The following is a 57,671-nucleotide window of genomic DNA, read 5'->3' as shown; positions in this document are numbered from 1 at the left end:
GCACCGAGGAGATGATTGAGTTGCCGTACAAGGTCACCAACATGAAACCCCGCCCCGATCTGGAGGCCGAGATGCTGCAACTGGTGAACGAGGAACGCGCCAAACAAAACCTGAGGCCCCTGGCCCCGGATACTTCTTTGCGCCGGGTGGCCCGCCTGCACTCAGAAGACATGTTCCGCCGCGGCTATTTCTCCCACTACACCCCCGAGGGCTGGAGTCCGTTTGACCGCATCCGGAAGGCTAGGGTCCTATTTCGGTTAGCAGGCGAGAACCTGGCCCTGGCGCCCACCTTAGACATTGCCCACAACGGACTCATGAACTCCCCGGGGCACCGCGCCAACATTCTGCGGCCTAATTTCGGGCGGGTAGGCATTGGCGTGCTGCAGGGCAATGACCGCCGGCTCATGATCACTCAGAACTTCCGGAATTAGATAGTTTTGAGAAAACGCCCATAAAAAAGCCGCTCCTGTTCAGAAGCGGCTTTTGTTTTAGAAAGGTTCCAGGTCTACTTTTCAATCACCTTAATCAAAGTATTGGCTGCTACGCGGTCGGTTAACTGCATGCCGTTCAAGATGGCCATTTCCTCAAAGCGTTTGCTTGGTACGTTGTAGGACTGAAGCACCTGAGACAAGGGAGCCGCAGTTCTCACGGTTTTGATTCTGACCACCTCAGGTTTCCGGTTGAGTTTATCCGGGTCAGAGAGTTGCCGGAAGTTCTGCATGGTACCATTGAAATACGGGAAATAGGTGTTGAAGTCAGTAGCGGTGGTCACCCCGGTAAGGTTGTAGATGTTGCCGCCGTACTGGATAAAATAGCTCAAAGCCTGAATGGGCGCCGCCTGCTGTTGCTGGGCTTGTTGCTGCTGTTGCTGTTGCTGTTGCTGCGGTGCCTGCTGTGAGATCACGGCCAGGGCGGGCATGCCGTTTACGGTCACCTGTTTAGACTCTATGGCCTGCAGTTGGTTATCGGTGAGCATTTTTTGGGCCGCGGCTTCCAGGGAGTTGCCTTGGGCCAGGCGCAGGAACATCAGGGCTTTGCCGTCTTTGGGCGCCATCTGCACTTGTTGCGGTGAGTTCTGGTGCTGCCATCCGGCCGGGATGGGGAACTGGAACTTCAGCTCTGGGTGGTAGAAGGTGCTGTTCTCCACGAAGCCCTGTTTGGGATCCTCCCCGTAGATGAGCCCGTCAATCATGCGCAGGTAGCTATCACGCCCTTCTTTCAGGTTGGCGGCAGGGGTTTTCTGTTTCCATTGTTCGGCGAGCTGGTGCACAGTGGTGTAGCGGTTGGCAGGATCGGGGTGGGTAGACTGCCACTCCGGGATTCGGCCCTGGCCACCCTGCTCCGTTTGCCGCTGCAGTGTCTGGAAGAAATCGGCCATGTGGCTGGCATCGTAACCAATTTTGGTGGAGTATTCCACGCCTAACTCATCTGACTGGCGCTCATCGTCGCGCCCGAATTTCAGGAACAGCAGGCCGGCCCCTTGCATGAGCTCATTTCCGTATTGTGCCAAGGTAGGGGAGGCGATCATGCCGCCTATGAGCAACACTTGGGTGAGCGTGGCCTTGCTTTGCTGCTGCGCCGAGTGCCGGGCCGTGATGTGCCCGATCTCGTGGCCCAAAACCCCGGCGAACTGCGCCTCAGAGTTGAAGTGCGCCATTATGCCACGGGTGAAATACACGTAGCCGCCCGGCACCGCAAAGGCGTTCAGCACGGGAGAGTCCACGATCTTGAATTCGTATTTGAGGTTAGGCCGGTGCGAGATTGTGGCCATCTGCTGGCCTTTCTCCTGGATGAACTTTTGCAGGGTGGGGTTCTGCACCAATCCGAACTGGGCTACTATGCCCGGATCGGCTTGCATGCCCATGGCTACCTCCTGTTCCTCAGACACAAAGTTGATGTCTCTTTTTCCGGTAACTGGGTTCGTGGCGCAGGAGTTAAACAATAGAATGGCCGCGGTGGCCAAACTATAAGTGAATAGATTTTTCATAGCGGTAGGGTTAAGGCTCAAGTAGTATTACAGTCAGTACAAACCCGCAGCGCGGGCAGTGCTGTTCTTAGCAACGTGTTAATAAATTATAGGTTGCAGCGCCCTATTTCTAGGATTTATCTTAGAGAGGTAACCTTTGGAGACTTCCTTTATTTTTAGGCCGTTTTTAAGAATCTGTCCCTGAAATAACGAGCTTTAATGTCCCCTTTAGAAGGATGGGCTTCTAAGGATAATCACAGGATAGAATCATCTGCCGGGGTGAGCAGGTTCAAAGTGGATTGTTCTTTCCAGCGTATGCGGTAGGCGTTCATGGCCGTGATGCCCAGTTTCTGGAGGAGCCGGTAATTGACTACCGCGCCCACGGGTGCCCCGATGACCGGAATGAGTTGTGCCATTTTGGCCAGGTCAATGTAGTCACGGTACTCCTGCTGGAAGGTGCGCCAGTCAAACTGGTGGATGTCCTCGGGAAGGTGCAGCTTCTGGGTTTCCCAGTCTACCATCTGCAGGTACACCTCGCGGCGCTGCTGCTGTCCGCTGAACGCCAGTTGGAAGATGTGCAAAAGGTACACCCGCTCGCGGTAATCATCCACGGAGTGGCCATAGAGCGCGGCAATATCAAACAGCATCTTCAGCTTGATGCTCAGCAGCAGCGGGAAATCGGCGAGACCCAGCAAGAAGCCGCCCGCGCCCGTGATGCCCCCTTCGGCGGCGGCTGTTTTCTTGTAGAATTCAATGCGGTCACGCACCACATTCTCCTGCAGTTCCAGCGTGGCATGCGCGAAGGCGCTGCCCGTGGTGTGCCGCGCGCCAAACAGCACCACCCTGATCATTTGCTTGATGGCCGCCGTAATGGCCTTGTGCACCTTCTCAGGGATGTAGCTGTTGAGCTTCTGCTGCATACCCCGGGCCAGATGGTTAAGCAAAGATGGTTCCCTCAGCATCTGCTGCTGCCACTCACGTAGCTCCTGGAGCGCTTTTTCTTCGTAGGCGGTGTGGGTCATGGCGGGCAAATCGGGGTTAATTGCTAGGCGAAAGAAAGCGCTTTTTCCAGTAAAGGCCAAAATTGCTAGCCGGGTGGGTTGTTTGGTGCCTGTAAACGAGAGAAGCGTTTAGGCCCCGTTTTTCTTGAAACAGGTACTAAACGCTTCTGGCTTATAAATGAAATAGCTTAATCTGGCTTTTACCGTCTGCCTCTGCCACGGGTACCGGCCGTTCTTTTGGGCGTCTGGTCACCGGCTGGTTTGGGCTTGCGGGTTGCTTTGGCTTTGGGATTTCTGGGGGCCAGCGAACCTTTGGGCGACCGAGGGGTCTTTTTGGAAGCGTGCTCAGATTTGGTTTTCAGGTTCTTACCCCCAGAGGCTTTGGGCTTGCGCTCAGAGGAGGCTCTGGCTGGTCTTTCAGAAGCGAAGTCATCGTCATAGAAGTCGTCGCGGTCTGCTTTGGGTTTTCTGGTGGGGGCAGCCTTAGACGCGGGCGCAGGGCGGCGGTTGGCGGTATCGTCTTCCTTGGGTCTGCGGACTGCTTTTGACTTGGGGTTCACGTACTCCTGGGTTGTGCGCTGGGGCCGGGCCACACGATGCACTTTCACTCCGAACTCCTCGGTTACCTCGTCTTCATCTGCCTGGTCGGCCGCATCGGCTTTTCTGGCAGCGCGGGCCGCTTCTTTCCCCCACGAGGAGGCATCCTCAGTCTTGGAAGACTCCGCCACCAGTTGGTTGATGGATTTGATTTCCTCCAGGGTGAGGTAGCGCCAGTGGCCGGTAGGCAGATCGTCTAGTTTCACGGTCATGATGCGCGTGCGCTTGAGGCGCTCCACTTTGTAGCCTAGTGCTTCGCACATGCGCCGGATCTGGCGGTTCAGTCCCTGCGTCAGGATGATCCTGAAGCCCTTGTGGCCCTGCTGCTGCACAAAGCACTTCTTGGTCACGCCCTCAAAGAGGCGCACGCCGTTGCTCATCTTCTGGATGAAGTCATCGGTCACGGGCTTGTCCACCATCACCACGTACTCTTTCTCGTGGTTGTTGTCGGCGCGCAGGATCTTGTTAACAATGTCACCGTCATTGGTCAGGAAGATGAGTCCTTCAGAGGCATTGTCCAGGCGCCCGATAGGGAAGATGCGCTTGGGGTAGCCAATGAAGTCAATGATGTTCTTCTTGTCCTTGGTATCGGTGGTGGTGGTGACGCCGGTGGGCTTGTTGAAAGCGATGTAAATGGGCCGGTCGCTGGGTTTGCGGGTTTTGATGGCCTCGCCGTCCACGGCCACTTTGTCGCCGGGCTTCACGGTGGCGCCTTTTTTGGCGGTACGGTCATTGATGGTGACGCGGCCTTCGTCTATGTAATTGTCGGCCTCGCGGCGCGAGCAGAAGCCCGAGTCGCTGATGAATTTGTTGAGCCGAATGGTGTTATCTGTTGGCATGTCTTGTGCTGATTCTGAATACTATACGTGTGCGGAAAAATGTACGCCACCTTTTTGGCGGCAAGCCCCTGAAAAGAAAACCTCTGGGCATGTGTAAACTTTGTCTTTGGTGCTGCAAATGTCCATAGCAAGAACCTGAGTTTGCCCTTTTCGCTTACCAATCCAAAATTTATACAAGCTATCAGGCGAAGGTGCGCAGGTAAAGGTCTTCTACTTTCTTGCGCGCCCAAGGCGTTTTTCGCAGAAAGGCTAGGCTGGACTTGATGCTGGGGTTGTGCGTGAAGCTGTTGATCCTGATGCGGTCGCCCAGTTCTTCCCACCCGTAATGGTCTACCAGCAGCACCAGAATCATCTCTAGTGTTTTCCCGTGCAAGGGGTTGTTTTTCTGTTCTTCCATATTTCCAGGACAAAGGTAGTCTTTTCTCCCTGAGTTTACGCGGATGCCCCTCTCCGGGTAATAGAATGGCTTCGTGGTTTTGTGCTGCTTACCGTATCCTGTTTTAAGCCTATTTTACGTAAAGGAACCTAAAAACAAAATTCCACCAGATTTGTGTTACGCATTTGTAATCAAATTAAGAATTTTTAGTAAATTAATGGATTGTTATTGCCCAAGCCTTCCTTTTTAGCACTAAACCACTCTGTCCCCATGGAAACTATCTCTCTGTCCCGCCCCGCCTCCTCACCCAAGCTTTCTGTAGAAGAGTTCATCCAGACTTACGCAAACCACCCCGTGTACATTCCGCCGGTGGGGTCCACGCTCCACGCGAAGAACTGGCAGGCAGAAGCCGCCCTCCGGATGTTTTTGAATAACCTGTCTGAAGAGGTGGCCGAGGACCCGGAACGGCTGGTGGTATACGGTGGCATTGGGCAGGCAGCGCGCACGCCACAGGATGCCCGCAAGATTGTAGAGCTGCTCCTGACGCTGGAGGAAGACGAGAGTTTGCTTATCCAGAGCGGGAAACCGGTGGGCAAGGTCAGAAGCCACGCCGAGGCGCCGCGCGTGCTCATCGCCAACAGTAACCTTGTGCCCAAGTGGGCAACGTGGGAGCATTTTAACCAGCTGCGGGAGCGCGGCCTCATGATGTACGGGCAGATGACGGCCGGTTCCTGGATCTACATCGGGACACAGGGCATTCTGCAGGGCACTTATGAGACTTTCGCGGCTTGCGCCCGGCAGCACTACTGCGGCGATCTGCGCCACAAACTGGTGGTGAGCGGCGGCCTGGGTGGCATGGGCGGAGCCCAACCCCTGGCAGCGACCATGGCAGGCGCCACCTTCTTGGGCGTGGACATTGACCCCGAGCGCATCAAAAAACGCCTGGAGACCCGCTACATAGACAAAATGACCTTTGATTACCGCGAGGCCGTGCGCCTGGCCCTGGCCGCCAAAGACAAGGGCGAAGCCGTTTCCATTGGCCTGGTGGGCGACATTGGCGATGTGCTGGAGCAGCTCATCCAGGACGGCATCACCCCAGATATCCTCACCGACCAGACGTCGGCCCACGATCCTATGAACGGCTACGTGCCCCACGGCATGTGTTTGCCCCAGGCCCTGGCCCTGCGGGAAAGAGACCCTGAGCAGTACCGGGTGCAGTCCCTCAAGAGCATGGCCCGCCACGTGGGTTTCATGCTGGAACTCAAACGCCGTGGCAGCGTAACTTTTGACTATGGCAACAACCTGCGCGAATTCGCCCAGCAGGGCGGCGAACCCCGGGCCTTTGAGATCCCCGGCTTTGTGCCGGAGTTCATCAGGCCGCTGTTTTGCGAGGGCAAAGGCCCGTTCCGATGGGCGGCGCTCTCAGGTGATCCCGAGGACATCAAAGTAACCGATGAGGCCCTGAAAGCGCTTTTCCCCAAAAACACACACATGATCAATTGGCTCCTGCAAGCCGAGTTGAAAGTGGCGTTCCAGGGACTTCCCAGCCGTATCTGCTGGCTGGGCATGGGCGAGCGTGAAAAAGCAGGTCTGCTATTCAACCAACTGGTACGCGAAGGCAAAATAAAAGCCCCTATCGTCATCGGCAGGGACCACCTGGACTGCGGCTCTGTGGCCTCTCCGTACCGTGAGACCGAGGGCATGAAAGACGGTTCCGATGCCGTCTCTGACTGGCCCCTCCTCAATCTCATGGCCAACGCCAGTGGCGGCGCCACCTGGATTTCCTTCCACCACGGCGGCGGTGTAGGCATGGGCTATTCCCAGCACGCCGGCATGGTTATCCTAGCCGATGGCACCGACCGCGCAGACCGCTGCCTCCATCGCGTGCTGCACAATGACCCCGCCCTTGGCATCTTCCGCCACGCCGATGCCGGCTATGAAACCGCCCAGGAAAACGCTGAGAAGTTCGGGCTGGAGTTATAGATGTTAGGAGAGACCCTCTGGCTAGTGGTCAAATCCCAGGTTTTTGCAATCTATGTAGAGACCAGGCACCGTCTTGTCTCCACGATATCTGATTTGTGGAACCTGATCTTAGTGAATTAATTTTCGCTGGCGCGAGCCTCCGGCTCGTGTCCGCACATATTCCCGATCTTCTTTTGCTCATTACCAAGGTTGTAATTATCAGCAATGCGGTTGGGCACGAGCCGGAGGCTCGCGCCAGCGGGGTATTGAATAAAGTAGGGGCAATTCTCCACCTCGGCCTGTCCCTTGTGACAGGACAACGCACATTTTTTACTTTATCATTTCCTGGGTCTGTCAGGGGACAGACCCAGGAAAGGGCAATCTAAAGCCTGAGATCAGAAATGCGTGCGGACAAGAGCTGCAAGCTCGTGCCAACGATGAATCTGATTCTGTAGGGGCAATCCCTTGTGGTTGCCCTAATGCAGCGACAATCGTAATTGGGCAACCACAAGGGATTGCCCCTACATCGACATTGTTTACTGGTTATAACCTGCTTTCTTCTATTTGGCATTTTCCGCCTGTTTTTCATAAAAGAGCCTAAAAACCATTTTTGCAAAGCAACAGTCATTAACTTGCTACCTGCACTACTTCCCGCCAGAACCTTGAACCCAATGCTAGAAGACCTAGACCGCTTTACCCTCATCGGGCCTTTCAGTCAGATTATTACCATGGCAGGTTTGCCGTTGAACGGGGCGCTAGATGACGGACAATTGGAGGTGCTGGAAAACGCGGGTGTCCTCATTAAAGGGGAGAAGATTGAGCAGGTGGGTTCCTATGCAGAGTTGGCGCAGGAAGCGGAAGTCCGGCATTACAGGTTGCAAAAGATAGAAGAGCCCATGGTGCTATTGCCCGGGTTCATAGATGCCCACACGCACCTGTGTTTTGCGGGATCCAGAGCCCGCGATTATGCCTTGCGGGTAGCCGGGAAAAGTTACCTGGAGATTGCCCGCAGCGGTGGCGGCATCCTGGATACCGTCTCCAAAACCAGGGCCGCTTCTCAGGAAGAATTGGTGCAAGGAATCATTAATCGGGGAAAGCGGCACCTGGCCGAGGGCGTGACCACCAGCGAGGTGAAAAGCGGCTACGGCCTCGCGGTAGCCGAGGAACTCAAAATGCTGCAAGCCATTAAAGAAACAGACCAGCAATTGGCCTTAGATCTGGTGCCTACCTGCCTGGCTGCCCATATGCGCCCTCCTGAGTTCTCAGATGCAGGCGCTTATTTACAGCACATTTTACAGGAACTGCTCCCGAAAGTAAAAGAGCAAAACCTTGCCCAGCGGGTAGATATCTTCATTGAAGACACCGCCTTCACTGAGGCCGAAGCCTTGGCTTACCTGCAAGGCGCCCAAGCTCTAGGGTTCGAGGTGACCGTGCATGCAGATCAGTTCAGTACCGGAGGTAGCCAAGTGGCGGGGCAGGTAAAAGCCGCCAGCGCAGATCACCTGGAGGCCAGCGGACCCGATGAAATTGCGCAATTGAAAGCCGCTGAGGTGGTGGCCACTGTGCTGCCGGGAGCCTCCCTAGGCCTGGGGATGACCTTTGCGCCTGTCCGCCAGTTCCTGGACGGAGGCCTCTGTGTGGCCATTGCCACCGACTGGAATCCTGGCTCGGCGCCTATGGGTGATCTGCTGCTCCAGGCTGCGTTACTGGGAGCCGCCGAAAAACTGACCCTCACTGAGACGTTTGCCGGCATAACCTTCCGGGCAGCCCACGCCTTACGCCTGGAGGACCGGGGTCGCCTGTTACCCGGCCTGCTGGCCGATATGGTCGCTTTCCCGACGGCAGATTACCGTGAAATACTGTATCATCAAGGCAAACTGAAACCAGCCATGGTCTGGAAACGTGGAAAGCTCTGCAAACCGCAATAACCGCAGCCGTGATGTCTTAATCTGATTTAAAATAGCTTAAGAATAAATGTACAAACCATCAGACAAAACTACTTGGAAAGGGAGGATAGACCCGCAGGACGGCGAGTTGGGCCTGCGATGGCACCAAGTGGTGCAATTAATGGACCTTTCCCGGGAAGTAGCTGATGGAAACGGAAACTTTGCGTTTTTAGGATTCAGCTGTGACGAAGGCGTGCGGCGTAACCTGGGTCGGGTGGGCGCCGCCGAGGGCCCCGATGCCCTTCGCCTGGCCATGTCTTCGCTCGCGGATCATCTGCCGGACGAAGTACAAATCTTCGAAGGTGGCGACATCATCTGCGCGAACCAAAAACTGGAGGAGGCCCAAACCCAGCTCGGCCGAAAAGTGGAGCTGCTCCTCAAAAAAGGATACCGGCCCATTGTCATGGGAGGCGGGCATGAAACGGCGTACGGCCATTTCCTGGGCATCCACAAGCAACTGGAACCTCAGGAGAGACTAGGCATCATTAACCTGGACGCCCATTTTGATCTCCGGAGCTACATGCCACATTCCAGTTCCGGAAGCCCGTTCCTGCAGATTGCCCATGAGCTGAACGTGGCGGGGAAAGAATTCCAATACCTCTGTCTGGGCATCCAGGAGTACGGCAATACCCGCAAACTTTTCCAGACCGCCGCTGATCTGGGCGTGGACTATGTAGTCGCCCAGGACTTACAGTTTGGGATGACGGAAACCATAAAGCAGAAAATTCAGCAGTTTATTTCTAGGGTGGACAAGGTGTACCTCAGCATTGACCTGGACGTGTTCGCGGCGGCCTACGCGCCCGGCGTGAGTGCGCCCACCGCTTTTGGCCTTTCGCCCCAAGCTGTTTTGCCCCTCCTGCAGGAAATTGCCGGCAGCGGAAAGCTTCTCTCCGTGGATGTAGTGGAGTTGAATCCCCGGCTTGACATTGACAGCCGCACCGCCAAGCTGGCCGCTGGTCTTATCTACCATTTGGTGCAAACCTGGAAGTAGGATTCCGTTTCACAGCTGTTTTTCGGAAATCAGAGCTAAACTTGAAGTTGTGAGTGAGTTCCAGAAGGGCTTTAGCCTGTTTAGAGTTTTCTTTTTTTCACTTTTAGGCACAAGCTAAAAATATGAAGTATTATCTAGGAGCCTATTATTTCCTGAAAGTACGTCTTGCAGATTTCGGCTCCAGAAAGGGTTCTAAAGTTTGCACATGCAGTACTTGTATAAACGACTCCTACTTCGATGCTTGGTCAATTTCTTGGAGTTCAAGCGGAAACAGCGGACTTAAAGAGGCAAGAGAAGAATTCAATCTGACCACATCCCAGATCAAGGAAATCCAGACTTGGGCTGACCAAAAGTTTGAGGAAAAGAAAATTGGCTGGGTAAATACCTTCTCTGATTTTGACACCTTAAATGAATATAAAGAAAGGTTCTTTGCCACGGCACAGGACTATCAAATTTTTAGTGTGAATTTTCCCGAAACGGAGAAAGATGCATTGATAGCGGAGTTTGTAGTTGAGGGAAAAGATATTGGAGCTATCGGACTTTGGGATAACGTAAACAGGCAGATACCTGAAGTAGCTGATGAATCAGAAAAAGTAATTGGCTATGATTTGATAGGAATTGAGGCTAGTGGCGACTTCCATACTTTTCACTGCCATGACATTGCTGACGATCTAGTAGATAAGTTTGGTGTGCAGATTAATCAATACGGTCTTATTGCCAATGACAACAATTGGGAAAAGCTAGTAGAATACATGAATGCTGAAGAAAATGGTTTCGAGCCGGTGCTTTGGTTCTTTGTCAAAGTAAAGCTGGTCGATGAAAAGAAAAAGCCTGTGTCTAAAGTTGTGTAAACACCATACTTCTGCCAACGGCTCTCTTGCGCATTGTTTACACGAAACCCTTATAAAGGATGACCTGGCGCAAGCGTTCCCTTGTGCCAACGTATATTCAGCTATTTTTTGGAGAATAGCCCCAAAACAGACCTCACCCAAAAAGGCACAAGCGGACACTTGCGCCAGACATAAAAAGAAATTCACATTTGGCTCTGTTTTAGCTGCTGTTTCCAGAAAAAAGGCCTATAACAGAAAAGCGAAACCCGGCCACTTTGGTAGGGGCCGGGTTTCGCTTTATCATCACTTACCACAAGGTTTACGCGGAGTTCCGTTCGGCGTTGATGATCCCGAAGGAGCAGCGCATCACCAGTTTCTCAAATTTGCTTTTGTCCGGAGCCTCGGTTTCCTGCTCTTCCATTTCCCTGATTTTGGTGAGGGCGAATTGCTGGATGGTGAGCAGGGGTAACTCAATGCGCTGGCGCATCTGGATGGACAACCGGTTCACGGGTTTGTCTTCCATAAGCTGGGCATTGCCGGTGAGGCGCAGAACGTACTGCTTGGTGCGCTCAAACTCCTCATGGATCATCTTCCAGAGCTCGCCGTACTGCGGGTGCTTGGCCAGAAAGGCGGTGAGCGGGAAAAAGCACTTGGTCATGGCCATCTCGCAGTTGCCCACCAAGGTGCGGACGAACAAAGAGCGGGAGTACAGTTGCTCCACGGCTTCCCATTGGCCTTCGTTTTCCAGCTTCTCCATGGCGGTGCCCACGCCATAGTAGCCGGGCAGGTTCTGCTTCAACTGGCTCCAGGAACCCACGTAAGGCACCGCCCTGAGGTCGTTCAGGTTCAGTTTGCCTGGCTTCCGCTTGGCCGGACGGCTCCCTATATTGGCCTCGGCGTAGTACCTGAGGGGGCTGGCGTAGTTGAGGTACTCCAGGAAGTTAGGCAGGTTCTTGAGCGTGTTGTAGGCTTGGTAACTCTCGTCGGCCATTTGCTGCATGAGTCGTTCCTCCTCATGAGTGAGGGTGGTTTCGCGGGAAGTGAACAGCGCGTTCCGGATACCGGCGTGCATGAGCTGTTCCATGTTGTACTGCGCCGCGTCAATGGTCCCGAAGTTGGAGCTAATTGTCTGCCCCTGGATGGTCAACTGGATTTCCTTGCTGGCGATGTTGGAGCCCATGGACGCGTAGAACTGGTGCGTTCTGCCGCCGCCCCGGGCAGGAGGTCCGCCGCGTCCGTCAAAGAAGACCACCTGCAAATCGTGCTGTTTGGCCAGCAGACTCAGTTCTTCCTTGGCTTTGTAGATGCTCCAGTTTGCCATGAGGTAGCCGCCGTCCTTGGTGCCGTCTGAGAAGCCCAGCATGATGGTCTGGATGTTGCCGCGCCGCTGCAAATGCTGCCTGTACACCTCAGAGGTGTACAAGGCCTGCATCACCCCGCGGGCGTTTCTCAGGTCATCAATGGTCTCAAAGAGCGGCACAATGTCCACGCTCAGTTCCTCGGGGTTCCAGCCGCTCAAGAGGAACAGGCCGTAGACTTCCATAATGTCCAGGGCGCTGGTGCTATGACTAATGATGTAGCGGTGGCAGCCCTGCTCGCCGTTGATCTGCTGAATGGCCTTGATGGCCTGCATGGACTCCACGGTATCGCGGTGCAGGTCATTCTCCAACGCTGTTGAGTCCACGGTAGCATTGGCCTTGAGCAGCGCGCTGATTTTCTCTTCCGCCGAAAGCTGGGTGTAGTTTTTAGGAAGTGCCTCGGTTTGGGCCGCGATGGCTTCCAGGGCCTCAGTGTGCGCCGAGCTGTCTTGCCGCACATCCAACGAGGCGAAGTACAACCCGAACAGCTCCACTTTCCGGACCAGATTTTCGGCCAGGTTCAGGAACAGCCTGTTGTGGTCTTTTATGAGCGTTTGGGTGATTTTCTCCAGCGGTGCCAGAATGTCTTCCTTGGTGATATCGGCTTTGTAACCGGGCAGGAAGAGGTTGTTGTACAGCTTTTCCTCCAGCGCAATCAACTCGTTCAAAACGCCTTTAAAGGTGAGCCGCCGCTTGAGCCGCCGCACATCCTGGTAATAGGACTTGATGATGGCCCCGCGCAAAGCCTCGGCCACTTTGAGCGTGATCTGCGCTGAGACAAAGGGGTTGCCATCGCGGTCGCCGCCGGGCCAGAAGCCCAGCCGGATCAAAGGATTATCCGCTAAAACCGCCTCGGGGAACTGGGTTTTCAGGGAAGACATGATCTGCCCCGCCGATTGGTAAAACACGTTCTCCAGGTACCAGATCAGGCTGACAGCCTCGTCATAGGGGGAGGGTTTCTCATTCTTGAAAAACGGAGTTTTGCCCAATTGGCGCAAATAGCTGTTCACCTGCGCTGTGTTATCGCTCACCAAAGCCTTGGACAGGTCGTTGATGATGCCCAGCACCTCGCTGGGGTAAAACTGGGTAGGATGGGCCGTGAGCACCAACCGCACTGAGAAATCTCTCAGTTTCTCTTTCAACTGCTGGTGGGCCTGGGTCTGTTCCACCTCAGCCTGCAGGTGCTTCAGGGTACCAGCCCCGCTCATGTCGTGCGTCTCCCGGAAAGAAGCGTCCTCCAAGGCATCGAACAGCACCACCTGGCGCTCGGCGTACTGCACAAACCGGAACAGCAGATCCATCTGCTCCTGCTCGGTGCGGTAAGGCGTGTACTGGCTGAAGAACGTGCTGATGATCTCGGCAGGGCTCAGGACTTTCTCAAAACCTTCCTCGCAATGCAGCAGGAAAATGGAAAGCAACACGCCCGTTTTCTCCACCCGGTGGAACGGAAGCGCCGTGAACAAGCTGTTGTATAATTGAAATTTTAGCCCTACGTGTTTGTCATAGGTTTGCAGGGCACTGTTAGATGAACCATCCATAATTTGGCAAATTGTGAGGTACGCCTAGAGGCACCTCATTTCTTAATTTCAGACCAACTCGGTAGTATAAGGGAATGGTCATTAACAAATATAGAAGATATTGGCTTCTTTGTTAAGGGTTCTCTAGTATTAAATGAGCTTTAATAACCAATTTTTAAAATATAAGCTAATTTCCTTTTATCCGCCGAAGCGGCAGAAGCTTTCCGTTTTCCAGCCGATTTCTCTAAAACTGGCCCTAAACGGAAGTCTATCCCTTGTGTGGAAAACAGAAGGCTTTAAACAAGATAAACCCGGAAATACTTACAGCCCGATGAGCTCATAGGTTTTCCCTTTCTCAGTTTTCAGATCAAGCAGCGAGGTGTTGGGAACAGTAGCCGGCTTAACGGTTGCCTTGGGCGACACCAAAGGCGTTTTGATGGCTGCCATCTGGTAGAAGGAATTGGGGTTGGTTCCCTCGGCTTTCTTCAGGTCTCCCTTGCTTTTCAGTTCCAATCCGTTGGCTACCCTGATGCGACAATTACCGCCCAGTTTGGAATGGACAGTGAGGGCTTTCACTTTCCCGTTCTCCCAGCGCATGTCCACCACGTAGCCGCCCCGGGCTACCAGGCCTTTCACCTCGCCGGATTGCCATTTGTCCGGCAAGGCCGGAAGCAGGTGCAGGGTGCCGTCATGGCTCTGCAACAGTATCTCGGCGATGCCAGAGGTACAGCCGAAATTCCCATCGATCTGAAAAGGTGGGTGGGCATCGAAAAGGTTGGGGTAGGTGCCTCCGCCTTCTCCCGATTCCACTGCCCCGGCGGGCGTGAGTTGGTCTTCTATGAGTTTGTAGGCGCGGTTTCCGTCCAAGAGCCGGGCCCAAAGGTTCACTTTCCAGCCCATGGACCAACCCGTGGATTTATCGCCGCGGTAGACGAGCGAGGTTTTGGCGGCCTCAAACAGCTCAGGCTGCGTGTACGGCGATACCTGGTTGCTGGGGAACAGGCCGTAGAGGTGCGATACGTGGCGATGCTTGTCGGTGGGGCTGTCCCAGTCGTGGAGCCATTCCTGCAACTGGCTGTACTGGCCTACCTGCATGGGCGGCAACCGGTCCCGCATTTTCTGGAGCGTATCGGCGAAAGCCCGATCAGTGTTCAAAGCGGCGGCCGCGTGGATGACGTTGGAGAAGACATCGAACACCAACTGGTTGTCCATGGTGGTGCCGGCCGCAATGGAAACATCGTTCTGGTGGGAGTTCTCCGGCGACATGGACGGGGTCACCACCAACCAGCGGTGGGTGGGCTCTTCCTGCAAAACATCGACGTAGAACGTGGCGGCGCCTTTCAGGGTGGGGTAGACCTGCTTCAGGAATTTCTTGTCGCCGGTGTAGAGGTAATGCTGCCACAGATGCTGCGTGAGCCAGGCGCCGCCCATGGGCCACAGGCCGTAAAACGCTCCGTCTACCGGACCGGTCATGCGCCAGAGATCGGTGTTGTGGTGCAGGGCCCAGCCGCGCGCGCCGTACATCTTGGAGGCGGCTTCCTTGCCGGCCTCGGCCAGGTCCTTCAGCATACTGAAAAGCGGTTCGTGCATCTCCGGCAGGTTGGTGACCTCGGCGGGCCAGTAGTTCATCTCGGTGTTGATGTTGACGGTGTACTTGCTGTCCCAGGGCGGAGAAACTTTTTCGTTCCAGATGCCCTGCAGGTTGGCCGGCTGCGTTCCCGGCTGCGAGGTGGAGATCAGTAAATACCGCCCGAACTGGAAGTACAAGCTCACCAGCTGCGGATCGTTGCCTTTGGCGAACTCGGCCAGGCGCACGTTGGTGGGTTTGCCCATGGCCTCCGTGGTGCCCAAATCCAGCGATACGCGGTTGAAATAATTCTGGTAGTGCCGGATGTGTGCCTCGCGGGCTTTAGGGTAGTCTTTTTTGAAGGCCTTTTTCAAGAAATGGGCTGTTTTCGCCGCCTCATCGCCGGAGATGTCTTGGTAGTTCTTGAAGTTGGTACCCATGGACACGTAGAGGACCACTTCATCGGCGCCGGTGATCTGGAGCGCGTTGGCGGTAGCCGTGAGCTTGCCCCCGGTCACTTTGGGCTGCACACGGGCCTGGAACCGCACCTTGCCTTTCTTGTTGTTCCTGTCCCCGGAAACCCCGTTCAGCAGCAACTGGTCTCCCTGCGTGCTCACCGCGTAGCTTTTATGCGGACTGTCGGCGCCCACAGTGAAGGTAAGGCTGCCGGGTTTATCGGCGGTGAGCCGGATGAGGAGGACATCATCGGGGAAAGAAGAAAGCATTTCCCGTTTGTAGGTCACCTCGCCCACCTTGTAGGAGACTGAGGCCACCGCCTGGCTGATGTCCAGCTCACGACGGTAGGAAGTGGCTTTCTCGTGGCCGGGGAAGTGCATGAACAGGTTGCCTACGGGTTGGTAGGGCATGCCGTAGTTGTTGCTGGCGGGCGCGTTTCTGGGAAGTTTTTCCAACGCCAGGGCCTGCGCCTCTTTGTGCTGGCCCTCAAAGATCAGCCTCCGGATTTTAGGTAGGGCGCTGTAAAGGTCGTTCTTCACATTGTTGCCCGGTTCGCCGGCCCAGACCGTTTCCTCGTTCAACTGCAACTGCTCTTTGGCCGGCCCGCCGAATACCATGGCCCCGAGGCGACCGTTGCCCAGCGGAAGGGCTTCGTTCCAGTTGGCGGCGGGTTTGTCGTACCAAAGCGTGAGGGGCGCCTGGTGCTGAGCGAAACAGGTAGTAACAGTGAATAGCAGTAGGAAGGTAAACCTGAGAAAATACACGGGGTTCATGGGGCTACGTTTAGGGGCTGATTTTCTGAAAATAGGCTAAAAACAGGTAACGGGAAACAAAGCGGTAGATAAAGCAGAAAGAGGAAGGCTTGTACATGAATAAGCCTTCAGATCGCAGAATCCAAAGGCTTATTCATGAGGAGAATCTTAGAAGAAAGCCTTCCAGTGATTGCACCTAAGAAACGAGGCAGGCTGATTACAACGCCACCGGTTTCATCTTAGGCACCAGCGATTTCATCACTGACCAGGCTACCAGGTACGCCAAGGCGCAGAACGCAAACATGATGGTGTAACCGGTCTCCACGTGACCCAGGGCTTCATAATGGTCAAAAAGATATCCCCCCACTTTGGTCACCACCACGCCACCGATACCCCCGGCCATGCCGCCGATGCCCGTCACCGAGGCCACGGATTTCTTAGGGAACATATCAGAAACGGTGGTGAAGATGTTGGCCGACCAGGCCTGGTGCGCCGAAGCTCCGATACCGATGAACAGTACCGGGAACCAGTAGCTGATGCCGCCCAAAGGCTGCGCCGCCAGCACCAACAGCGGGAACAACGCGATTACGAACATGGCCCGCATACGTCCTTCGTAAGGATTGTAGCCTTTGTTAATGAAGTACATCGGGAACCAACCACCGCCAATGCTGCCCACCATGGTCATGCTGTACAGCACGGATAACGGGAGCATCACCTGGGTACCCGTTAAGCCATATTGGGCTTTAAGGTAAGCCGGCAGCCAGAAAAGGAAAAACCACCAAACCCCGTCGGTGAGAAATTTCCCGAAGGCGAAAGCCCAGGTTTGTTTGAAGCCCAACAGCTTGAACCAGGACACTTTCTCCGCCGAGGCCGGGGAATCTGGCTCCAGCACGGGCTCGCTGTCGCTGCTGATGTAGTCGCGCTCGGCGGCTGAGAGTCTTTTCTGTTTATCGGGTGTTTCGTAGAAAGTGAACCAGAAAAACAGCCACAGAAACCCAATCGCCCCGATGATAAAGAAGGTGTATTCCCAGCCCAGGTGCGCGGCAATCCAGGGCACGGTAATCGGAGCCAGAATGGCCCCCACGTTGGAACCTGAGTTGAAGATACCCGTCGCCAAAGAGCGTTCTTTTTTAGGGAAGTACTCGGCGGTAGCCTTGATGGCCGCCGGGAAGTTACCAGACTCCCCGAAGCCCAGGAAAGCCCGGGCCACCATGAACCCGATCACCGAAACTGGCAACGCCCCGAACCCAAGGGCTGTGAACAACGGACTCACCGACCTGCCCAGCGGCTCGGCGTAGGCGTGCAGAATGGCGGCCAAAGACCAGATGATCAGTGCCCAGGCATAGCCTTTCTTTGTTCCTAAACGGTCAATAATGCGGCCGGCGAAGAGCATGGAAATGGCGTAGGTGAACTGGAAAACCGCCGCAATGTTGGCGTAATCGGTGTTGGACCAGCCAAACTTCTCCGCTAGCAGCGGCTGCAGCAGGCTGAGCACCTGCCGGTCCAGGTAATTGACCGTGGTGGCGAAGAAAAGCAGGGCACAGATGGTCCACCGGTACTTGCCAATCTTTTCCTGGCCTGTCATAATGATTGGTTTTGTTTGTTTTGTTTGGGTCATAAGGGCGGGGTTAACTATTTTCTACATCTCTGCGCTAATTCCAATGCTTGTGCCGTGAGGTCCTGTAAGGTTTCAAACTGCCGGTTGGCCAAAATGTCTTTGCTGATGAGTTTGCTGCCCATGCCCACGGCACAGACACCCGCCTTAAACCAGGTTCGGAAGTTCTCCTCTTCCATTTCCACGCCCCCGGTAGGGATGAACAACTGCCCCGGGAATAGCTCTTTAATGGAAGAGACAAACGCCGGACCCACAATGTTGGCCGGGAAGATCTTGATCAAAGCCGCCTGCGCCTGCTGCGCCACATGAATCTCGGTGGGCGTGAAGCACCCCGGAATCCAGAGCAGACCGGCCTCGTGCACCAGGTTGCCTACCTGCGGGTCCACAATAGGGGCCACCACGTAATCGGCGCCGGCTTGGAGGAATGCCTCGGCCTGCTGCACGGTTTTGATGGTCCCGATGCCCAGGTGCAGGTCCTGGTACGTTTTGAGCTCTTTTTTTAGAAACGTGAAGTTTTCCAGCGCGGCGGCCCCGCGGTTGGTGTACTCCAGCGTTCTCACGCCCGCGTGGTACAGGGCTTTCACCACGTCCAGGCTCAGTTGTGGGTCCTCATGGAAGAATAACGGCAGAAGCCCTTGGTTTACGATGGCCTGCAGGGCCGTTTCTTTATTTGGCATACGCTTGAATGGTTTCCTCAATCTCGGCTACCGTGCTAGTGGTAGCATCGCTTTCGATGAATAATTTCTTAAAGGCCGCCGCGGTGGCAAACTCCAGGGTTTCCTGCGGCGAGCGCTGGTGGTAAAAGCCGTGGATGAGCCCGGCCATGAAGCAGTCGCCGCTACCCACTTTGTCCAGGATTTTGTCTATCACGTACTCCTGTGACACGTGCAGTTCGCCCTGGGTATAAAGCGTGGTGAAGTAGCGGATGCCCTGCGGCCCGTGGTCAAACCGGAAGGTGTTGGCCACGATCCTGCATTTGGGGAATTCTTTCAGAATCGCTTCAGATGTTAAGGTGGCGTGCTGCAAGAGTTTCTCTTTTTCAATGTCCTGCACCAGTTCCTCTTCCAGCGGCATGCCCAGCATTTTGTTCGCGGCCCACACGTTGCCCATGATCAGGTCACAGGAAGAGGCCAACGATGGCATGACCTCAACCGGGTCTTTGCCGTACTTCCAGAGCTTGGCGCGGTAGTTCAGGTCCAAAGAGATGAAGATGTTGCGTTCTTGGGCCGCTTGTAGCGCCTCGGCGCAGACCTCGGCTACGTTCTGGTTGATAGCCGGGCAGATGGCACTGAAATGGAACCAGCTCACTCCTTCGAATACCTGGTCCCAGTTGATGGTGCCAGTTTTCAGATCGGCGTACGCCGATCCCGCGCGGTCATAGATCACGCCGGCGTTTTTGAGGTCTTTTCCCTTAGGCAGGTAATAAAGCCCTACGCGGTCACCTTGCAGCACCACGGGGCTGGTATCAATCTGGCGTTCCTGCATGTAGCCCATGAGCTGCTCAGACACGAAGTTCTCGGGCAGCGCAGTGAGGTACGCCGAGGGAACGTCCCACAGCGCCAGTGCCGTGGCTACGTTCAGTTCAGCGCCGCCCACGTAGAAGGGCAGCCGGTTCTCCTGCAGCCACTGGCCTTGCCCATCCGGACAGATTCTGAGCAATAGCTCCCCAAACGATAAGACTTTTCCGCTGGTCATACCTTAGAAATTGAAGTAGTTTTTAGCGTTGTTGTAGCAGATGTTCTCCACCATTTGCCCGATCCATTCCAGTTCAGACGCCGGCAGTTCACCGTTCTCCACGTCATTGCCCAGCATGTTGCAGAGGATTCTTCTGAAGTACTCGTGGCGCGGGTAGGAGAGGAAGCTGCGGGAATCGGTGAGCATGCCCACGAAGCGGCTCAGTAGGCCCATGTTAGAAAGCGCGTTCATCTGTGCCTCCATGCCTTGCTTCTGATCTAGGAACCACCACGCCGAGCCGTACTGGATTTTGCCCGGCGTGCTGCCGTCGTTGAAGTTTCCTATCATGGTAGCGTACAATTCGTTCTGGCTCGGGTTCAGGTTGTAGAGGATGGTCTTGGCCAACTGATTAGAGTTGTCCAGTTTGTCCATGAATTTAGCCAACGGACGGGCCACATCAAAATCCCCGATGGAATCGAAGCCGGTATCCGGGCCCAGTTCGCGCATCATGCGTGTGTTATTGTTGCGCAGCGCACCCAGGTGAAACTGCTGCGTCCAGCCTCTGGCGTGGTCCATCAAAGCCAGTTCCACCAGCATGGCAGATTTGAATTTCAGTACCTCTTCTTGGGTCAAAGCCTGTTTTTGCAGCGCTTTTTCAAAAATGGCGGCAATCTCCTGGTCGGTGTATTCCTCGGCGTACATGGTTTCCAGGCCGTGGTCAGACAAGCGTCCGCCTTGGGCGTGGAAGAAGTCGTGGCGCTGTTTCAGGGCATCCAGCAGGCTTTGGTAATTGCTGATGGAAACGCCCGAAGCGGCTTCCAGTTTCTCCAGGTAAGCTAAATATCCGCTGTCCTCAATGGCCATGGCTTTATCGGGACGGAAGGTAGGCAACACCTTTATTCCGAAATCATCGGCGGCAATTTTCTGGTGGTGCTCCAGGGAATCAATGGGGTCATCGGTGGTGCAGATGGTGACTAGGTTCATCTTCTTCAGGATGCCGCGCACGCTGAATTCATCTGACTGCAGCATCTCAGTGGCGGTGTCATAAATCTCGCGGGCAGACTCCGGCTTCAGGATTTTCTGTATCCCGAAGGGCCGCTTCAGCTCCATGTGCGTCCAGTGGTACAAGGGGTTGCGCATGGTAAGCGGAACGGTTTTGGCCCACTGCTCAAACTTCTCAAAATCATCGGCGTGGCCGGTGCAGAACCGCTCAGGAACGCCGTTGGTGCGCATGGCCCGCCATTTATAGTGATCGCCCTCCAGCCAAATTTGGGTCAGGTTTCTGAACTTTCGGTCATTGGCAATGTCGGCGGGGTTCAGGTGGCAATGGTAGTCAATGATGGGCATGTGTTTGGCATGCTCATGGTACAGCGTTTGGGCGGTCTTGGTCTGAAGTAAGAAGTTATCGTCTAAAAATGACATAAACGTAGCGTTGGGATACTGTAAAGGATCTGAAAACAGCCCGATTGCCGGTAAGTTAGTCGGGCGTTTTCAGGGTAATTTGCTTAAAATAGGACAAAAACAGACACCAACACCTGTGTGGGTGCCTGTTTTTGTTAAAAGAGTATGAATTAGTGCTTTTTAGCCAGTTTTTATTGCAGGAGCGCTTCCAGTTCCTGGTTCACCAGAGTTTCCAGGCTTGCTACCTGGGTCAGGTCGGTGCCCCAGAACTCCTGGTTGGAAAGCACGGGCTGCACGGTCTCGGCGGTAGGTTTTTCTGCCAGGCGGCCCGGAGAAGTCCAGCACCTTTATTGAGGGACTGCCTGCGCTTTTTGGAGAGGAGCAACAAATCCCTCTCCGCTTTTGCTTTGTAAGTGAGCAAGGGAAAGGGTCTTCCTTTGTTTGTTATCCTGTAAACAGGGGGTTGCGAGAGGATGAAACTAGCCTTGGCGTTTAAGGGCGGTTTTCAGGAAATCGGGCCCAAAGCCCTGGGTAAAGTGCTTAGGACCGATGTTCTTTATTCCTTATCGAAGTCTCTTTTGAGCGAAGATCCCCTGATGATGAGTTCAGGTTTGAGCACCGTTTTCTGGGGCAATTGTTTCTGATCCGGCCCGGTTTTGAAATGCTCAAAGAACAGTTCGGCGGTGATGCGGCCCATGGTTAAACTGAACTGGTCCACCGTGGTGAGCGCCGGGTCAGAGAAAGAAGTAAACGGCTCGTTTCCGAAACCTGCTATGGCGACCTCCTGGGGTACTTTGAAAAATCCACAACACTTTTCCTTCGGTCGCTAAGCCTTACCGCTCGTTGCTGGGTTTCCCGATGGTGGCCAGAATGCCGCCGTCTACATACACAATTTGTCCGTTCACAAAATCGCTGGCTTTGCTGGCCAGGAAAATGGTGGCCCCCGCCAGATCCTCGGGGTCTCCCCAGCGCCCAGCCGGGGTACGCTGGATGATGAACTCATTGAACGGATGTCCGTCTACCCTGATGGGAGCCGTTTGGTCCGTGGCAAAATACCCCGGCCCGATGCCGTTCACCTGCACGTTGTACCGGGCCCACTCGGTGGCCAGGTTCTTGGTGAGCATCTTCAGGCCACCTTTGGCCGCCGCGTAGGCAGAAACCGTATCGCGGCCAAGTTCGCTCATCATGGAGCAGATGTTGATGATCTTGCCGGCCCGGCGCTCCACCATGTATTTGCCCACGGTCTTGGACATGATGAACGGACCGGTAAGGTCCACGTCCAGCACTTTCCGGAAATCGGCTACTTCCATCTCCAGGGCGGGGGTGCGTTGGATCATGCCGGCGTTATTCACCAGAATGGAGATGGGGCCTACATCCTGCTCCATGCGTGCGATGTTTTCTTTGGCCGCCGCCTCGTCTGTGACGTCAAACAGATAGCCTTTCACATCCAGCCCTTGTTGGCGGTACTGCTCCAGGGCGCGTTCCATTTTCTCAGGGGAATTGCCGTTCACTACCAGGGTAGCACCCGCTTTGCCTAGGGCTGTGGCCATGGCCATGCCCAAGCCGTGGGTGGCGCCGGTTACTAAAGCTACTTTACCGCTTAAATCAAATAAATGGGTCATGAACGGCTATTTAAGGTCGGTGGTGGCTACTTTGTCCATGTCGTTGTAATCCAGGTTCTCGCCGGCCATGCCCCAGATAAAGGTATAGTTGGAGGTTCCGGCGCCCGAGTGGATGGACCAGGGTGGGGAGAGCACCGCCTGTTGGTTCTGCATCCAGATATGGCGGGTTTCCTGCGGCTCGCCCAGGAAATGGCACACCGTCTGGTCCTGGGGTACCTCAAAATAGAAATAGGCTTCCATTCGCCGGTCATGGGTGTGGGCGGGCATGGTGTTCCAGACGCTGCCGGTTTTCAGTTCGGTGATGCCCATCTGCAGCTGGCAGGTTTCTACTACGGAGTTGATCAACACCTTCCGGATCGTGCGGGCGTTGGCGGTCTCCAGGGAACCCAGTTCCACGGTCTCGGCCTCGCTTAACTGCACCTTCTTGGTAGGATAGGCGTGGTGCGCGGGCGCCGAGTTGAAATAGAAGCGGGTGTCGGCACCGTTGGCGGCCGGGTGGAACAGGACTTCCTGCACGCCCTTGCCTATATACAAAGCCTCTTTGTTCTTCAGGATGATTTCCTCGCCGTCAACCGTGATGGTGCTGTCTGAAGACACGTTGATGATACCAATCTCCCGCCGGTCCAGGAAGTTCTCTGACCGCAGGGTTGGGAAGGTGTCCAGCCGGACCGGACCGTTTACCGGATGCACGCCTCCTACAATCAACCGGTCATATAAGGTATAAGTCAGTTGGATGGTGTCTGCCTGGAAAAGGTTCTCGATCAGGAAGTGCTCGCGAAGTTTGGCGGTGTCATATCCCTTAAAATCGGCGGGGTGTATGGCATGCCGGGTGGTATGGTGGAGGCTCATAGCTTTGGCTTAAATGATGTAATCGTTTGCGCAAATTACAATTTTACCAATCTGTTAGGCTGTGTTGGGTAAGAAAGATGTTTTTCCTCCGCAGAACTGGTGCCTTACTGACGCTGCTAATCTTTCCACGCTGTTGCTCTACTCGCTTTCTGGACCATTTATTCAATTTGCCCCAAAACTGGCTGGCTATAAGCTTTTCCGAGATCTGGTATGATCTGGTTTCAGCGAGGATTTTGCCCTTTGACCAGGCAGAGAGTTTGGCTCAAGCATAATCCATTAAAAACCATCCAGCGGAAATTGGTTGCTTTTCCTTTGTGTCAAAGTGAAGTAGAAAATGGAGGATGGCAGAGGCTGCGGGAATACGGATTTACACCGTATAAAAGCTGTTAATTGGCGTCTTTGGGCCTTGTTTTATAAATAAGCCAAATAAATTTTGTATTTTGGATGAGGTTAGAAAACGCCTTTAGGTGAATTGAACCCCACACCCGCCACTATCTGAGTTTATAGGGAAATCCCAGCCAGGTATAGATGTTGTTTTTTGATGTTTCGCAGGAGTTGTGTACCATGAACAGAGGAGAATTCATCTATGCATTACAAGTTCTATGCACTTCTCAACATCAAGCCTTCTGAGTATAAGATAGTCCGGCAGTTGTTTTTGGTGCAGTTCTTCCTGGGTATTGCCACGGCCTTCCTGTTTACCAGCACCTTGACTATGTTTCTGCATTCCTTCTCGGTGCAGCATATCCCGGAGGTGTACATTTTGTCTGCTTTGCTGTTACTGTTGGCCAACTGGGGCTACTCCAAACTGGAGCACCGGCTTACCTCGCGCAAGTTGCTGGAGAAAATCATTCTTTTTTCAGCGGGTTCCCTGCTTTTTACCTGGGTCACTATTTCATTCCTGGATTTCAAGTGGCTTCCATTCCTGCTCTCGGCTTGGAACATGGTGGTGTACATGCTGGTCAGTTATGCTTTTTGGGGCATGGCGGCCATCATTTTCAACGTGCGGGAAAGCAAGCGCATCTTTGCGGTGGTTGGGTCCGGCGATATTCCGGCTAAATTGATGGGGTACGCCCTGGTGCCGGTGCTCACGCCCTTTATTGGGGTCAATAACCTGCTGTGGATCTCGGTGCTGGCTTTTGTAGGCGCCTACCATTTCTTGGGCAAATTCCAGCACCGGGTAGTAGACCGCACCGTGCATGCACCACACCAAAGCCCCATGTTGGCAGCCCAGGAAAAGGCACCGTTCCGTTCCTCATTCATCACCCGGCTTTTCTACAACCGCCTTATCTTTTCCATCGCGCTTTTTTCCCTCATCGCTTTCACCGTGTTCGCGCTTATTGATTACACGCTGCTGGGCGAGGTAAAAGTCAGGTTTGCCAAAAGTCCCGATTTGGCCATTTTCATTGGGGTGTTCTTCGCTGTGGGGCGGGTACTAGCCATCTTCTTCAAGCTTCTGTTCAGTAGTCGGGTCATCAGTAGGCTGGGGTTAACCAATGCTTTGCTGCTTTCTCCGGTAGTAGTGCTGGTGTTGACTGGCCTGTTGCTTTTGCCCGGAGAAAGCGTGAACACCATCCTGTATATCTTTGGGGTGATGGTGCTGCTCTCTGAGGTGTTGAAGTCTGCGGTGCAGGAGCCGGCCTTCTTTATTCTTTTTCAGCCGCTTGAACCCCACGTGCGGCTCAAAGGGCACCTGGTGGCAAAAGGCTACATGCTGCCCTTTGCGTTGCTGGGCAGCGGGGCATTTCTGCTGCTCTGCTACCAAATCCGGGGAGAACTGGGCATTCATTTTATTGCGCAGGTGCTCTTTGTGTTACTGGTGCTTTGGATCAGTTCTGTTTTCCTGGTGAAGAAAGAATACCTGCGCACCTTGGTGCGGGCCATCCGGAAGGGGTGGTTTACCGGTTCTGAGCTCTTTTTGCATGACGGTCCCGTGCAGGAACTCCTTCTGAGCAAAGCTACCAGCAACAATCCCAAAGACGTGCTTCTGGCTTTGGAACTGTTGGAGCGGTCGGGGTACCGCAAGTTGAAACAACTGCTGGAGCACCAATTTGACAGCCCTTTTTATGAGGTGCGCCGGTTTGTCCTGGCCAGCCTTATCCGGCTGGAGGGAAAGAACGTGCTGGACCTGGTGCAGCAGCAGTTGGCCTCAGAGAAGGCAGATCCTTTGAAACCCGAACTACTCAAAGCCTATTACAGCCTGGTTCCTGACATCAGCGTCGCTGACCAGACGGCTATGGCATCAATGGAGCCGGAGGCCTACCAGGCGGCCTTGGTAGGGCTTCTGCAGCGGCAGAACGAAGATGCGAAAGAGGTGGTGCAAACCGCTTTGAACGCCATGGTGGATACGTGCAATGCTTCTCACCAGCAACTGGTTCTGGACATTCTCTGGGAGGCGCCCGCCAGTGGGTTCCAGGAGGTACTGGGCAAATTGCTGAACTCTGATTTTGAGCCGATTTATAAAAAAGCCATTGAAACCGTGGGCCGGGTGAAGGAATTCAGTCTGCTGGGGCAAGTGGTGGACACCGCCAAAACCCACCTGGCCTGGCACGCCCTGCAGAAATCCCTCGTTTATTTCGGTGATCCGGTGTTTACGGCAGAGGCCCTTAAGTCGCGGGCCCCGGCGGCTTTTGTACGGGCGGTGGTGCTGGCCGCGGGTAAGGTGAAGGGGGAAAACTCCACTGAATTCCTGCTGGATTTGCTGGCCCGGGAAGAGGGGCCCACCGGTGACGTTATTGAGGCCCTTTGGCTAAAACAGGCCGAAATGAGCAATGAAGGCCAGAAGGACCTGGATGCCTGGCTGAGTAAGAACCTGGCGAGCTGCCTGCAGAAAACCTCCGCCTGCCGTGAGCTCAGGACCAAACCAGAACTGCAGTTGCTGGCTACCACCCTCACCCGGGAGATAAACCAGGATGTGCTGCTGCTGCTGAAGGGCCTGGCCCTCCGGTACGACCGCCAACAGATTGGTCGCGTCATGAGCCTGCTGAAATTGCATGATGAATCCCGAATGGCCAATGCCATAGAAATTTTGGAGCACCTCATCCCCAAAGCCTGCTTTCTGCAACTGGACCGCATCCTGGACTTCACCAGTGAGTCACCAGACGAAGGCAATAACCTGAATGTAAGGATCAAACACGAAGTACCGGCCTCGATGATGGTGGCCTCCATCATCCAGAACACCCAGATGCAGTGCTCCGCCTGGACCAGATCAGTGGCTTGTTACCTGCTGCCCCAGCTTGGAATTTCCTCTGCCCAGATGATTCTCTCCGATGAGGAACGGCTCCCGCAGGATCTCCTCTTCCAGGAGACAAAAGAGTATGTTTTATCTGCCTTAAAGTAATATGTACTATGTTACTCATTGAAAAGGTACTGACGCTACGGGCCTCAGAGATATTTAGCGAAACCCCTGAACCGGAGCTGGTGGAACTGGCCGGCGTGCTGGAAGAAATCCATTTAGCGCCTGGTACCGTCTTGTTTGGGAAAGGCGAGATTGGGGACAGTATGTACATCATCTACAAAGGCCGGGTCAAAATCCATGACCATGAACACACCTTTGCCGAGCTGGAGGAAAACGAGTTGCTGGGAGAACTCTCCATCCTGGATACGGAACCCCGGTCGGCCAGCGCCACCATCCTAGAAGACGCCATCCTGCTCAAACTGGCGCAGGAGCCGTTCTATGAGATTCTGCTGAACAACGCCGAAGTGCTCAAGGGAATCCTGAAGACCTTGTGCCGCCGGCTCCGGCAGATGGATGCCCGCCTGGTGTCTACGCACCAGTCTTCTGAAGTTGACTTGTTTTGACTTTCAGTTCCTGCAGGTTGGCTTGTTTGCGGCTTTCCCGGTTTTGCTGGCAGTACTTGGTAAAGTAGTGGTGTTTCTCCAGGAAGTTGATCTGCATCTGTATCCATTGTTCCTCGGTCTGCAGAATGCCCAGGGAAAGCAGTTCTCGGTACAGCCGGTCGGCAATGGGGGCATAGTCATCGCGGCCAAGGTAATCCAGGTCCGCGTCACAGATCACCTGTTCCAGCTTGGTCTGGGGGCTCTGAGGCAGCTTGGTAGCCATGATGAGGTGACCTATGGTTTCTATGTCCCGGGGGGGAAACCCAAACATCGGCAGTTCCTGCCGGGCTATCTCGCGGCTCATTTCTTCATGGTTTTGGTAGGTCTTCACAAAACCCGCATCGTGGTAAAGAACCGCTACCTTCAATAGCAGCAGCTCTTTGGGGGCTTTGAATTTCTCTGCCAGGGCAATCGCTTCGGCCTGTTCCAGAACATCCAGGGTATGGGCAATACAATGGTAGGTAAGGTGCGATGCCAGGCCGGTCTGTAGTTTCTGAATGACGTGCTGCCGGATCTGCGAAAATGGGGTAGGGGCCATACGGGTTATCAAGGGTTAGTGCTGCAGGCCATAAGGGGCGTTTTAAAGCAGATTTCAGGAAAAAGGCCGTAAAACGACCTCATCGGGAAGGGTAATTTGAAAAATACAGGCTAGAAAGCCGCCTTTACTCTCTCTTATTTAGCTTACTCTGCACAAAGTACATGTCTACCTCTCCTTTGTTTTTGGCCGGTACTTTGCCCCGGTACAGGCAACTGAACCATTCTTTCACGGCCTCAAAAGTAGTCTCAGAGATGTTGATTTTACCGCCCTCTCCGCTGGACTCTATGCGGCTGGCCAGGTTCACAGTATCGCCCCAGATGTCATAGGCAAACTTCTTGCGGCCCACCACCCCCGCCACCAACGGACCTGTATGGATGCCAATGCGTAAACTCCACGGCACCAGGCCGTGGGAGGCCCTTGCCTCGTTCACGCGTTTCATGTGCTCCTGAATTTCAATGGCGGCCAGAATGGCGTCTACGGCGTGGGTCTGGTTAGAGACCGGAAGGCCGCCGGCGCACATATAGGCATCACCAATTGTTTTGATTTTCTCCAGGTTGTTCTTCTCCACAATGGTGTCAAATGCCAGAAAGCAGTTGTTCAGCTCAGACACCAGCTCATTAGGGGAAAGCCCCTCGGCAATGGAAGTAAACCCCACGAAATCGGTGAAAAGGACGGTGGCACTTTCGTAGAACCGGGGGGTAGCCGCTCCCGTCTCCTTCAGTTCATTGGCCACCTCCACGGGCAGAATATTGAGCAATAGCTTCTCAATCTCTTCTTTTTGCTGGTTCACCTGCTGAGTGCGCTCCTCTACTTTCTGCTCCAGCACCTCGTTGGCTTCCTGGAGTTCATGGATGAGGTGTTTGTTTGTGCGGCGCAGCTGGAAAGCTTCAATGGCGTTGTCAAGGGTAATTTTCAGTTCTTCCTTGTCCCAGGGTTTTACAATGTAACGGTAGACCTGCCCCGTGTTAATGGCCTCCACCACAGATTCCATATCGCTGTAACCCGTCAGGATCATCCGGATGGTGTCTTTGTCCTCGGGCAGGTTTTTCAGGAACTGGACGCCCGTCATCCTGGGCATGCGCTGGTCGGTGATCACCAGGCTGGCATCCAGCGACTTGAGAATCTCCAGCCCTTCTTCCCCGGATTTGGCCGTGTGCACGTTGTAGTGCCGCCTGAACGCTGATTTAAAGACAACCAGGTTATCCTCCTCATCATCTATATACAGAATGGAAGGTTTCTCTGAGGCTTGGGTAGGGAATGAAACAACTTGTTCCAAGGTCATGTTTTCCATGGTTTATAGGGGGGATGAATGGCGGTCTGTACAGGTGGCTAATTATGAAACAGTCTCTAATTTCAGGTTCTGGGAGGCTGGGGTGAACTGCAGGGGAATCCGGATGGTGAACTCGGTCCCTTCGCCGGGCCGGGATTCTACCTCTATTTTGCCTTTGTGCTTCTCAATGATGCCGTAGGAAATGGAAAGGCCCAGGCCCGTGCCTTCGCCCACGTCTTTGGTGGTGAAGAAGGGTTCAAAGATGTGTTTTTTCACTTCCTCAGACATCCCCACCCCGTTGTCCCTGATCTTGATTACGGCATAGTCATCATCGGTGTAGGTTTTGATGGCGATGGTCCCTTCTCCCGGAATGGCCTGGGCGGCGTTATTGAGGATGTTCATGAACACCTGGTTCAGCTGGCCGGGGTAACAATTGACTTCCTGCAGATCGCCGTAGTTGCGCACAATCTTGATGCGGTTTTTCAATTGGTTGTTCAGGATCACCAGGGTAGAGTCCAGGCCTTCGTGCAGGTTGGCTTTCTTGAGGTTGTCTTCGTCCAGACGGGTGAAGTTTTTCAGGCTCTTCACGATCTCCTTCGTGCGGGTGGCGCCGTTTTTCACGCTGGAGAACAGCTGCTCAGATTCCTCAATGAGTTCTTCCACCTCCAACTCTGCCTTGAGTTTCTCCAGTTGCTGCAGCTGCTGGGTGTTATCCGCGCCGGGTTTCAGTTGGAAGTATCCTTTGGCCACCTCCATGATATCAGTAAAGTTAGCGCGCAGCGACTCAATACCCGCCGAGACGAAGTTGATGGGGTTGTTGATCTCGTGGGCCACCCCGGCGGTAAGCTGACCAAGCGAGGCCATTTTCTCTGACTGCACCAGTTGGTCCTGGGTGTTCACCAGGTTATTGTACGTTTTCTCCAGATTATCCCGTTGGGTGGCCAGTTCCTCTTTCTGCGCGTTGATCTCTTCGTTTTTGTGTTGCAACAGCCGATTGACTTTCACCTTGTTCCGGATGTTGAAGAACAGCCCTACCGCAATGATGATGATCAGGCCCAGCACCGCCAGCAAGGCGTTACGGAAAACCTGCTGCCGCTCAAGGCTGGCTTGTTTCAGTTGGCTGTCTTTGGTTAGAAGGTCTATCTGGTTCTGCTTTTTCTCATTCTGGTAGGCGGCCTCCAGGTTGTTTATTTTCTCCTTGGTCTCAGCGTTGTACAAGGTGTCTTTGATGCCCAGCAGCAAGGATTGGTATTGGTAGGCTTGCCGGTAGTCTGAGAGCTTCTGGTAAGACTGGGCCAGGCCGGCGTAGGCATCCTTAAGCTCGTAGTTGGCGCCCAGGGAAGTGGCAATTTCTTTTGACCGCAGAAAGGTGGACAAGGCTTGGTTTGCGTGGTTCAGCTTCAGGTTGATCTGTCCAATGTAGTTCAGGGCCTGGGCTTCTTCCAGTTTGGCAGCCACGGAGTTAGCGATTTGGCGGGCTTTCTGGTGCTGTTCCAGGGCCATGCGCAGATCGCCGCGCGCGTCATACACCTTCCCGATGTTGTTCAGAGTATAAGCCACTTTGTCTTTCACCCCGGCGGCATTCAGGATCTTCAGGGCTTCCTGGTAATAAGACAATGCTTTTTTATGGTCACCCTGGGCAAAGTAGATCTCCCCTATGTTCACCGTAAGCGTACCCAGCGTAGTCTGATCCCCGATCTCCTTGCTGAGTGGCAGGGCCCGCAGATAGTAGGAGAGGGCTTTGTCCAGATTCGCGGGGTTGTTGTAATATTCGGCGCCAAGGTTCAGGAGGGCGGTGGCAATCCGGAGCTTGTCGCCGCTTTCTTCGGCCTTTTTCAAAGATTTAAGGTAAAACTCAATGGCTTTGGCTTCCCACCCCTGGATAGAGTAAATGACCCCAATGTTGCTGAGCATATTGCTGGCCCCCACTTTATCGCCCAGTTTGTTGAAGATGGCCAATGATTGCTCCCAGTAGCGGATTACCTCGGGGTAATTCCCCTCGTTCACGTAGGCCAGCCCCAGGCTTTTCAAAGCATAGGCTTCTCCCTTGGGGAAACTATAGGTCCGGGAATCGGCTAGGGCTTGTTTTGCATAGGAAATGGCTTTGGGCTGGTCAGACCCGTTATAGGCTTTGCTCAACTCCAACAAGATGTTCACCCTTGACGTGTCTTTGGCCGTCTTAAGAAGAGCCTGTAAACTGTCCTGAGGCGTTTTCTGGGCCAGCAGCAGATGGGAGAGAAGGAAACAAAGCAGCAGCAACGTTGAATTTTTCATACCTCATGCGTTTAAGAGCTTCTACATACTTGAATCCAACCGCCTTCCTTGGGCATCACCCAGAGAAAGCGGTTGGCCTCAGTCTTCCGGGCCAAAGGCAAAGCTTATTCCCGCTTCACCAGCCGGAAGGATTTCACCTCATTGCCGTATTCTATTTTCAGCAGGTATACCCCGGAAGCCAAGTGGCTGGTGTTGAGGACCGGAGCAGATTTGCCCGCTTGTAACTGCTGGCGTTTCAGGCACGTTTTTCCTAAAACATCCGCAATAGAGACAGTCACCTCTGTTTCCCCTAAGGCGCTCAAGTCCAGGGAGACTTCATTCCCGATGGGGTTAGGATATACCCTGATAGCGGCGCTTTCTTCAACAGGAGCCGCTTCTAACTTGCTGGCGATCACACCCTGGAGAGTAGTGCTGGCGCAGGGAGAGGTAACGGCAACATTGGATTTGCACCTGGCCGAAGTGGAACTGGCGTAAGAGGCAATGGAAGTCTTTTTGGTACCCTGTATACTGGTGAGTTCCCAGTATACTTTAGTGCCGTCAAACTCCACAGAGAAAGCGTAGTTTCTGCCCGGCTTGAAAATGGTCGGAATCCTGGTGTTGTTCACAAAACAAGGGGGCTGGGCTCCGGCGTAAGTGAGTTTGTTTTCACTGTTGAGCGGCAGGCCCACCGTGGTGGGGTTGGGGTTTTCATAATAGAAATGGGCGATGTAGTAACCCGGTCTGCTGGAAACCTGCACGCATTCCAGAATTGGTTTCACGGCCCTTACCCCGGTGCCAATTGGGTTCACAAAGAAGTTGGCGGGTTCACCGTAGGTCACGTTCACGTTAGGGGAAAGGAGCGAAGCCGGCGCCCAGCGGTGCGTACCCAGCGTGTAACCGGTGATGAGGTTGATGGAATACAACCTGGAGAGCACCTCGTCTGCCTCGTTCAGGATCAGGATTGATTTCTCATTGTTGGCCGGTCCTACGGTATTGGTGTTCAGTACCCTGGCGGCATTGATGACACGGGCCGCATTGATGACTCGGGCCGCATTAATCACGCGGGCGGCATTCATGAGGTAGGTGGCGTTAAAGACAGAAGAGACATTCAGCTCACTGGTGTATACCTCATTGAGCAACCTGCTGCTCACGTTCAATACCCGGGTGGCATTGATGACCCTAGCGGCACTGGTCTCTGCCAAATCACTCACCAGGAAACTCCGGTTCCTGATAGCTTCCAGGTTCAATAGCTCAGCTTCAGTGACCAGGGCCACCTTGTTGGTCTGGAGAGACAAGTGAGATTGCAGGAGGGTATTCCGGACTTGTTCAATCCGGTCACTCGTGTTCCGGACGGGCGTTGGGAAGTTGAAGTTGTAGGCAAAACCGGTGAGCGGCGCGCCTTCCGTAATAGCCACATCCCGGGCCGCTATTTCCAGGGCGATTTTCTCTATCTGCAGAATACCGGGTTCATACACCACCTCGTACTTATCGGCGCGAGCCAAAAATGGGTGGGTAGACGCGAGGGAGGGGGTGACAATATAGGCACCTACATCGCTCAGGTCGGTAGCCAGGGTAGTGAAAGTGATGCTACTTGCCCTGAGGCTATCATTGGGCGTAAAGGTTGCGGTAAAGGTGGGCAAGGCATCGCCGTAGCCCTTGGTTGTATTATTGGCTTTGATGGTGATAAGCGTTTTGGGGAACAGGTACAGCGGTTTGGAGCAACCACCGTCCCCGCCCTTGATGCTGGTAGAGGGGCTGCAGACCTGGATGGACGGATTGCCGGTGTATGAAGGGATAACTGTCTGCAGTTCGGTTTCACTGATAAAGGTAGTAGGCAGTTCAGCACCAGCGAACTTGATTCTGGAGATGCTGCCCTGGCTGGAGCCCTTGAAATAGTGCCCGGTCACAACCAATTTACTTCCTGGCGTAACGCCTTCCGGGGTTGAAATGCTCAAAGCAATAGGAGTAGGGGTAGCAAAGGTGGAGATGGCGTTGTCTGGCCTGATAAATCCGTAACCTGTGGCTACATCTGGGCCACTAGGTCCCATGTCCAGTGCCGTGGACCGCAGGAGGCTTCTCACTTGGGCCGGGGCCAGCGTTGGGCCCGAGAACCTCACGTGCGCTTCCATAAGCAAGGCTGCAGCGGCGGCGGCATGCGGGGCCGCTGCGGAAGTCCCGAAGAAGTTATAGAATGAATCCCCGTCATTGTACAGAGTCCCGATCGGAACGGTGGTATTGCCCCCGTTGGGCGCGGCAAAATCTGGTTTGCTCCGGGCCGGAGTGCCGGAGGCCAGCAAGGGAGTGCCACCTCTGGAGGAAAATGAAGCAATAGTAGGCAAAGGAACATTATACCGGGGAGTATTGGAGTACAGAACCGCACCCACCGTCATGGCACCGGCAGCGTTGGCGTGGCCGGTGATGGTGGAAGTGCCGGTGCGGTACTCGCCAATGGCAGCATTGCCCCTGAAGATGATGTACTTGAATACCACGTTAGGGTCCAGCGTAGTACTGGCATTCTCCACCACAATATTGGCGGTGGCGCCGCCGGCTGTTACATCAAAGGACATGCCCTCAAAAGGAAACGTACTGGCCCGATTATGCCCCACCAGAATGTTTCCGTTGTCATCAGTGAGGTAGAAGTCCAGGTCCTGGCCGGTAGCACTATACCACTGCATACCCAGGGTATAAGCCCCTTCGGGCAGGAAAACGCGTTGCCGCACATCACCGCCTCCAAAATTGTGTTTCCGGTTTGAGGCAGGATCTACCGGGGTGTACACTCCCTGGTAAGACAACTCCCCGAAGTTACCGGCCGCGGAGAAGTAAGCGACGCCCTGGGCAGCCACCTCGTCAACCGCCTGCCCCACAATCCCATCCTGGAAAAAAGGATCATCTATGTAGGTGATGTCGTCTATAATGATGTTACAGCCGGCTGCCTTCAAATCCCTGATGCCCTGGGCCATGTCAATGGGGCCGTCAAAGCCGGTCCGGAAGGCAAGCGTTGCTTTAGGTGCGACATCATGGATAATCTCCAGCATGGCCCTTCCTTCATCGGTGCCTAGGGCAGAGTTAGGGGGGAGATCTCTTAAAATCTGGATTGGAACGGTATTGAGAGGATTTTCGGGACCGGGTAAATCACCTTGCCTCACTCCCAACAAAGCTCCGTTGCCCAAACGGGCATTGTAACTGTCAGATAAGACCCCAATCTTGATTCCCTGGCCCTGGACGCCAAAGGCGGTCCGGAGGAGATCGGTGCGCTGGGCGCGGTCTCCCTGGGTGGTGGTGGCACCTACGTTGGTCAACGGGGTGAAAACCGGCATGGCCAGGTCCAGATTGGCCAACCCGTTCAGGTTAGACAGTTGGGCAATGGGTAGCCAGCCGGTGATGTGCAGGTTACTTACTTTGGGGTCTAAAAGACCTAAGGTTTTCAGATCAGTGAGCAGGGCAGTGGTGGCTCCTGATACCGCATAAAGGCTGATGAACACGTAACTCTGTCCGTTCACTTGCTCTATCTGGTAGACTTTGTTCGTGGTAAGTACCCCTGAATTAGGTAAAATGCTGAGTTCTGACCCAATCTTGGTAAAGTTTTTACCCGGCGAACTAATCACGGGTTTAATGTTGCCGCTGGTGGCGCAGGCAGTGGAACTGCCGCTGGCTGTTACTGACTTTGGTTTGCCGCTGGGCCCGGTCACGGTCCAGGTGAGCACCGGGCAGTCAAACTTGGCTGAAAATGCGGAGAATACCCGGCCAGGCTTGAAAACGGTAGGCACCTGCCCGGCGACCACTTGGGCGTTACAAGACAAAGTACTGTTTTCCGGGGGCACGGTTATGTTTGATTTACTGGGGTTGTTGTAGCCAAAGACGGCCTCAAACTTGTTTTCGGCCGGAAGCCATTTGACGCACTCCAGCATGGGGATAATTTCTGTATCGGTGGTTTGGGCAAACCCATTAAAAGGTAAATAAAAGAAGAAACTGAAAAAGAAGGAGCAATAGAGAAGAAAGGTCCTGACCGCAGCAGAGATAGAAGGTTTTCTGATTTGAGTCTGAATATGTAAGGTATTGGTTGCCATCATGAAGTGCTTCAATAAGGTGATTTAAAGGAGACCACTTTGAAATTGAAAACGCCTTCTAAATGCTGGGGGAAGGAGGGCGTAGCAAAGGACAAGAGAAAAGAAAAGGCAAACTGCCTTTGGGTATTAATTAAAAAGGAGAAAGGAATGGTGAATGAAGCAGTTTTCCTGCTTAAAGGTGATATTTGTTCAATTTCGCATTAAAAAACTATCAGGTTCACCCAAACAGGATTGTTTTGATAGCTTTTTTCCTGAACTGTGCTAAAAACCGTTACTTGGGAATATGAACGGTGGCGAGAGTCCTCTGATTTTTGTTTAATCAACTCAACTAAAAAGTTGACCATTTATAAAATTTCCTGCCAATGTACTAAAATGATTGGCTATTTTCAAGGGAAACCGCAAGTAATTAGGTGCACGCACCTACAGGACGTCTGTGCTCTTCAGGATAATAGTACAAACCGAGGTTTCTCAATCAGGGTAAATCTGTTTTGGACCTGTTTTTCCTAAAATGCCTTTTAAACAGATGCTGTTCCCAAACCCTGTTTCCAGCATTTGGTTGGCCGGTAAAAAGGCCACTGATAAATGCTGCTAAGGGGCTCATCTAGGCTACATGGGCCTACACCTTTATCTGGGTTCTCAGGGCATCAAGGTTAGTTGTCTGGAGGAATTCTTTCCCGTAGGCATATCCCGTGGCGGCGATGGCATCAAAGTTCTTCATGTCCAGGAGGCTGAACTTACCTACCGGTGGATTCAGGAAAAGGTCAAGGTCATTGATTTGTTTCCGCTGGTGCACCATGCTGGAGAGGATGGTGGATTTGAGCATGATGGCCGAGATGCTGGGGCTTTTGTAGCGTTTCAGGAAAGGAAGGAACCTGGAAAAGAAAAGATGCCAGCCTCCCGGCAGATTGTTGTAGTTCAGTTTGTATTCTTTGTCTTCCAGGAGGTTAATGCCAATGAGTTTTCCGCCGTAACGGGCTTTCATGACATCTACCGGGAAATTGTTGAAAGAAGCACCATCTATAAGCAGGTTGTTGCCATCTACCACCGGCGGCAGCACCCCCGGAATAGAAACAGAAGCCGTGACGTATTTCCAGAGGGGACCGCGTTCATGCACCACCATTTCTGAGAGGGTGTAGTTGCTGGAGATGCAGAAGAAGTTAAGCCAGAGGTCTTCAATGTTCTTTTCCCCGAAGTATTTTCGGTTGGTACTCTGGAGTTTGTGTCCTTTGATAAGCGAGAGTACGGGCAGGGTGTAATCATTCAGGGGCTTGTCAGTCACAAAAGCGCTTCGTCCTTTGCGGTAAATCTCCTCCGGGTCCCATTCATGGGCGATGGCCGCGGCAATGATGGCACCTATGCTGGTACCGCAGACCATGTCAATGGGAATGTCGGCCTCGCGCAGTGCTTTAAAAACGCCGACGTGGGCAAAGCCTTTCGCCCCGCCGCCGCCCAGCACCAGCCCGATGCCTTTGTTTGTGAGCATTCGGGCCAACCGGTTCAGGTGTCGCTGGTCCTGGAGCCTGATGTTATAGTGGCGGGAAACCGGCCTAAGTTCCAGCATTTCGTGGGTTTGGGTGGGAGTCTCGGTGGCAGGAGGGTACAAAAATGCTACTTCCGTGGCCTGCTGCAGTTGCAAATCCCCGCCAGAGAACAGAGATTCCTCCACCTGTGAAAGGGTGGTACCCTGGGCTGCCTCGGTCAAGAGCAGGATTTTATCGGCCTGACGGAGGCAATGGCCGGTCCATTCATGGTCTTGTGGGTCGGCCTCGAAAATCACGTAGCCCTGTTCCACTTCCTGCTCGGCGAGCCAGTTGTGGATTTCAAAAAAGCGCTCCTCCTCCGGCATCGACCCGTTCCGCAAGGGGTGAGGCAGCAAATCTTTGTGGATATGCCTGATGTGGTAATGCGCATGCAATGCTTCAACCAATTGAGCCATAAACTCCCTGGTAACAGAACTGGAGGTAGCGGGCACCAGGACAATGTTGGTGTATTTGGCCGGCACGCGGGTGTGGTGCATGGCAAAGGTGAGCCGGTCAATAATCAGCTTTGAAAGGTTAACCGCTACCTCAGGGTGGTGGGCTACCAGTTCATCAAAGTCTGATTTGAGCAGTTTGGCCAACATGCAGGTGCGCATGGCCACAATGGTAGCGGTGCGGGCCTCGCCGGTGATCAGCGCCATCTCGCCTACGCTTTCGCCTTGGGCAACTTCCCCTACTTCGCGGGCCTCTTGCGTAGCGAAATCCACCCAGGCCTTCAACCTGCCCGAGACCAGAAGGTACACGCAGTCGCCCACCTCACCTTCGCGGCACAGGATTTCGCCCCGGTTTAATTCAACCCAACTAAACTTCAGCAGCAACTCCTCCACCACTGGTTCTTTTAACTGCGGGAACCGGGCGCTGATGAGGTGCTTTAATCTGGCCAACCGGGACCCTTGGGAATGATTCTCCTGCAGGGGTTCCGGAATAAAGTTCTGTTCCATCGGGCTGAATTTTAGAAGCGTATCATATTGAAATAAAGCTAGTTAAAATATAATTGAAATGATAGGCTATTTAAAGGTTTATGGCTTGCCAGAAATAGATTCAAGTCGGGTGCAGGCGTTCATAGAAACATAGGAGTCTTTTGCTGTTCACCAAGGCTTCTTGTGCTTTTGCCAGGCTGATGGTTCGCCTGCTTAACTGAAGGGTGGCAGAAAAGACCCCGGGGTGCCTGTTTCAGGGCCGTTCTGGAGAAAACAAGCGATAAACAGGCACTCGGAAGTGGTGCAATAGGAAAGGAGAATTTACCGGCCCACGATCTGGTCCATGACCCAGGCAGTGCGGGCCGCAGTCTCGCCGGTGCTGGGACATAAGCCCTGGCCTGTGAGTTCTTCTACAATGGTCTGGATGAAAGGCTGCTGCACGTGCGGCGGTGGGGGTAAAAAGAATTCTTCCGGTCCTTTGTCAGTCTCCAGTTTGATAGGCTCCAAGGCGAAAGAAGGAAACGTAATGCGGCCCCGGCTCCCGATGATCTCGATCTCGTCCCTGAACTGGCCGGGCGCCACGGTAAAGCACCAGATTCCGGTGCCCAGCACACTGTTCTGGAACCGGAACTGCCCGGTCACAATGTCCTCGGCGGGGTAGAGGCCGGCCTGGTTCGCGGTCTGCCCCGAGGCGCTGGCGATAGGACCCAGGAGGTAATCCAGGTAATCCAGTTGGTGGGAGGCCAGGTCAAAGAAGAGGCCGCCGCCGGAGATCTCGGGTTGTACCCGCCAGGGCAGGTTCTGCTGATCTAGGTTATCCTGCGTCGGATGGAAAAGCCTGATGTTGACGAATCTCACCTCCCCGATGGCACCGCCGTCTACCAGTTCCTTGACCTTGAGAAACGAGGGCAGGCGCCGGCGGTAATAGGCCACATATAAAGGCACCCCAGCTTTTTGGAGGGCGGCTACCATTTCCTGGCACTGCGTGTGGTTCAAGGCCATAGGTTTTTCTACGTACACCGGTTTGCCTGCGGCGGCCACGGCCAGGGTGTACTCCAGGTGGGAGCCGGGCGGCGTCGCGATGTATACGGCATCCACCTCGGGGTCTTGAATCAAGGCCTGGGCATCATCGTACCACTTGGGCACGTTGTGACGCCGGGCGTAGTCCTGGGCTTTCTCCCCATTTCGTCGCATGACGGCCACCAGTTTGGAATGGGGTACTTTCTGGAAGGCCGGACCGCTTTTCACCTCGGTAACATCGCCGCACCCAATAATGCCCCACCGGATGGTTTTTGTAGTTTCTTCTGCCATGGCGTTTTAGGCCGGTTTTCTTTAAACCGGCCCCTAAATGTAGGTGAGAATCCACGGAAAGAGAAAGTGAATTACTTTTTTAGAAGAAAGAAAAAAGCACCCAGTTTTAAGGCTGATTTAAGAAAGAAAGGACTCAAACTGGGTTAAGGGATTTGCTAAGTGCTTAGCAACTGCAACTCTTTTTCCAGGTTCTGTCGGGCTTGGCCCTCCAGCTTTGCTTTGAAGAAGGCTGTTTGGAAGATACTCTCTTTTTCTAGGAAATGCCGAAGCACCTTTTGGCGGCCACTGTTATATAGGAAATCCGGGTAGAGGCTGTATTCTTTTCTTATTTGTCTGCTGTACTGTAGGTAAGCATCCCAGGGAGCACCCAAGATGGATAAGTCAAAATCCAGTAAATAGCTAACATCATGGTTGTGGCTGGATTCATGTGTTTTGGTGGCTAAAATCATCTCCACTACGGTGTTAGCCTCTGTCAGCGAAATGCCTAATTCCTGAACCCTGGCACAAGCCATTTGCGCGCTTTTTTCCTCGTTGTCTGATCTGGTGGAACGGTACACGGCATCGTGGTAGAAGATGGCGAACTTCACCAAGTTGGGAGAGCCGAGGGTTGTTTGGTATTCCTCGGCTAACCGCAACATGGCTTCTATGTGCCATAGGTTATGGTAATGCCTTGACTTACCCGAGTACGCTTTTTCCAGTTCTTTCCATAATCGCGTGATCAATGCCTGATCTGCGGTGTAGTGTGATGCCAGTTGCTGCCAGGTCTGGCGGAGGTAGTTGTCTATCATGTTAGCGGTAGAAGCTTATTCTGCCTTTTCCAGGGTAATGTTAACCTGAGGGCTGGAGGAGTTGACTTCAACTTCTTTAGTGCTAAAGTCTGGGTGCGAAACCATGATCCTGGATTTCTGGCTCTGTATTTCCAGTTCAAATCCGCCTTCCTGGTTTGTAATGGTTTTGGTTTGGCCTCCAACTACCTGGATAGTGGCTCCGGAAACAGTTTGCCCGGTGTTGTCTTCTACGCGTCCGGTCAGTCTCCAAGCCTTTTTCGTTTCTCCGGTAGTGGTCTGGAAGTGGTTGTGGTTGGCAAAGAACTGGTGGTACACCACCTCACCAATGGCGAAGAGCAGCACCAGCAGTACGGCCGCTGTTTGCCAGGCGGGCCACTGAAACACCTTGCGTTTGCGTTTCTTCTGGGCCAAAAAGTTTTTGAGGCGCCCGCGGGTTTCCCGCACCGCCGATTTTACGCGGTAAGGCTGTGAGAGCGACATACCTTCCACCAAATCAGAACACATCTCGCAGGAAAGCAGGTGTCGTTCCAGTTGGTGGCTTTGGGGAGCGGATAGTTCCCCGGCTTGGTATTGCCGCAGCACCTCAAGGGAAGGGTGCTCCTGCATGTCCCAGTCTTCGGGAAGGTTATTCCTGCTCATAGTTTTTATCCATGTAGATTTTAAGGTTTCTTTTGCCGTTCTGGATGTGGCTTTTCACTTTGCCCATCTCCAGTCCGGTCAGCTCGGCCACTTCTTTGTAGCTTTTTTTCTCCAGGTAGAAGAGCTCCACGCAGGCGCGCTGCTCAGGTCCCAGGGTGGTGAGGGCCTTTGAGAGCAGCTGCAACTCCGGTTCATGGTCCGGATCGTTTGCCAGGGTGCTGGCTGCTTTCTCTACCATTGGTAGCGTTTTTTCGTCAATCAGGTCGGCGCCCCGCTTTTTCTGGTTCCGGAGGTACATGAGGCAGTAGTTCTTGGAGAGCACGTGCAGCCAGCTTTTGAAATTGCCGATCTCATGTTTGCGCAGCGCGGGGATCAGCTGCTCAAAGATGTGCATGGTGGCGTCTTTGCTCTCGTCCTCGTTCTTCAGGTACTTGAGGCAGATCAGGTACACCATCTCTGTGTAGCGCTCAAACAACTGCCCCACCAACTCCACGTCACCACTTTCCTGGTACTGCTGTATCAGTTCCAGGTCTTGCGGAGGCTTAGCGCGGGAGAATAGCTTTAGAAACATGCAGCGGGTCAGTAAGCGGGTATAAATAAAAGGATAATAACTAAAAGTAAAACATACCTGTCTTGGCCTTTTCCATTCTTTGAAGGTAAGATGCAGCGCCGGTGCTGAATCCATAAACCAGAATTGAATTTTTTTCTTTTCTCTCCTGCGTATTAACCGGCCCCGTGTAAGGGTAGATTTTTGGTGGATGGGCTTTCCCAGTTTAGGGCCTGTTTTGCCCAATAGGCCCTAAACCAACATCAGAGTTTAAGAAAAATTAACCTTGGCTATAGGCCTGCAGATCTCTCTTTAAGGAAAGCATCCGTATTAATCCCCTAAGAATCAGGGTAACTCTGTTCTGTTGCCCCCTCGTATTGCAGAAGGTTATGAAAAAAGAAGAGATTTATTTCCCAGACTGGCAACGGCTCCTCATCGGGAACACGCCCTGGGAATTCATGCTGGAGGTCCTCATCCGGACCATCGTGATATACATTGCCTTGCTCATCGTCCTGCGCCTCATGGGAAAACGCATGAACGCGCAGCTCACCATATCAGAACTGGCCGTGATGGTTACCTTGGGCGGGATTGCCTCGGCGCCTATGCAGTTGCCCGACCGGGGTATTCTGCTGGGCATTGTGATCTTCATCTGTGCCTTGTTCTTCCAGCGCGGCATTAACCTGTGGGCTTTCCGGAGCCGGCGGATGGAAGAGATCACCCAGGGACAGCTTTCCATGGTATTAAAGGAGGGCGTATTGAATATCAATGAGATGGAGCAGGCACGCTTGTCAAAAGACCAGGTGTTTGCGGCCCTGAGAACCCATAATATCCACCATCTGGGCCAGGTGAAACGGCTGTATCTGGAGGCCTGTGGCCTTTTTAGCGTAGTCAAAGCCAAAGACCCCAAACCGGGGTTGCCTATTTATCCGGCCAAAGACCGGGAGTTGATGGATTCCCTTGATGTAGATAAAAATCACCAGGCCTGTACCCGCTGCGGTACCATAGCCCAGGCCAACCAGGTGCAAGGCCAGCCATGCCCCAACTGTTCCTGTGACGAATGGATTCCGGCCGCCAAATAAGTAAACGAACATGAAACCAGAAGAAATACAAATCACCGATTGGTTGCGGATTGTGCTGGGCGAGGTGCCCTGGATTTTCCTGTTAGAGGTGGTGATCAGGATTGCCATTATCTACTTTATTCTGATGTTTGCCATGCGCGCCATGGGCAAGCGGATGTCCTCTATGCTGAGCCGTACCGAGATGGCCGCCCTGGTTTCCCTGGCCGCCGCGAACGGGGTGGCGCTCATGGACCCTTCCAGGGGCGTGCTGCCCATTGTAATCATTGCCGTGGTGGTAGTGGGCGTGGAACGCTTTATTGCCTGGCGCAGCACCCAGGATGCCGGTTTTGAGCGGAAAGTGATGGATGACATGGATATTCTGGTAAAAGACGGCGCGCTACAGTTGGGAGTGATGGAACGCACCCGCATCACCCGCGAACGCCTGCTGGCCCAGTTCCGCCACGAGGATATCTACAACCTGGGCAAGGTGCAGCGCACCTACATGGAAGCCAACGGCGCCTTCACCATCCTGCAGTACCCAGACGAGCGGCCCGGCCTTTCCATTATCCCGGAGATAGACGAGGAACTGCGGCAGGAACAGAAAACAGAGCCCAACACATTTGCGTGCGCCACCTGTGGCCATGTAGAAAAGCAGGCCCAGAAGCCCCAGACTACCTGCCCTAACTGCAACAGTCAGGATTGGAGCCCCGCCGTTGTTTCCTGAATTTACGCTGTTTTTGGGAAATAGGTCCCAAAAGAATACCAGGTTGAGAAGACCATTTAAGTTTAAGAGAACGCAAAAAGCCGGGCAGTTTGTCCGGCTTTTTGTTTGAACTATGAATGATGAGGAGAAGAAATGCGGCCTCTGGATTTAGAAGAACAGAGGCCATTAAGTGCCCGCTTATGAAAGAAGATTAGAGCCTGATCTTCTTGGGGTGCACCACCAGCAAGGGCAGGTTTGGATAATAAGATGGGGTTTGCTGATGGCCGGGCTGCAGGAGGTGTTTCCAGACGTTGGTAGCGTGGGCACCCACTACCAGCATATCGGCACGGTGGTTAAAGCAGAATTGGCTGATGCCTTCTTCCACCGATGGGTTTACTTCTATGTGTCGGGTAATGCGTTGGTAAGGAAGGCGTTTGCTGATTCTTTCCAGTTCTTCCTCCACAAACTGCCGAGCCGTAGGTTCTTCTTTGGGAAGCACGAAAAGCAACTGCAACTGCGCCCCAAAATAACCTGCCAGTTTCAGAACCTCAGCCATGTTGGCCGGGCAAAAGCCGTGTAAGTCTATGGTCAGCACCATCCGGCGGATTGGCCTGAAAGAAACGTTACCTGGCACCACCAGCACCGGGCAAGGCACCTGCTTTATGATACGGGCCGTTAAGGATTGGTCTACCATTTCCCGGAGCCCGTGTGATGGGTCAGAGCCAAGCACCACCAGGTCAGCATGTTCTTCCTGGGCCAGGGTAGCGATAGTTTGGGAGGTATCACCGTGGCTGATCTTTGATTTATAACCCAGAGAGAAGTCCTCGTCACCGTTTTCAAGATACGTCTGCAGCCGCTTCATCTGGGCCCTTGCCTCTTTTTTCTGCTCTTTTTCCCTGGCAATAGGGCAGTGATTTTCTCCTGAAGCCGTTACCATAACAGGTTCTTTGGTTTCACAGATATTATGGAATAAAACAATCTCAGAGTTTATGCGCTGCCCAATCTCACCCGCATATTGAATTGCATTTTCAGAGGCTCCTGAAAAATCTGTTGCGCATATAAATCTTCCCATATTTTCTTAGCTTTTAATGTTGAATAAATATCTGTATCAAAAGGTTCCATTTAGATGATGTAAATCATATTTAAAGTTGATAAAATGCTAAACAGGGAGCGGGTAATTTCGCCCAAAGCGGGTTTGAAGGGGTTTAAAGAGGGCAAAGAGGCGCTAAGTGACAAGCTATTACTTCCTGAGAAGACCTGCTAATCAGAAAACCTCTATTTTGGAAAGGCAAGGAAAACAGGGGGTTAGATATCAAACTTTTCAAAGAGGCACTCTCCTGATTCTTTCTCAGCCAGCTTTGGGTTGCATTTATAAATAGGTGGAAAGTAGGATGAAAACGAGAAAGGGCTTGAATGAGGAATCCCGCTTCGGGCCTGTTTTCTGAAATACAGGCCCGAAGCGGGATTCCTTAATTTGTAAGTTCTATAGTACTTGCTAGTCGTTCCAGCGCCACTCGCCGGCAATCTTCAGGGGCTCCTTGAGGTTGTTCTGCAGTAAGAAAGCTTTGGTTTCCTCGTCATTAAGGCGCCGGGCCGGGATGGTGTTGGCATCGGCAATGCCGTAGAGGAGCATGCTGCTGAACCGCACGGTATTTTTCAGACCTTGCTCATCCACCAGTTTGAAAGAATCGCAATCAGCGTGGTAGCAGTCACCGGCGCCCTTGGGCAGTTTGCCGCCCGAGGAACCCCCGGTAGGAATGCCGTGCAGCATGAACGGCTGGTGGTCTGAGTGCAGCCCGGCCCGCGAGCTGAAGCTGTTCTTGAAGGTGGTGTCTATCTTAGCCGCAATAGCCCCGATGCTCTGGAAAAGTTCCCGGCAAGACTCCTGGCTAGCGTTGTAGCCTTTGGGGTCGTTGGTCATGTCATAGTTGAGCATAAAGGCCAATTGCTGCAATTTCTTGTTTTTGATGGCTTCCTCTAAATAAGCCTCAGAACCCAATAAGCCTTCTTCTTCGCCCATGAACATGACAAACTCAATAGTACGTTTGGGTTTCAGTTTCAGGGCCTGGAAAGTGCGAGCCATGTCAATGACCGAGAAGGAACCTATGCCGTTGTCAATGGCGCCGGAGGCCAGGTCCCAGCTGTCCAGGTGTCCGCCCACCACCACTTTCTCGTTGGGCAGCGAAGTGCCCTTGAGTGTGGCGATAACGTTGCGCGCTTTGATTTTGCCGGAGTTGTTCGTCATGTCAATCTTCGCAGTCAAAGGGGCTTTCTGTAGTTGCGCCTTCAGGTTCTGACCGTCTTCCAGACCAATGCACACCGCCGGAATGGGAATCAGTTTGCCGGTTACGGAGGCAGTTCCGGTAAGCAAGGTGCCACCCGTCACGGTGTTGATGATGATGACGCCGGTGGCGCCGTATTTGGTAGCCAAGGCTGTTTTCTCTGAACGGTGCAGACTGCGGGTACCTTCCGGCGAGCCGGGCAGCACGCCTAAATACACCAGCGCAATCTTGCCTTTCACTGCATCCGGACGGGACTGGTAATCAGCTTCCAGACCGTTGCCCATGTCCACCACCTGGCCAGTGAGGTTCGCTTTTACCGGCGAGTGCGCCAAAGACACTGCTTTGATGTTCTGTAATTGGTTTGCATTGGGACCCACCTGCAAGGTCAGAGATCCGCGACTCCAGCTTTCCACCTCAAACGGCTGGTAACGCACATCGGTGAAACCGTAAGCCTTGAACAGGTTATAGGCGAATTCCTCCGCTTTCTTACCGTTAGGGGAACCCGTCATGCGGTGCCCTATGGCTTCTGAGGCGGTCTTCAAAGAACTATAGGCCTTGGAGTTGGTTTGAACCTCGGTGTTGATTTTCTGGAAAACTCCCGGCCAGGCCGGATCTCCCTGGGCCATTGTCTGGAAGGAAAACAAGAAGGCAAAGGCGCTTGCAGCCCAATACTTTTTCTGAAACATACGTGACGGTTTAAATATGTGCGGGTAAGATACTAGATGGAACCTTAGTGGCCAACCCCATACTGCCTGGATCTAAAAACGCTAAGCCCGAAGCGCTTAGTTAAGCTCCAATCTTATAAAACACAATAAAATTTATATTTGGCCCGAAGCGGTTTTTCAAGGCTACTTAAAATAAAGTTATTCAGAGCAAATGTGCTTACTACTGAATGAATTATCTTTGGGAGTTGTCTGAAGGTAAGTTCAGACATTATCTATTTTTTCTGGGGAGGATTGCAGGGTTCTTGATTTAATTATATGAGAATACTTTACGCGCTAATGTTTTTGTTGCCAAGCTTGGCCTGGGCACAGGAGAACAGGATTGAGCAATTGAAGCATAGGGTAACAACTGCCCCAGAGGACACGGCCAAAGTGGGCCTGCTCTGTGAACTCAGCAGAGAATACCGCCTCTCTGATGTGAAGAAAAGCATGGAACACGCCAGGGTGGCTGTAACCTTAGCGAAACAGCTGCACTACGCCCGGGGAGAAGCCAAAGCCATCGGCCTCATTGGCAACGGGTACCTGGTTCTGGGCGAGTTTGACAAAGCTTTTCCCAATTATTACACATCGCTTAGTATTGGGGAAGAGTTGAAAGATACGGCGCTGTTAGTCTCCACTTACAACAGCCTGGGTATTCTCTGTTTCAAAACCAAAGATGAAAAACGTGCCCTCCAATATTACAACAAGTCCTTTGAGCTGGCTTTAAAAACCAACAACCAGTCTGGCATGGCCATGGTGTACAACAACCAGGGCGACATCTTTGAAACCCGCGGCGAGTTCCCCAAAGCCCTTGCCTTCTACCAGAAGGCAGCCACCATTCAGCAGAAGTTAGGCAATAAGAAAAGCTATGCGGTGAACCTGCTGAACATTGGTAACCTCTACAATGCCATGGGTAAACCTGCGCAAGGCTTGCCTTTCCTGTTTAAGGCGCTGGAGTTAGACGAGGAGATCAACAACCTCATGAACATGACCGTGACTCTGCGGGGAATCGCTACCTCATATGTTGGTCTCAAGCAACTGGATACCGCCCTGAAGTATGCCCTCAAAAGTTATGAAGTAGCTGAGAAAACGGAATCAGGGAAAAAGGTGGTGGCCTCGGCCCGGCTTCTGGCAGAAATCTACGCTTCTAAAGGCGAGTACCAGCAGGCGTACCATTACCAGCAAGCATTTGCCCGTCAAGATTCAGTTCTGGATAATGAGCGGCAAAACCGGGTGGCAGCGGAAATCATTGCCCGCTATGAAACCAAGCAGAAGGATCTGGAGAACCTGGAACTGAAAGCCCAGAGACGTCTGCAGCAAGCCGAAATAAGGCAGCAGAATATCACCCTGATGTTTGGCTGGGCCGTTCTGGGCCTGTTGTTGCTGGTAATGGGTGGATTATACCTGAGCAGGCAGCATTTCAGAAACATCTCGCGGCAGTTGAGGGAAGCCACCTCTTTGCTGACGGTTAAAAACGAGCAGATCACGACACAGAAAGAAGAAATCTGCCGTCAGTCAAAAAGCCTGCAGCAAAAGAATGCCCAGTTAGACCGCCACAACAGCTTTAAGAACAAAATTTTCTCCATCGTTTCCCATGATCTTCGGGCTCCTTTCAACTCTATCCAGGGCATTCTGCAGTTGGTCCAGAATCGGTCTTTGACCGAGGGCGAGGTGAAGCGCATTTTTGAGACCCTTGGCCGGAACATGGAGGTGATGGTGAACATGATGAACAACCTGCTGGCCTGGTCCAAAGCCCAGATGAAAGGCTCTGCCCTGGAAATGCAACCCTTGAACCTCCACGAATTTGCGGGGCAAAGCCTGGAGGTGGTATATGAGCAAGCACAGGCCAAACAAGTGAAGCTGCACAACCAGGTCAGCCCAGACCTCATGCTGTTCACCGACAAAGAACGCCTAGCCTTCGTCTTGAGGAACCTGCTGAGCAACGCTATCAAGTTTTGTTTTGAATCTGGGGAAATTACCCTGAGCGCGTACAAAGCCGAGGCCGGAGTAGTGGTAAAGGTGCAGGATACCGGTAAAGGAATCTCGGAAAGAAATCTGGCTAAACTGTTTTCTGAAAAGCGGTTCACTACGCCCGGAACATTTAAAGAAGAAGGTACGGGGCTGGGGCTCATGCTCTGCAAGGAATTGGTGGAAAGCCTGGGCGGAGAAATTACGGTGCAGAGCGTAGAAAACCAGGGCAGCACCTTTACTATTTTCCTGCCTTGCGTGGTGAAGAATGAACAGCCCCAGGAGTTGGAAAATGCAGTTCAGGCCTAAGTAATTCAATCCATAAACCGCACGGTCACATACGCATTGGTATTACGGCCCTGGTCATCCAGGCAGGAGATTTTGAGTTTGCCGGCTTGCTGCGGCTCAAAAAACACCGGTTCATCCCGCGGGGCGGCCTGCAGGAGCTGGTCGTTAACGTACCAATAGACTTTCTTCACCTCGTTGTGCGCGTTGCACTGGAGCATCAGTTTCTGATGATCGGCGCGCTCTAACAGATACTCCATGCCTTGGGTAGGGGAGGCGATTACCGGGGCAAATTCCTGGAAAATGCGGCTGCAAGTGGGGTTATGCGGCGGCAAGGCTACGTAGGGCTGGTGCTGGGTCACAAAATACGTCAGGATCTCCGGTGAGTGGTTGGGGTACCATTTCTGCTGGCAACCGCTCTCCGGCAGGCAACTGGTGCAATACGCGTACTTTCCATCCAAAGAAACCGGAACCTGTTTCAGGTGGCTGCATTTCGTGGATGAGGAAATGCCGGGCAGATACGTATCTACCACCAAATCCTGGCAGAAGCTATTGGCGGGCAAACCGCTTTCCAGACACACGCTGCGGGTACCAATGCTCTTGGGCGCTTTGTACCACCCGTTGGGGCTGTTGTAGTCAATGGTGTTGAAAATGGAGAACAGGAGCGGGGTGGCCGTATCGGTGCCGTTCAGTTCCGGAACACCCTCACCCGAGAAATTCCCTACCCACACACCCACTGTGTACTTCTGGTTATACCCAATGCTCCATGCGTCCTTGCGGCCGTAAGAGGTTCCCGTTTTCCACGCGATTTTCGGTAAATGAGCGCTATTCCCGGCATTGTGCGGCAGATCGGGCCGTTGCAGTTGGGTCAGGATCTGGTTCACCATAAACGCCGAGCCGGGAGATAGCAGCCGCTTTTCCTGCCGCACCGGGTCTCCTTGAAGCCAGCGCAAAGGAGCATAGGTGCCCTCGTTCGCGAAGGCCGAGTACAGCGCCGTGAGTTCTTCCAGTTTTACCCCGCATCCGCCCAAAATAAGCGATAAACCCAACTGGTCGCCGCGCTGCTTCATTTGCGAGAACTCGGCCTGCGATAGTTTCTGCACAAATGCCGTCACGCCCACCTGGTCCAGTAGCTTCACCGCCGGAATGTTCAGAGACGTGGCCAGTGCCCGTTCAATGGTGATGTTGCCGCTGTACGTCCCGAAATAGTTCTCGGGCCGGTACCCGGCGTAATCAATGGGCACGTCTGAGATGATAGTTTTGGGCGTGATCAGGCCGCGTTCAAAAGCCGTAGCGTACAGGAAAGGCTTCAAGGTGCTGCCCGGCGAGCGGATGGCCCGCACGCCGTCCACCTGCCCGCTGTGCAACACATCGGTGAAATCGGCGGAGCCCAGGTACGCTTCCACGGCGTGGGTTTGGTTGTTGATGACCAGCACCGCCGCGTTGTGGATGTTGCGGTACTTCAGCTGCTGCAGGTAATTGTACGCCAATAGCTCCACCTTCTCCTGCGCCGCCGGGTTCAGCGTGGTTTTGATGATCGCCTGATTTTGGTGCGTTTTATGCAAACGGAGGGCAAAATGCGGCGCCACCTTAGGAGCCTCCAACCGATGGGCATTCAGCGGTTCGTACAGGGCATCCTCAATCTGTTCCTTCGGGTAAGCGCCTTCTCGGGCGTAATACCGCAGCCACTTGTTCCGGAACTCTACAATTTTCTCGTTCTGCCGCCCGATGCGCAACGAAGAAGGCTTGTTGGGAATGACCGTCAGCGCCACCGCCTGTGCCAGACTCAACTGCCGCGGCGATTGGTGGTAGTACAGCACCGAGGCCGCTTTTACGCCCTCGATGTTGCCGCCGTAAGGCACCAGGGTGAGATACAGGTGCAGAATCTCGTCCTTGGAATAGCGCCATTCCAGCTGCATTGCCCGGAATACCTCGGTGAGTTTATGCCAGTAGGTGCGCTCGTTGGGGTACAGCAGGCGCGCCACCTGCATGGTGATGGTAGATGCCCCCGAGGTGGTCTTGCCCTGCGCGATGTTCTTCAAAAAAGCCCGACCCACCGCCAACGGGTTCACCCCCGGATGGTGATAGAAATACTTGTCTTCCTTCAGCAACACCGCTTTTTTCAGCATGGGACTCACCTCATCGGGCTCCAGCTGCATCCTCCATTTCTCGTCTTTGCTCAGAAACGAGTGCAGGATACTGCCATCGGCGGCGGTGATCACTGGGGAGTAGGAGATGTCTACTTTCAGCGGAAACAGCAGATTCAGGAGAATAAACAAGCCCATGAAAAGAACCAATCCACCACTTGCAAAGCGCAGCCATCGCCTTCCTTTTCCAGGAAGGTTGGTGAATTTGAAACTGCGAACTTTGCTGGTAATCGTCATGGTCTGTAGAGCCGCAATACATTACGGGTTGGTCGTATGTTGATGAATGTAATTCACTAATTCTGTTTTGCCACTTCTTCGTCCCCCTTTGAAGGGGGTAGGGGGATGACTACTCGTGCAGGTAACAGCATTCCCAAAATGTAGGGCAATCCCTTGTGGTTGCCCTTGATCTGTAGCAGGAGCACGACGGTTCTTGATGCAGCCTTGTCATCCCCCTACCCCCTTCAAAGGGGGACGGAATGCGTGTAATATTTTTTGTCTGTTTCGGGGCTGATTTCCGCAAAACTGCCCGAAACAGAAAGAAGGCTATCGCACTTTCATGACTCCGGCTCCATGGTACGAGTGGTATTCGGCGTTGTACATGGCATCAGCCCCAACCGGACCCACCTGGAAGTCGCCTTTTGATACCGCCCGCACCTGGTAGAAGAAGTACTGGGTTTTGGGTCGGGCGGTGGCGTAGAGGTTAATGCGGTCGTCGCGGATGTCCAGGTAGTCGGGGGTGGCGGGTTCCATGGCTTGTAACCAGCTGAACTCCCGCGAGGTCATCAGGCGCGGATTCTCAATCTCAAAACCGGCGGGCAGCAGATCGGTGATGGCTACGTTCGGAATGGTGCGGCCGTCCAGTGACTGCAACGCAATGCGGACCACCACCAGATCGTTCTGTTTCACGGTTCGGTTGGTGATCTCTTTGCCATCGCGGTTGAAGTACGTGCGGCGCACCTGCAGGTAATTGTCTTCCTGTTTGTAACTGCCGCTTCCGCTGATGCCTTCCATCTGCCAGTAGTAAAACAGAATGCCCTGGCCTTTACTCTGGAGGGTGAAAGCTCCGTTGTTCAGTTTATTCGTGAGCATGAGGTCTTTGCCCGTAAACGCACCAACGGATTTTCCTTTCTGTAAAACCTGGGCCGTGGCGTTGCCGCCGCTTCGCCGGGCCTGTTTGCCCAAGGCCAGTAAGGCAAACGCGCGTTCCTGGGTGTTGTACCAGCGGCTGGACCGCAGCTCCTGCGATACGTGCCGGGCCAGGGTGGCTACCTGCGGATGATCCGGGTTAGCCTCCACCAGACTGTTCAGGGAGATAGCCATGTCCCGCAGCGGGGAGTAGAAGGAACCATCCAGGGCCCGCACCGAGGTTTCCCCGGCAAACGCCCGCGGCAGCAGTTGCCGGAAACTTTGTTGGCCGCCGTTGAGTGCGTAAGTGCTGGCCAGCAGGTAGCGGGAATCCAGGGAAAGCAGCTCGGGTTTGGCCTTGTAGTAGTTCATGGTGGGCCAATCGGGCTTTCCCGCCAGGCTGAGCACGTACAGCGAGTAAGAGGCCTCATGCGCCGCGATGTACTTGCTCTGCACCTGCTGGGAGGCATTGTAAAACCGGTACACCTCGGTGGCTTTGCCTTTTACCATGCGTTGCAGGTAGGTAATCGCGCGGTTCAGCACTGGTTCGTTCACGGGATAACCGGCCTTGCGGGCCTCCAGCAGGAAGTGGGTAGCGTAGGCGCTGCTCCACCAATCGGTGGTGGTGGCACCCGGCCAGTAGGTGAAGCCACCGTCATACTGCTGCATGCCCTCAATCTTGGTGATGGCTTCCTGCACCAGGTACGCCGGGTTGTACGTGCGGCCTTTCTGCTGCTGGTTCAAAGAGCGCGACAGATCTGTGTAGTACAGGAGCGGGAACGCCGTGGAAGTAGTCTGTTCCAGGCAGCCGTGCGGGTACTGAAGCAGGTAGGTGATGTCATCGGTGAACTGTACCAGCGGCGACGTACTCACCACCAGTTTAGAAGACACCGAGGAAGGCAGAAAATCAGTCGCCGCGTTTATCTGCACACTAGTTGCGTTTTTCAACGTGCCCGCCTGGGTGAACTGCGCCAAAGGAGCGGCTGGCCTCACCGATAATTCCGTGGTAGAGCTGAACTGCTCGCCCAGGGCCTTCACCACCACTTTCACTGAGGCTGGCCCAATCACCGGCGCTGCCACCAGTTTGTAGAGCACCTGCTTCTCGGCGTTGGCGCCGGCGGAGTTGGAGGCAGTGGCAGAACCCACTACGCGGAGCGGCCCTTTAACGGAAATGGAGCTACTGAAAGCAGCATTTTTAGGGGTAGTGTTGCTGATGGTGACCGGCACCAGGAGCGTGTCCTTAGGGCTCAGGAACCGGGGCAGGGCCGTGCTGATCACCACCGGATCAGCGACGCGCATCATTTTCTCGGCAGAGCCGAAGGCATTGCCTTTGTACGCCACCGCCATCACTCTAACGGCCCCGGAGAATTCCGGAATTTTCACGTTCACCCTGGCTTCCCCGCTGCCGTTGGTCTTAAGCCGACCACTCCACAGAGACACCAGTTTCACCCTTTTAGAGGTCAGCGGATTGATGCGTTTCTCCAGGTCATAGCCGTCGCCGCCCACGCTGGAGCGGGTGCCCGAAAGTTCCGGAAACAGGAAAGGATACAGATCAAAGGCCTCTACCTCCAGCGCGCGCTTCTGGTAGAAGAACCCGTGCGGATCTGGGGTCTGGTAATCTTTGAGCTGCAGAATGCCTTCGTCTACCAAGGCCAGCGTGACCTCCGCGTTTGGGGCCGTTTTGATGGAAATAGGCTGTAAACGGTTAGAGCGGGAAGCCTCCGGGGCGGTGATAGCTACCTCCAGCTTCGTCTGTTTTTTGGTGACCTGCAGCGGCTTAAAACCGCGGGCAATGGTGAGCGGCATCTGGTTGTCCTTGACTTCGCGCAAAGCCACCGCCGAGATGTAAACCGTGGGCAGGTGCTCGTCCTGGATGGGCAACTTCAGCGAGGCGGCTTTCTTGTCGGTTTTAAGGTAATGGTAGCTTAGGACTTTGTTCTGCTCCACGGTCACCAGAATCTTGCCGGCAAACGGAGACTTGAACAGGATGCGGGCATCATCGCCCACTTCGTAGGTTTCCTTGTCCAGGGCAATGTCTACTTCGCCTTCGGTGTTCACTTCAAAAGACGTGCTCTCGGTATCGCCCCAGCCGTAGGCGTAGAACTCCTGGGCCACGTAGTTGTAGGCGCCGGGCCGCATCACGCGCAGCTCATACTCGCCGGAAGTAGCAGGGGTGAACCGCACGGTGGTCCCTTCTTTGGGCACCTGCATGACCGTATTGAGCAACACACTGGCCCGGCGCTGCGATTTGTAGTTGTAGTTCTCAGAATAGCGCTCCATCACTGTTTCATAGGTGTAGCGCACCAACTGCACCTGTACCTTGGTGTCGATGTGCTGGCCCTGGGCATTCAGAGCGATGATGGGCACCTGCATCTGCTGACGCGTGCTCACATAAGAATCAAACTTCCGGATTCCGAAGAAGGCGTACTGCGTGCTCACGTTGAACCGGTTGAGGCGGTTCACGGGCCGGCCAGTCTCGTCAAAGACGGTGGTGAACAAAGATCCTTCCAGCAGCCCCACATCCTGGAAACCGTGCAGTTCAAACGTTTCCTGGCCTTTCCCTTGTTCATCCGTCTGGCCCTGGCGCACGCTGTTCTGCAGGTTCACCTCAGCGGAGTTGTTCAGTTCAAAGGTATAGTCTGGGTAGCGAGGCGCTTCAAAGGATTTCTTTTTCAAGCTGAGTTGCACCTCATAATTGCGGCGGGCCGCGGGCGGCCCGAACAGGTTCTGCGCCGTAAGATTCACGCTTACTTGTTCCCCGGCCCGTAAATCGGTTTTATTCAGAACAGTGGTCACTTTCAGCCGATCGGGCATGAATTCCTCCACGCCGATTTTGCGGGAGTTCAGGAGCACATCGTTCCCGGAGTAAACCTCTAGTGTGTACGTGCCGGTCACCACCGAGGGGCTTAGAATAAATCTGGCTTCGTAGGAGCCTTCCTGGTTGAGAGTGCCTTTGAGGCTGCGGTACTCTTTGCCGTTGGGCAGCAGCAGTTTAACTTTCACCGGTAAGCCAGCCACGGTTTGCCAGGACGGAGTGCGCACCAAGGTGTTCACGTGGACGGTGTCGCCGGGGCGGTACAGGTCGCGGTCGCCGTAAATAAAAGCATCGTAATGCAGGTCGGCCATGCGTTTGCCGCCCACGTCAAAGCGGGAGGTGTTCACCTGGGTCTGGGAGTAGGGCAGGTAGTTGAAGTCATCGCCATGGCGGGCGGTGATGAGACCAATTTTGAAGCCATCGGCGGTTTTGTTGATGTCCGGAAAGCGTGCCACGCCGTCTTTGTCGGTGGTGGCTTTGTGGATGACCTGGTTGTTCGTGCTGATAAACCGGACCTCCACCTCTGGCAGCACCTCGGCGGTGCGGATGGAGTTGGCGAACACCAGCACTTCGTTTTTGCCCTGCTTCGCGATGAGCCCGATGTCAGAAACCGAGATGATCTTGGAGTCTTTGAGCCAGTTATTATCGGTGCTGGAGACGGTGATCACGTACAGGCCTTTGAATTGGCTGTCAAAGTCCAGGTCTTCCAGGTCCAGGTTCAGGAGGTGGTTTTTGCCTTGTTTACGCAGGCTGCTGGTCTCGTACTCCCGCTCAAAAATGGTTTTGCCGTTGTCTTCGTTGATGGCGTAGTAAGAAGACTCGTAATATTCCTCGGTTTCCTCGTCGTAGTGGCCGTCGTAGGTTTTGCCGTCCTGCAGGTACCGCAGGATGTTGTTCTCAAACACCTTGCTGATGCTCACTTTCACCCGGGGCACCTGCGTGAGGTTCAGGGCAATGTTGCGGGCGCCGGCACTGCTCAGGTAAATACTCTTGCGGTTCACAAAGGCCACCATAGGCTTGGAGGATTCAAACGTAACCGGATGTTCATAGGCCTTGCCCAAAGGTTTGCCCACCACGCCGCTCAACTCGCTAGAAATAGCTAATCTGTAGGTTTGTTCCGAGGTGAACGTGCCGCTCAACACCAGGCCGTTCTCCAAGCGCTCCACGGTGTAATCCCGACTGGGGTTCAGGGAAACGAGCGAGGTCACATCGGTGTTGGCCACGGGCTGGGAGGTGAGCACGAAGATTTTGTCCTGGCCTTCTTCCTGCAGCGCCACCACTTCCATCACCTGCATCTGCTCGCGGCTGGGGACTTCCACAGTTTGCTGCTCCGGTTCTGGGGTAGCGTGGTTGCTGCCGGGAGTGGAAAGTCCCTTCTCTACGTACACCCGCACCGGAATCTCGCCCTGGGTGGCCTGCTCCAGCCCTTTCACCTTCACCGATACATTTTCCCGGCCTCCGCTCACCAGTTCTACTGGCAACTCCGTGGAGCCGTGGTAGACTTTGAGTTTATCGCGCAAATTCTGGAAAGGAACCGGATAGTTGAAGTCGAACAGCAGGTTGGCCTCCAGTTGGGTTGGGTTGTTCTCGTTCTGGGTCCAGTAAGCCTTCGCCGAGGTGAGCGTTAGGTAAGGCGTATGGAACCGAAGGTCCTGCCCCGCCGGGATCTTGTACTTGGTGGCAGAGTGGCGCAGCAACTGAGGCGTGAGCTCGGCGCGGTAATCGGTGCTGGGAGCGAAGGACTGATCGGGGGAAAACACCAGCTCGTTGGGGGCCGTCCACTTGTATTTGCCTTTCACCTTGGGTGTGATCTGCAGGTAAGGAATGGTGTCCCACTGGTTCAGCAGCGAGTCTGTTATCAGGTCTTTGTCAAAGGTAAACACCAGGTTCTGTTCCTGGGCAATCTGGGCCTCAAAGTTCTTTTGCTCCAGCCGGAGTTCATCGCTTTTTCCGCCGCAGCCAGAAAGGTGAAACAGAAGGGCCAACACCAGTAAATGGATTGGTTTAAACCAGGCAGAAGCGGTTTTTGGGGGTTGCATAGGGAAGAAGAAATGACGTGTCTTTCTTCTCTAAACTTACAAATAGTTTAAGACCGAATACATAGAAAAAGTAAAATATTTTAGGTCTTAACAGCCAAGATTAAAAGGGCGAAAAGGCCTTTAGCAGGAGGAGGTTTTAAGCCTAGTTTTGGCAAAAGTTCTTCAAAACAAAAGCACAATCTAAAGTCCTGGGAAAAGCTTGTTTTCGCATTGAGTTTGGAGAATTTGAATTAATCAAAGCGGAGCTGTATTAAGCCTGTTTCAGAAAAAAAAGCCCGAAAACAGCTTCCTCCTGAATTTGCTATATTGGGATGGTTGACGCTCCTCAAAAGCAATTTTACCGGCAGTTATACAGTGATTCTCCAGAGGGGCAAAATCCGGCTCGCAGTCCCTTGTAAAAGGGGATATTATAGAAAGTCTCTGAGCAGCGAATCAACCTATAGTTCAACTATAGCAACTCTCAGAAATTCTATTGGTCAAATTCTGCGAAAAGCCAGTCTAGCGCGGCCTGTTTGCTGGTGAAAGATTCAAACTGGGTTTTGAATTCACCTTTGTCATCTTCGGCAATGGAGCTGTAAATGCGGTGAATGTCCAGCAGGTTGATGCTTTCCATGGAAGATAACCGGGCGTACTTTTTTAGGCTGGAGGTACGCAGCAGGGGCTTCATTTCCCTGAGAATCCAATTCTGGTCCCCAAAATCCAGGAACGGAATGGGACGGGCGTCACTGAGCCAGTACTCGCACTTTTTATCCAGAGAGATCATTCCCGCCAGCCTGAAAGATTTCCTGAACTCCTCGGTGGCCGGCGCTTGCAGCCATTCCACATAAATGTATTTGGCGCGCTCGTCAACTTCCACCTTTAGATAGTCATCCTGGTGAATGAGTTCTGGTTGTAGGTCAATATGCATGGTAACTTATGCCTCGTTTTGGGAGTGATATAATAAAAGCCAAAATGACATTGTTGCCGTCTGTGGGGGCAAGGTATGTAAAAATATGAATTATAACATGCTGGTAGCGCAATTTCGCACAGGAAAACGCAGAAGAATTATTTTTGTCTAAATATGGATTCTGAATTGATAGGGGCGGTTTTGCCTTGGTAAAAGGGCTTGGGACCGCTAAAACCAACTGCCAGATTGAATAACCTGCGGCTGCGTGCTATCTTGCAGGTTATTGTGTTCCAAAACCTTACCTATGCACAGAATCACCAATATTTTAGTGGCCGGGGTGTTGTTCCTGGTTGGTTGTGTGGGCGGCCGGCCCATTGACCGGAAAGCCACCCCAGAAACCCGGGCTCTGTATCAGAATTTAGGTAAACTGGCCAAAAAACATACCTTGTTCGGGCACCAGCACGCCACCGAATACGGGCACGGCTGGTTCAGCGGGAAAGACCGTTCCGATGTGAAATCGGTGACGGGATCACATCCGGCGGTGATTGGGGTTGACTTCAGCGGTTTCTCGGGGCGTTCGCCCGAGGCCATCCAGGCGGCGAAGGAAGAAGTGCGGCAGAACGTGGTTGATACCT

The 57,671-nt window shown here is 53.6% G+C and carries 39 protein-coding genes (2 of these 39 running past the window's edge); 11 read left to right on the top strand and 28 right to left on the bottom strand.

What is annotated here, in order from left to right; genetic code table 11:
• Window positions 1–431, top strand: partial view of a CvpA family protein gene (locus J3P35_RS16355; RefSeq protein WP_210465746.1) — the 3' portion only. 526 nt of this gene lie to the left of the window's left edge; the window shows 431 of its 957 coding nt (coding positions 527–957); its start codon lies off the left edge, out of view; its stop codon occupies window positions 429–431.
• A 74-nt stretch (window positions 432–505) separates the two neighbouring features.
• Here J3P35_RS16355 and J3P35_RS16350 read toward each other — a convergent pair whose 3' ends face one another.
• The 4 genes from J3P35_RS16350 to J3P35_RS16335 all read right to left on the bottom strand — a co-directional run bounded on the left by J3P35_RS16350 (window position 506) and on the right by J3P35_RS16335 (window position 4,800).
• Window positions 506–1,987 (bottom strand): M48 family metalloprotease, encoded by a 1,482-nt coding sequence (locus tag J3P35_RS16350; RefSeq protein WP_210465745.1) that lies wholly within the window; start codon window positions 1,985–1,987, stop codon window positions 506–508.
• Between the two features lie 233 nt (window positions 1,988–2,220).
• Window positions 2,221–2,988: an EcsC family protein gene (locus J3P35_RS16345; RefSeq protein WP_210465744.1), complete on the bottom strand. Its 768-nt coding sequence runs from the start codon at window positions 2,986–2,988 to the stop codon at window positions 2,221–2,223.
• 179 nt (window positions 2,989–3,167) lie between these two features.
• On the bottom strand, window positions 3,168–4,403 hold the full coding sequence (rluF, locus tag J3P35_RS16340) for a 23S rRNA pseudouridine(2604) synthase RluF (RefSeq protein WP_210465743.1): 1,236 nt from the start codon (window positions 4,401–4,403) through the stop codon (window positions 3,168–3,170).
• A 181-nt stretch (window positions 4,404–4,584) separates the two neighbouring features.
• The gene (locus tag J3P35_RS16335) at window positions 4,585–4,800 is read right to left on the bottom strand and encodes a VF530 family protein (RefSeq protein ID WP_149092955.1); all 216 of its coding nucleotides are present in this window, start codon (window positions 4,798–4,800) and stop codon (window positions 4,585–4,587) included.
• 249 nt (window positions 4,801–5,049) lie between these two features.
• On the opposite strand from J3P35_RS16335, the gene hutU reads away from it, so the two are divergent.
• On the top strand, window positions 5,050–6,762 hold the full coding sequence (gene hutU, locus J3P35_RS16330) for a urocanate hydratase (RefSeq protein ID WP_210465742.1): 1,713 nt from the start codon (window positions 5,050–5,052) through the stop codon (window positions 6,760–6,762).
• 116 nt (window positions 6,763–6,878) lie between these two features.
• Here the strand turns inward: hutU and J3P35_RS16325 are convergent, their stop codons facing one another.
• On the bottom strand, window positions 6,879–7,061 hold the full coding sequence (locus J3P35_RS16325) for a hypothetical protein (RefSeq protein WP_210465741.1): 183 nt from the start codon (window positions 7,059–7,061) through the stop codon (window positions 6,879–6,881).
• A 351-nt stretch (window positions 7,062–7,412) separates the two neighbouring features.
• Here J3P35_RS16325 and hutI point away from each other — a divergent pair, with 351 nt between their 5' ends.
• From hutI to J3P35_RS16310, 3 genes are all read left to right on the top strand, one after another.
• Complete coding sequence (gene hutI / locus J3P35_RS16320) at window positions 7,413–8,669, top strand: imidazolonepropionase (protein ID WP_210465740.1); 1,257 nt, start codon at window positions 7,413–7,415, stop codon at window positions 8,667–8,669.
• A 46-nt stretch (window positions 8,670–8,715) separates the two neighbouring features.
• On the top strand, window positions 8,716–9,678 hold the full coding sequence (hutG, locus tag J3P35_RS16315; protein ID WP_210465739.1) for a formimidoylglutamase: 963 nt from the start codon (window positions 8,716–8,718) through the stop codon (window positions 9,676–9,678).
• A gap of 122 nt (window positions 9,679–9,800) precedes the next feature.
• The gene (locus tag J3P35_RS16310) at window positions 9,801–10,529 is read left to right on the top strand and encodes a hypothetical protein (RefSeq protein WP_210465738.1); all 729 of its coding nucleotides are present in this window, start codon (window positions 9,801–9,803) and stop codon (window positions 10,527–10,529) included.
• 298 nt (window positions 10,530–10,827) lie between these two features.
• Here J3P35_RS16310 and J3P35_RS16305 read toward each other — a convergent pair whose 3' ends face one another.
• The 9 genes from J3P35_RS16305 to kduI all read right to left on the bottom strand — a co-directional run bounded on the left by J3P35_RS16305 (window position 10,828) and on the right by kduI (window position 23,319).
• Window positions 10,828–13,404, bottom strand: coding sequence for a phosphoenolpyruvate carboxylase (locus J3P35_RS16305; RefSeq protein ID WP_210465737.1), 2,577 nt, complete (start codon window positions 13,402–13,404; stop codon window positions 10,828–10,830).
• 300 nt (window positions 13,405–13,704) lie between these two features.
• The gene (locus J3P35_RS16300; RefSeq protein ID WP_210465736.1) at window positions 13,705–16,179 is read right to left on the bottom strand and encodes a glycoside hydrolase family 95 protein; all 2,475 of its coding nucleotides are present in this window, start codon (window positions 16,177–16,179) and stop codon (window positions 13,705–13,707) included.
• A gap of 196 nt (window positions 16,180–16,375) precedes the next feature.
• Window positions 16,376–17,743, bottom strand: coding sequence for an MFS transporter (locus tag J3P35_RS16295; RefSeq protein WP_210465735.1), 1,368 nt, complete (start codon window positions 17,741–17,743; stop codon window positions 16,376–16,378).
• Window positions 17,744–17,790: 47 nt separating this feature from the next.
• Window positions 17,791–18,450, bottom strand: coding sequence for a beta/alpha barrel domain-containing protein (locus J3P35_RS16290; protein WP_210465734.1), 660 nt, complete (start codon window positions 18,448–18,450; stop codon window positions 17,791–17,793).
• Window positions 18,440–19,468 carry a sugar kinase gene (locus J3P35_RS16285; RefSeq protein WP_210465733.1) on the bottom strand — a complete coding sequence of 343 codons (1,029 nt, stop codon included), beginning with the start codon at window positions 19,466–19,468 and terminating at the stop codon, window positions 18,440–18,442. The genes J3P35_RS16290 and J3P35_RS16285 overlap by 11 nt, the downstream gene beginning before the upstream one ends.
• Window positions 19,469–19,471: 3 nt before the next feature.
• Window positions 19,472–20,869, bottom strand: coding sequence for a glucuronate isomerase (gene uxaC / locus J3P35_RS16280; RefSeq protein WP_210465732.1), 1,398 nt, complete (start codon window positions 20,867–20,869; stop codon window positions 19,472–19,474).
• Between the two features lie 535 nt (window positions 20,870–21,404).
• Window positions 21,405–21,623 (bottom strand): substrate-binding domain-containing protein, encoded by a 219-nt coding sequence (locus J3P35_RS16275; protein ID WP_210466769.1) that lies wholly within the window; start codon window positions 21,621–21,623, stop codon window positions 21,405–21,407.
• 58 nt (window positions 21,624–21,681) lie between these two features.
• Complete coding sequence (locus J3P35_RS16270) at window positions 21,682–22,470, bottom strand: gluconate 5-dehydrogenase (protein WP_210465731.1); 789 nt, start codon at window positions 22,468–22,470, stop codon at window positions 21,682–21,684.
• A gap of 6 nt (window positions 22,471–22,476) precedes the next feature.
• The gene (gene kduI, locus J3P35_RS16265; RefSeq protein WP_210465730.1) at window positions 22,477–23,319 is read right to left on the bottom strand and encodes a 5-dehydro-4-deoxy-D-glucuronate isomerase; all 843 of its coding nucleotides are present in this window, start codon (window positions 23,317–23,319) and stop codon (window positions 22,477–22,479) included.
• A gap of 586 nt (window positions 23,320–23,905) precedes the next feature.
• Here kduI and J3P35_RS16260 point away from each other — a divergent pair.
• Together J3P35_RS16260 and J3P35_RS16255 are read left to right on the top strand one after the other, a co-directional pair.
• Complete coding sequence (locus J3P35_RS16260) at window positions 23,906–26,656, top strand: NTP/NDP exchange transporter (RefSeq protein ID WP_210465729.1); 2,751 nt, start codon at window positions 23,906–23,908, stop codon at window positions 26,654–26,656.
• A gap of 8 nt (window positions 26,657–26,664) precedes the next feature.
• Window positions 26,665–27,117, top strand: coding sequence for a Crp/Fnr family transcriptional regulator (locus J3P35_RS16255; protein WP_210465728.1), 453 nt, complete (start codon window positions 26,665–26,667; stop codon window positions 27,115–27,117).
• On the opposite strand, the gene J3P35_RS16250 is transcribed toward J3P35_RS16255, so the two are convergent.
• From J3P35_RS16250 to J3P35_RS16210, 9 genes are all read right to left on the bottom strand, one after another.
• A complete protein-coding gene (locus tag J3P35_RS16250) occupies window positions 27,083–27,694 on the bottom strand; it encodes an HD domain-containing protein (RefSeq protein WP_210465727.1) in 612 nt (203 codons plus the stop codon). The genes J3P35_RS16255 and J3P35_RS16250 overlap by 35 nt on opposite strands.
• Window positions 27,695–27,818: 124 nt before the next feature.
• Complete coding sequence (locus J3P35_RS16245; RefSeq protein WP_210465726.1) at window positions 27,819–28,985, bottom strand: adenylate/guanylate cyclase domain-containing protein; 1,167 nt, start codon at window positions 28,983–28,985, stop codon at window positions 27,819–27,821.
• 42 nt (window positions 28,986–29,027) lie between these two features.
• Entirely contained in the window at window positions 29,028–31,238 is a 2,211-nt protein-coding gene (locus tag J3P35_RS16240; protein ID WP_210465725.1) for a tetratricopeptide repeat-containing sensor histidine kinase, read from the bottom strand.
• 104 nt (window positions 31,239–31,342) lie between these two features.
• Entirely contained in the window at window positions 31,343–35,125 is a 3,783-nt protein-coding gene (locus J3P35_RS16235; RefSeq protein WP_210465724.1) for a S8 family serine peptidase, read from the bottom strand.
• A gap of 775 nt (window positions 35,126–35,900) precedes the next feature.
• The gene (locus J3P35_RS16230; RefSeq protein ID WP_210465723.1) at window positions 35,901–37,763 is read right to left on the bottom strand and encodes a cyclic nucleotide-binding and patatin-like phospholipase domain-containing protein; all 1,863 of its coding nucleotides are present in this window, start codon (window positions 37,761–37,763) and stop codon (window positions 35,901–35,903) included.
• A gap of 300 nt (window positions 37,764–38,063) precedes the next feature.
• Window positions 38,064–39,053 carry a Gfo/Idh/MocA family protein gene (locus J3P35_RS16225; RefSeq protein ID WP_210465722.1) on the bottom strand — a complete coding sequence of 330 codons (990 nt, stop codon included), beginning with the start codon at window positions 39,051–39,053 and terminating at the stop codon, window positions 38,064–38,066.
• Between the two features lie 155 nt (window positions 39,054–39,208).
• Entirely contained in the window at window positions 39,209–39,841 is a 633-nt protein-coding gene (locus tag J3P35_RS16220; protein WP_210465721.1) for an HD domain-containing protein, read from the bottom strand.
• Between the two features lie 15 nt (window positions 39,842–39,856).
• On the bottom strand, window positions 39,857–40,480 hold the full coding sequence (locus J3P35_RS16215) for a carboxypeptidase-like regulatory domain-containing protein (RefSeq protein ID WP_210465720.1): 624 nt from the start codon (window positions 40,478–40,480) through the stop codon (window positions 39,857–39,859).
• Window positions 40,467–41,051: an RNA polymerase sigma factor gene (locus tag J3P35_RS16210; protein ID WP_210465719.1), complete on the bottom strand. Its 585-nt coding sequence runs from the start codon at window positions 41,049–41,051 to the stop codon at window positions 40,467–40,469. Before J3P35_RS16210 ends, J3P35_RS16215 begins: the two co-directional genes overlap by 14 nt.
• A gap of 365 nt (window positions 41,052–41,416) precedes the next feature.
• On the opposite strand from J3P35_RS16210, the gene J3P35_RS16205 reads away from it, so the two are divergent.
• On the top strand, window positions 41,417–42,106 hold the full coding sequence (locus J3P35_RS16205) for a DUF421 domain-containing protein (RefSeq protein ID WP_210465718.1): 690 nt from the start codon (window positions 41,417–41,419) through the stop codon (window positions 42,104–42,106).
• Window positions 42,107–42,116: 10 nt separating this feature from the next.
• A complete protein-coding gene (locus J3P35_RS16200) occupies window positions 42,117–42,809 on the top strand; it encodes a DUF421 domain-containing protein (RefSeq protein WP_210465717.1) in 693 nt (230 codons plus the stop codon).
• Window positions 42,810–42,999: 190 nt separating this feature from the next.
• Here J3P35_RS16200 and J3P35_RS16195 read toward each other — a convergent pair whose 3' ends face one another.
• Together J3P35_RS16195 and J3P35_RS16190 are read right to left on the bottom strand one after the other, a co-directional pair.
• Complete coding sequence (locus J3P35_RS16195; protein WP_210465716.1) at window positions 43,000–43,860, bottom strand: universal stress protein; 861 nt, start codon at window positions 43,858–43,860, stop codon at window positions 43,000–43,002.
• 423 nt (window positions 43,861–44,283) lie between these two features.
• A complete protein-coding gene (locus J3P35_RS16190; protein ID WP_210465715.1) occupies window positions 44,284–45,756 on the bottom strand; it encodes a M28 family peptidase in 1,473 nt (490 codons plus the stop codon).
• Window positions 45,757–46,122: 366 nt separating this feature from the next.
• Here J3P35_RS16190 and J3P35_RS16185 point away from each other — a divergent pair, with 366 nt between their 5' ends.
• The gene (locus tag J3P35_RS16185; protein ID WP_210465714.1) at window positions 46,123–48,048 is read left to right on the top strand and encodes a tetratricopeptide repeat-containing sensor histidine kinase; all 1,926 of its coding nucleotides are present in this window, start codon (window positions 46,123–46,125) and stop codon (window positions 48,046–48,048) included.
• Between the two features lie 5 nt (window positions 48,049–48,053).
• Here J3P35_RS16185 and pbpC read toward each other — a convergent pair whose 3' ends face one another.
• The 3 genes from pbpC to J3P35_RS16170 form a co-directional block, all read right to left on the bottom strand.
• Window positions 48,054–50,408: a penicillin-binding protein 1C gene (gene pbpC / locus J3P35_RS16180; protein WP_210465713.1), complete on the bottom strand. Its 2,355-nt coding sequence runs from the start codon at window positions 50,406–50,408 to the stop codon at window positions 48,054–48,056.
• 306 nt (window positions 50,409–50,714) lie between these two features.
• Window positions 50,715–56,150, bottom strand: coding sequence for an alpha-2-macroglobulin family protein (locus J3P35_RS16175; RefSeq protein ID WP_210465712.1), 5,436 nt, complete (start codon window positions 56,148–56,150; stop codon window positions 50,715–50,717).
• Window positions 56,151–56,619: 469 nt separating this feature from the next.
• A complete protein-coding gene (locus J3P35_RS16170) occupies window positions 56,620–57,057 on the bottom strand; it encodes a hypothetical protein (protein WP_210465711.1) in 438 nt (145 codons plus the stop codon).
• A 283-nt stretch (window positions 57,058–57,340) separates the two neighbouring features.
• Between J3P35_RS16170 and J3P35_RS16165 the strand changes: the two genes are divergently transcribed.
• A protein-coding gene (locus tag J3P35_RS16165) for a glycoside hydrolase family 26 protein (RefSeq protein WP_210465710.1) crosses the window boundary here: on the top strand, window positions 57,341–57,671 show its 5' end (the start). It continues 806 nt past the right edge of the window; the window shows 331 of its 1,137 coding nt (coding positions 1–331); the start codon lies at window positions 57,341–57,343; the stop codon falls past the right edge of the window.

The sequence above is a fragment of the Rufibacter roseolus genome, assembly GCF_017916365.1.
Lineage (GTDB): Bacteria > Bacteroidota > Bacteroidia > Cytophagales > Hymenobacteraceae > Nibribacter > Nibribacter roseolus.
Note: the sequence above shows the minus strand (reverse complement) of the source record. Positions and strands in the feature narration are given on the sequence as shown.

Excerpts from the sequence above, each read along its gene's own strand:
- J3P35_RS16350 (WP_210465745.1), bottom strand. The coding sequence starts at position 1,987 with ATGAAAAATCTATTCACTTATAGTTTGGCCACCGCGGCCATTCTATTG.
- J3P35_RS16345 (WP_210465744.1), bottom strand. The coding sequence starts at position 2,988 with ATGACCCACACCGCCTACGAAGAAAAAGCGCTCCAGGAGCTACGTGAG.
- rluF (WP_210465743.1), bottom strand. The coding sequence starts at position 4,403 with ATGCCAACAGATAACACCATTCGGCTCAACAAATTCATCAGCGACTCG.
- J3P35_RS16335 (WP_149092955.1), bottom strand. The coding sequence starts at position 4,800 with ATGGAAGAACAGAAAAACAACCCCTTGCACGGGAAAACACTAGAGATG.
- hutU (WP_210465742.1), top strand. The coding sequence starts at position 5,050 with ATGGAAACTATCTCTCTGTCCCGCCCCGCCTCCTCACCCAAGCTTTCT.
- hutI (WP_210465740.1), top strand. The coding sequence starts at position 7,413 with ATGCTAGAAGACCTAGACCGCTTTACCCTCATCGGGCCTTTCAGTCAG.
- hutG (WP_210465739.1), top strand. The coding sequence starts at position 8,716 with ATGTACAAACCATCAGACAAAACTACTTGGAAAGGGAGGATAGACCCG.
- J3P35_RS16310 (WP_210465738.1), top strand. The coding sequence starts at position 9,801 with ATGAAGTATTATCTAGGAGCCTATTATTTCCTGAAAGTACGTCTTGCA.
- J3P35_RS16305 (WP_210465737.1), bottom strand. The coding sequence starts at position 13,404 with ATGGATGGTTCATCTAACAGTGCCCTGCAAACCTATGACAAACACGTA.
- J3P35_RS16300 (WP_210465736.1), bottom strand. The coding sequence starts at position 16,179 with ATGAACCCCGTGTATTTTCTCAGGTTTACCTTCCTACTGCTATTCACT.
- J3P35_RS16295 (WP_210465735.1), bottom strand. The coding sequence starts at position 17,743 with ATGACAGGCCAGGAAAAGATTGGCAAGTACCGGTGGACCATCTGTGCC.
- J3P35_RS16290 (WP_210465734.1), bottom strand. The coding sequence starts at position 18,450 with ATGCCAAATAAAGAAACGGCCCTGCAGGCCATCGTAAACCAAGGGCTT.
- J3P35_RS16285 (WP_210465733.1), bottom strand. The coding sequence starts at position 19,468 with ATGACCAGCGGAAAAGTCTTATCGTTTGGGGAGCTATTGCTCAGAATC.
- uxaC (WP_210465732.1), bottom strand. The coding sequence starts at position 20,869 with ATGTCATTTTTAGACGATAACTTCTTACTTCAGACCAAGACCGCCCAA.
- J3P35_RS16270 (WP_210465731.1), bottom strand. The coding sequence starts at position 22,470 with ATGACCCATTTATTTGATTTAAGCGGTAAAGTAGCTTTAGTAACCGGC.
- kduI (WP_210465730.1), bottom strand. The coding sequence starts at position 23,319 with ATGAGCCTCCACCATACCACCCGGCATGCCATACACCCCGCCGATTTT.
- J3P35_RS16260 (WP_210465729.1), top strand. The coding sequence starts at position 23,906 with ATGCATTACAAGTTCTATGCACTTCTCAACATCAAGCCTTCTGAGTAT.
- J3P35_RS16255 (WP_210465728.1), top strand. The coding sequence starts at position 26,665 with ATGTTACTCATTGAAAAGGTACTGACGCTACGGGCCTCAGAGATATTT.
- J3P35_RS16250 (WP_210465727.1), bottom strand. The coding sequence starts at position 27,694 with ATGGCCCCTACCCCATTTTCGCAGATCCGGCAGCACGTCATTCAGAAA.
- J3P35_RS16245 (WP_210465726.1), bottom strand. The coding sequence starts at position 28,985 with ATGGAAAACATGACCTTGGAACAAGTTGTTTCATTCCCTACCCAAGCC.
- J3P35_RS16240 (WP_210465725.1), bottom strand. The coding sequence starts at position 31,238 with ATGAAAAATTCAACGTTGCTGCTGCTTTGTTTCCTTCTCTCCCATCTG.
- J3P35_RS16235 (WP_210465724.1), bottom strand. The coding sequence starts at position 35,125 with ATGCTGGAGTGCGTCAAATGGCTTCCGGCCGAAAACAAGTTTGAGGCC.
- J3P35_RS16230 (WP_210465723.1), bottom strand. The coding sequence starts at position 37,763 with ATGGAACAGAACTTTATTCCGGAACCCCTGCAGGAGAATCATTCCCAA.
- J3P35_RS16225 (WP_210465722.1), bottom strand. The coding sequence starts at position 39,053 with ATGGCAGAAGAAACTACAAAAACCATCCGGTGGGGCATTATTGGGTGC.
- J3P35_RS16220 (WP_210465721.1), bottom strand. The coding sequence starts at position 39,841 with ATGATAGACAACTACCTCCGCCAGACCTGGCAGCAACTGGCATCACAC.
- J3P35_RS16215 (WP_210465720.1), bottom strand. The coding sequence starts at position 40,480 with ATGAGCAGGAATAACCTTCCCGAAGACTGGGACATGCAGGAGCACCCT.
- J3P35_RS16210 (WP_210465719.1), bottom strand. The coding sequence starts at position 41,051 with ATGTTTCTAAAGCTATTCTCCCGCGCTAAGCCTCCGCAAGACCTGGAA.
- J3P35_RS16205 (WP_210465718.1), top strand. The coding sequence starts at position 41,417 with ATGAAAAAAGAAGAGATTTATTTCCCAGACTGGCAACGGCTCCTCATC.
- J3P35_RS16200 (WP_210465717.1), top strand. The coding sequence starts at position 42,117 with ATGAAACCAGAAGAAATACAAATCACCGATTGGTTGCGGATTGTGCTG.
- J3P35_RS16195 (WP_210465716.1), bottom strand. The coding sequence starts at position 43,860 with ATGGGAAGATTTATATGCGCAACAGATTTTTCAGGAGCCTCTGAAAAT.
- J3P35_RS16190 (WP_210465715.1), bottom strand. The coding sequence starts at position 45,756 with ATGTTTCAGAAAAAGTATTGGGCTGCAAGCGCCTTTGCCTTCTTGTTT.
- pbpC (WP_210465713.1), bottom strand. The coding sequence starts at position 50,408 with ATGACGATTACCAGCAAAGTTCGCAGTTTCAAATTCACCAACCTTCCT.
- J3P35_RS16175 (WP_210465712.1), bottom strand. The coding sequence starts at position 56,150 with ATGCAACCCCCAAAAACCGCTTCTGCCTGGTTTAAACCAATCCATTTA.
- J3P35_RS16170 (WP_210465711.1), bottom strand. The coding sequence starts at position 57,057 with ATGCATATTGACCTACAACCAGAACTCATTCACCAGGATGACTATCTA.